We start from the raw sequence: 57,671 nt of genomic DNA, 5'->3' as shown, positions 1-57,671 counted from the left end.
ACCGCCTGCTCGACACCTACCAGACCGAACGCCACCCGGTCGGCCGTTCGGTGCTGCGCAGCAGCGGCGCCATCATCAGGGGCGCCATGCTCAAGTCGCCGGTCGGCCGCGCGATCCGCGGCTTCGCGGTACGCCGCGCGTTGTCCGTCGCCCGGATCCGCACGAAGGTCATGGGGCAGGTCAGCGGCGTCGGCTACACCTACCCCGCGCCCCGCGGCGCGCACGCCCTGGTCGGCACCCGGGCCCCGGACGTCGCACTCGCCGGCGGCGGCCGGCTGTACGAAGCGCTGCGCGGCGGCCACTTCGTCCTCATCCGCGCCGCCGGCGTCGCCGCCCGGCACGACCGGGTCCGCGTGGCGGCGCCCGCCACGACCGGCGGCCCGTCGATGCTCGTCCGCCCAGACGGATACGTGGGCTGGGCGGGCACCGACACCACCCACCTCGACCAGGTCGTGACCGACCTGGCGGGCGCCTCCCCCCGTCGCGCGGGGACCTGAACCCGGCCGCCTGCCGTCAGGCGTTGATGTTCAGCACCTGCAGAGTGATGTCGGTGGCGTCGCCGCCGCTCCATTCGACGCGCCCCGTGGCCACCCGGGCCTGGGTGTCGGGCTGGACGACCTGGTTGAAGCTTCTGCGCACCCGGATCGTGTCGTCCTGGCAGCCGCACCGCCCCTCACGAAGCACGACTTCGCCGTGGTAGCGGATGGCGTCACCCGGCAGAAGATCGACGAAGCCGTGCAGCTCGGTGAGGACCTCCCCGCCGCAGGACCAGCTCTGGTCGATCACCATCTGCTGGCTGTTGTAGACGAGGTCGTTGTCCAGCAGCGAGTAGGTGCAACGTTCGTTGGTTCCGAAGTTCTCGTCGTCCATGATGTAGACGGTCCCGGAGACGACCACCCGGCGTTTCGCCTCGTCCCCCGGTTTCGAGGGGAGGGCGGCGCCGAGCGTGCCCAGCGTCATGATCCCGGCGACGCTCAACGCCGCGAATTTGGCAAGCATGGTTCTCTCCCGCGTCCTGGCCCGAATGAGGCGCAGTCGATCTTCCCGGGAGAAGTCCTGCGTAGGACCCCGACTCCACCAAGATCATGCCACCCCTGGCCACTGAGCCGGGGTCCCTTCAGGAACGCACGCTCCGCCGGGAGGCGGTGACGGCGTAGCTGACGGCGAGCAGGGCCAGGCCCGGCGGGATGATGACCCACATCGGCCAGAAGTAGAGGAGTTCGCCCTCGGTGAAGCTGAGCAGGACCCAGATGACCAGGTTGAGGGCGACCTTGGCGACCCAGGCGATCCAGACGACCTTGAGCCAGCGGGGTAACGCGGCCGTCGCCACGGCCGTGGTTCTGGTCTGGGTGGCGGTCACGGTGGGCGACACGGCCGGGGCGCTGGGGAGGTCGAGGAAGAGGTTGTCGAGGTCGCCAAAGGTCACCGAGGTGTAGGCGCGGCTCATGCGGTCGTTGTATTCGTCGAGGCTGAGGCGGCCCTCGTCCACGGCGGCCAGCAGGCGGGCGACGGCGGCCTCACGATCATTGTCAGAAACCCGGACTTCACGTCGATCTGCCATTGACTGCCTCCTCGGGGGTCAGGTGTTCGCGGGCGAGGAGGCGGTCGATGGCGGCCGTCTCCGCGTGGTCGGCGTTTCGGTCGGTACGGCGGCGTTCCGCCATCACGGTCAGGTAGGGGCGGGCCGCCTCGCGGTCGACGCGGTCGAGGAAGGCCGCCAGCATGAGATCCCGGCTCCGGCGCAGCGTGGGGTCGACGTAGCCCGACGCGAGGGCCAGCCAGGTGGCGGCGATGTCGGCGGCGGAGGCGCCCCGGCCGGCGGTGGCCCAGTCGATGACGCGGGGGCCGTCGCCGGTGAGCAGGACGTTGTGCGGGTGCAGGTCGAGGTGGAGCAGGTGGTTGCCGACGCAGACGGCGGGGAGCCAGCCGGGTGAGCGTACGGCGGACAACTTCTTGAGCAGGTCGGCGAGGAGGCTGCCGTGGTCGGAGACCCGGCGCGGGTGGGCGGCGGCGTCCTGGTAGAGGCTCGGGCCGTCGAGGCGCTCCATCAGGATGTCGGGGCCGTCGGCGTCGTAGACCTGCGGCGCGGGGAAGCCGCCACGGCTGGCGTGGCGCATGACGGACGCCTCGCGTTCCAGGCTCCGGCCGTCTTTGGCCCGCCGGATGACCTTGCCCGCTCCGGCCTCGTAGATGTCGCAGTCGCGCCCCGACCCGATCAGGCAACCTACGCGCATGGTAGCCAGGCTAAGGGTTTCGGCGCCGCGATAGGCGGGCGTCCCGGTGACATCTTCTCACCGCTGATCGGTGTCGGCATCAGGTGGTCCGCAGGCTCGGCCAGAGGGCGGACCAGGGGACGGGAGCGGGGCCGCAGATCTGGATGACGTTCTCGCTGACCTGATTGTCGATGTCGTGGCCGATGTCGACCGGGCCGGCGAGGCGGCAGTCGGTGAACCGCGCGGGGATGCGGCGGTTCGCGGCGACGTGGACCAGGATGACGGGGCCGTCGGCGCTGTCGGGGGGCGGGCCCCAGTCGGCGTAACTCATGTGTCCCGAATAGGCGTCGGGGAGGCCGTGATCGGGGCCGTACCGCGCGATCGCGGCGGCTTCGCCGTAGTTCTGGGCGAAGATGACGGCGCGGGCGCGGTCGGCTTCGGGGATCTGGTTCCAGGCGTCCGCGACCGACCTGACGAGCTCCGGCCAGCCGATCTGCTCGCCCACCTCGGCGTTCAACGCGTTCGGGAACCGCGCGGCGGCGGGCGGCAGGACCGGGAGCCCGACGATGACGTTGACGGTCGCCGCGACCGCGATGCCCGCGACGAGCACACGCGGACGGACCCGGCCGACGACGGGCGCCACGCCTGCCGCCAGCGAGACCATCAACAGAGGCAGCACGTAGTAGGCCTTGCCGCCCGCGAACTGCACGACGGTGAACAGCAGCAGGGTCGCCACGGGGATCAGCCGGGCCCAGCGGACCGACCGGTCCCGCCACAGGCGGACCAGGCCGGCCACCCAGATCGGGAAGAACAGCGGGGAGAGCTGCGCGATCAGAAGCGGGAAGAGCATCATGCGGTCGTCCGCGCCGTCTTCGCTGATCCCGGCCGCGACCGCGAACTGCGGCCAGCCGTTCGCGGCGCTCCAGATCAGGTTGGGCGCGGCGATGACCACGGCGATGAGCGCGCCGATCGGCAACCAGCGGGTGCGCAGCACGTCTCTCGGCCCGACCAGCAGGAGCGCCAGGAACAGGGTCACCACCAGCAGCCCCAGCAGTTGCTTGTTCTCCATGCCGACGCCGACCGCGACGCCGATCGCCAGGAACCAGCGGCCGTCGCCGGTGCGGAGCAGTCGCAGCACCAGCAGGCTGATCACCAGCCAGGCGAGCATGTCGAAGGTCGCGGTGGCGAGCAGGTGGCCCAGGCCCAGGACGATCCCGGAGGTGGCCGCGCAGCAGGCGGCGACGAACTGCACCCGGCGGTCGCCGCCGAGTTCGCGGGCGATCAGGGCGACGGTCACGACCGAGGCCACGCAGAGGATCGTCGCGACGACGCGGAGCGCGGCCGGGGTGTCGCCGAGCAGGGCGGTGCTCGCGCGGGCGAGCAGAGGGGTCAGCGGTGGCTGGTCGACATAGCCCCAGTCGGGGTGATCGCCGGCGACCATGAAGTAGAGCTCGTCCCGATGGAATCCGTACCGGTCGGACAGAGCGGTCAGCAGGACCGCGAGCGACGCCGCGACCGCGGCGATCGGGCCCACCGCGAGGGATGGCAGCCCCCTGAGGCGACTGTCGCCTTCCTCCGGCAACCTCGTGTCAGAGCGTTCGATAGCCACCCGGAGAGTCTGACAGCAACGGGTCAATATGAACAGCTCGCCGGTGTCAGGCGAGAATGGCCGTTTTCGCAGGTCAGCCTGCCAGGAATCGGTTGAACGCGCCGCCGGGCGCAACCCCTGTCTTCGTGGCGCCGCCGAGTAGGGGGAAACCCCTGCCGGCAACGGCCGCCCGCCGTTGGCCTGTTGTATCCGGCCACTTCCTGCCAATAGCGGCCGGGCCGCCCGCCGCTACTGTAGCGGTAACTCGATTTCGTCAGTCGAATTACCACCTGAATTATCAATTCGCGGGCACGCGAAAAGCACCGTCTTTTCGAGGTGAATACTCAAGGAGGTGACACGTTGCTGCAAGCCATCGATCTTGTCAAGCGATACGGCTCGGTCCTGGCGCTGGACGGATTCAGCCTGAGTGTGGCGGCCGGTGAGATCGTCGGCCTGGTCGGCCACAACGGCGCGGGCAAGACGACCTTCGTGGAGATCGTGTCGTACCTGATCCGTCAGGACGGCGGTCACGTGACCATCGACGGACGTCCGCCGTCGGCGAGCAGGGGGCGGGTGGGCGTCGCGCCGCAGCACATCGCGCTCTATCCGTCCGTCACCGTGCGCGAGCACCTCAACCTGTTCGGGAGGCTCGCGGGGCTGCGCCGGGCCGCGCTCGACAGCGCCGTCGAGGAGCTGACCGTCGCGCTGAGGCTCGGCTCGTTCATCGACCGCAGGACGGCGGGGTTGTCCGGCGGGCAGCAGCGGCGGGTCCAGGCGGCCACCGCGCTGATCAACCGGCCCGGTCTGCTGCTGCTCGACGAGCCGACCGCGGGCGCCGACCTGGAGACCCGCGAGGCGATGCTCGACGTCGTCAAGCAGCGCGCCGGCGACGGCGCGGCCATCGTCTACACCACGCACTACCTGCCCGAACTGGTCGAGTTGCAGGCCACCATCGCGGTGGCCCGCAACGGGAAGATCATCGCGCGGGGCACCTACGACGAGCTGGTGGACGGACTGCCCGGGGAGGTGCGGCTGATCCACGACAACGAGGAGGAGGTCCGCGTCTCCACCACGCAGCCGGCGGCCACCCTGATCGACCTGCTGGGCCGCGCCGAGCGGCCGATCAGCACGATCGAGGTGCACAACCCCTCCTTGGACGACCTCTACCGATCCCTGGCGGTCAGCGATGCTCCTTGAGACCGACTACCGTCCCGGGCCGGCCGCCGCCCTGCGCGAGTCCCTTTACCGGATCCGCGCGATGGCCGGCAACAACACGCTCATCCGGCTCCGCGACCCCGGCCAGACGATCAGCTACGTGGTCATGCCGATGGTCCTGATGCTGGTCCTGGAGCCGCTTTACGTGCGGGCGGTCGACGGCGGCACCACCAAGGTGGTGACCGGGCTGCTGGTCATGTTCTCGGTGTTCGCGATCTCCATCGCGGGCAACGCGATCCTGGCCGAGCGCACCTGGAAGACCTGGGACCGGCTCCGGGTGAGCCGGGCGCCGGCCGCCGAGCTGCTGATCGGCAAGACGCTGCCGATCTACGTGGTGATGATCGCCCAGCAGACCATCCTGCTGGTGTACGGCTGCCTGGTCATCGGCCTGCCCATCCCGGGCAACGTCCCGCTGGTCCTGGGGGCCATCCTGCTCTGGGCGTTCACGTTGCTGGCGATCGGCGCGCTGCTGGCCGCGATCGTGCGCAGCCACGGCGAGCTCAGCGTGATCACGGACGTGGGCGCGCTGACGCTCAGCTCGCTCGGCGGGGCGCTGGTGCCGCTGAGCCTGATGCCGGAGTGGGCGCAGGTCGCCGCGCAGGCGTCCCCCGGCTACTGGGCCCTGGAGATGTTGCAGGCCGCGGTCGCCGGTGACACCGCCGGAGTCCTGCGGCCCGCGGCGATCCTGCTGGGGATCGCGCTGGTCTGCGGCGTGTTCGCGATTCGCCGGCTCACCCGCGGCTGGGGCCGCGGCGGGCTCCTCTAAAAGAATTTCCACCTAAAAATTCGGTGAATAGGGGCATGTTGATGACTCAGCAACATCCACCTGGTGACTCGCAATACCCCGCGGACGAGTCCGATATTGCGATCATCGGCATGGCCGGTCGATTCCCGGGAGCCAATGACGTCGAAACGTTCTGGCGGAACATCAGCACCGGCGTCGAATCCTTCACGCGTTTCTCCGATGAGGAACTGATCGAGGCGGGCGTGCCGGCGGCGACGTTCTCGAAACCGAACTACGTCCGGAGCCGGCCGATTCTCGATGACATCCGCGGCTTCGACGCGGCGTTCTTCGGCTACAACCCGCGCGAGGCCACGCTGGCCGATCCGCAGCAGCGGCTCTTCCTCGAATGCGTGTGGGAGGTCCTGGAGTCGGCCGGGTACGGCTCGCCGGAGAGCCGCGGCTCGGTCGGCGTGTTCGCCGGCATGAACATCAGCGGCTACCTGCTGACCCGCCTCCAGGCGTTCGCCATGGGCATCGACACGTCGGCGCTGATGATCGGCAACGACAAGGACTCGCTGGCCACGAACGTGTCGTTCCGGCTGGACCTGTCCGGGCCGAGCGTGACCGTGCAGACGTTCTGCTCGACCTCGCTGGTCGCGGTGCACCTGGCGAGCGAGGCGCTGCGCCGGGACGAGTGCGACATGGCGCTCGCGGGCGGCGTTTCGGTCCGGATCCCGGACCGGACCGGCTACCTCTGGGAGGAGGGCGGCCAGGAGTCGCCCGACGGCCATGTGCGGACCTTCGACGCGCAGGGCCGGGGCAGCATGTTCGGCGACGGCGCGGCCGTGGTCGCGCTGAAGCGCCTGGGCAAGGCGATCGAGGACCGGGACACCGTGCTCGCGGTGATCCGCGCATCGACGATCAACAACGACGGCGCGATGAAGTTCAGCTACCTGGCCCCCAGCATCGACGGCCAGCGCCGCTGCGTCGCCAAGGCGATCGAGAAGGCGGGCGTGGACCCGTCGCAGATCTCCTACGTCGAGGCGCACGGCACCGCCACCGAGGTCGGCGACCCGATGGAGGTCGCGGCCCTGACCAGGGCGTTCGGCCAGACCGAGAAGAAGCAGTACTGCATCCTCGGCTCGATCAAGCCGAACGTCGGCCACCTCGACCGCGCCTCCGGCGCGACCGGCCTGATCAAGGTCGTCCAGTCGCTGCGGCACGAGCTGATCCCCGGGACGCTGCACTACACCTCGCCGAACCCCGAGATCGACTTCGAGACCAGCCCGTTCTACGTCACGTCCCAGCCCACCCCCTGGCCGCGCGGCGCCGACCGGCCGCGCATCGCCGGGATCAGCTCGCTCGGCATGGGCGGCACCAACGCGCACGCGATCATCGTCGAGGCCCCCGTCCCGGCCGCGCGCCCGGAGCGGCCCCGCCGCTGGCAGATCCTCCCGGTGTCGGCCCGCTCGGCCGCCTCCGCCGAGCGGATGGCGGCCCGCCTGGGCGAGAGCATCGCCGCCGACCCCGGCCTGGACCTGGGCGACATCGCCTACACCCTCCAGAAGGGCCGCAAGGTCTTCAACCACCGCAAGGTCGTCATCGCCGACGACAACACCAAGGCCGCCGCGCTGCTCGCGGACCCCGCCGGGCCGCTGGGCCGTACCGACACGGCGGTCGGCCGCAAGACCGGGTTCCTGATCGCCGGCGTCGGCGAGCAGTATCCGGGCATGGTCGCCGCCCTGTACGAGGCCGAGCCCGGCTTCCGGGCGGACGTGGACGAGTGCGTCAGCCTGCTGGGCCTCACCGAGGCGTCCCAGCTGTCCGACGTCTTCGTCCCGGCCGGACCCGCGAACGCCCCCGACCTGGCCGCGCTGCTCGGGCGGACCGGGGACGCCTCCCCGCGGTCGGCCCCGAACGCGCATCTCATCCAGCCCGCCGTGTTCGTCGCCGAGTACGCGCTGGCCCGGCTGCTGATGAGCTGGGGCGTCAAGCCGGAGATCATGGTCGGCTACAGCCTCGGCGAGTACGTCGCGGCCTGCCTGTCCGGGGTGTTGTCGCTGGCCGACGCGCTCAAGCTGGTCGCCTACCGGGCCAAGCTGATCACCTCCCAGCCGGAGGGCGGCATGCTGGCCGTGGCCGCCGACGAGAAGCGGCTGAAGGCGGTGCTGGGCGACCTCGACCTCGACGTCGCGGTCCGCACCGGCTCGCAACTCGTGCTGGCCGGGCCCGAGGAGAGCGTCGAGGCCGCCGCGGCGCGGCTCAGAGCGGCCGAGATCGGCTGCCGCCGCCTCCAGACCACCCACGCGTTCCACTCCCGGATGCTCCAGCCGGTCGCGGCCGAGCTGACCTCCTGGATCAGCGCCAACGTGACGCTGAACCCGCCGGCCATCCCCTACGTCAGCAACGTCACCGGCGAGATCGCCACCGCCGAGCTCATCACCGACCCCGGCTACTGGGCCCGCCACATGTGCGAGACGGTCGAGTTCGGCGCCGGGCTCGCGCACGTGCTGCGCGGCGGCGACATGACCCTGACCGAGATCGGCCCCGGGCAGTCGCTCGGCGCGCTGACCCGCGGCCACCCCGGCTGCGACCGCGACCAGTGGCCGCTGATCGTCACCACCCTGCCCGGCCAGGGCGACCAGGTGGAGACGCTCGCCGCCACCGCGACCGCCGTCGCCAAGCTCTGGCTGGCCGGGGTTCCGATCGACTGGGACGCCCTGCACACCGGCTGGACGCCCGGCCGGGTGCCGTTGCCGACCTACCCGTTCGACCGCCAGGACTACTGGCTGGAGATCGACCAGTCGGCGCTGACCACCGGCGTGCCCATGCTGGACGAGAGCGACCCCACCAGCATCGCGACCGCGCTGCCGCGCCTGCCCGACGAGCGGTGGATCAACGTCCCGGTGTGGCGGCAGACCGCGCCCCAGCTCGTACGCGAGGAGGAGCAGACCAAGTGGCTGCTCTTCACCGACGCGGGCCTGGCCGACACGCTGACCGGATCGGTCCGCGCCGCGCTGGACGCGCTCGGCCACGAGGTCGTCCTGGTCCGGCCCGGCGACGCCTACGCCGACACCCCCGACGGCTTCGTCGTCCGCCCCGGCTCGCAGGACGACATCGTCGCCGCTCTGCGGACGCTCGGCGGCCGTGACTTCACGCCGGAGCGGGTCGTGCACCTGTGGACCGCCGACCCGGCCCCCGCCGAGGGCGACGCCACCCAGGAGTGCCTGAAGCGCGGCCTCTACACGCTGGTCTCGTTCGCCAGGGCCGCGGTCGACCTGGGCCTGCCGGCCTGGGCGCTGGACATCGTCACGGTCGGCAGCCAGAAGGTGCTGACCGGCGACGACATCCTCCCCGAGCGCAACACGCTGCTCGGCCCGACCCGGCTCATCCCCGTCGAGTACCCGAGGGTCAAGACCCGCCTGATCGACATCGACGCGGGCACCGGACCGGCCGCCCTGCGGGGGCTGCTGGCCGAGCTGCGGGCCGACCCCGCCGACCAGGTCGTCGCGCTGCGCGAAGGCCGCCGCTGGACGCCCGGCTACGAGGTGCTGGACGCCGCCAACATCGACAGAACCGCCCCGGTCGTGGATGTGCGGCGCGGCGGGACGTACCTGGTGACCGGCGGTCTGGGCGGCATCGGCCTGGGCATGGCCGAGCTGCTGGCCACGAAGTACCAGGCCAACCTGGTCCTCATGGGGCGCACCGCGGTCCCGCCGAAGGACCAGTGGAACCAGATCCTGGCCGCCCCCGCCACCGCCGACGAGGTGCGGCGGCGCGTCGAGGGGCTGCGCCGGCTGGAGGCGGGCGGCGCCGGGGTCGTCACCGTGGCCGGCGACGTGTCCAAGGTCGCGGACGTGCGGCGGGCGGTCGACGCGGCGATCGAGCGGTTCGGCGAGCTCAACGGCGTGCTGCACTGCGCGGGCGTGCCGGCGGTCGGCCTGATGCAGTTCAAGACCGTGGCCGACATCGAGCGCACGCTCGCGCCGAAGGTGGCCGGTTCGCTGGCCCTGGCCGAGGTGCTGAAGGACGTGCCGGTCGACTTCCTCGCCCTCTACTCCTCCACCACCTCCGCCACCGGCGGCGGCGCCGGCCAGGTCGACTACTGCGCGGCCAACGCGTTCCTGGACTCCTTCGCGCTCAGCGACCCGCTGCCCGGCGCGCTGGTCACCTCGGTCGACTGGTGCGAGTGGACCTGGAACGGCTGGACGGAGGGCCTGGAGAACTACGACGAGGGCTCCAAGCAGTACTTCACCTGGTACCGGGGCCTGTTCGGGCTCAGCTTCGAGGACGGCTTCGAGACCCTCGTACGGGTGCTGAACAGCGGCGAACGCCATGTCGTCGCCTCCACGCAGGACTTCGCGCCGCTGGTCGCGATGAGCCGCAAGTCGTCGATCGAGAGCCACCAGGCGACGGTCAAGAAGCTCAGGGACGCCTTCGGCCGGCACCCCAGGCCGGACCTGTCGACCGCGTTCGTGGAGCCGCAGAACGAGGCCGAGGAGAAGATCGCCGAGGTGTGGACCGAGGCGCTCGGCCTGGAGTCGGTCGGGGTCCACGACAACTTCTTCGAGCTGGGCGGCAACTCGCTGCTGGGCATGGAGATCATCGCGGAGGTCCGGAAGGCGCTCGGCCTGACCTACCTCCCACCGCACATCCTCTACCAGTCGCCCACGATCTCATCGCTCGCCGAAGCGGCCACCGCGGGCGAGGCCAACGAAGAGCAGACGGCCGACGTGCGCGAACAGCAGCGCACCTCGCGCATCGAACAGCGGCGGAACATGCTCCGGAGCGGAAGGACGTCATGACAGAAACCGACTACGCCTCGGCGGTGGCGCTGATCGGCATGTCCGGTCGTTTCCCGGGCGCCGACAGCGTCGCCGACCTGTGGCGGAACGTACTGTCCGGGATCAAGGGCCTGCGCGAGATCACCGACGAGGAGCTGCGCGAGACCGGCGTCGAGCCGGGGCAGATCGCCGACCCGCGCTACGTGCGGATCGGCGGCCCGCTGAACGGCCTGGAGCACTTCGACGCGGGGGTCTTCGGGATCAACCCGCGCGAGGCCGAGATGATGGACCCGCAGCACCGGCTGTTCCTGGAGTGCTCGTGGGAGGCGCTGGAGGGCGCCGGCTACTGCCCCACCGACGTGCCTGGGCAGGTCGCGGTGTTCGGCGGGTGCGGGTTCCCCGACTACGTGGTGAAGAACATCTTCCACCTGACCAACGCGCCGGGCGGCGCGATGCTGATGGCGATCGGCAACGAGCGCGACTCGCTGGCGTCGCTGGTGTCGTACAAGCTGGGGCTGCGCGGACCGGCGGTGTCGGTGCAGACGTTCTGCTCCACGTCGCTGGTGGCGGTGCATCTGGCCTGCCAGAGCCTGCTGACGTACGAGTGCGACATGGCGCTGGCCGGCGGCGCGTTCACGCCGCTCCCCCAGCCGGCCGGCTACCTGTACGAGCAGGGCGGCATCATGTCGCCGGACGGGAAGGTCCGCAGCTTCGACGCCGAGGCGGGCGGCACCGTGATGGGCAGCGGCGTCGGCACGGTCGCGCTCAAGCGCATGTCGGACGCGCTCGCCGACGGCGACGTGATCCACGCAGTCATCCTCGGCTCGGCCTCCAACAACGACGGCCGGATGCGGGCCGGTTACACCGCGCCGGGCGTGGACGGCCAGGCCGACGTGATCGAGTCGGCGCTCGGCGTGGCCGGGGTCAAACCCGACACCATCGGCTACGTCGAGTGCCACGCCACCGGCACCATGCTGGGCGACTCGATCGAGCTGGCCGCGATGAACCGGGTGTTCACCCAGCCGCGGGAGACCCCGGCCGTGCTCGGTTCGCTGAAGCCGAGCCTGGGTCACCTCGACCGGGCCTCCGGTGTGACCGGGCTGATGCGGGCCGCGCTGAGCCTCAAGCACGAGTTGCTCCAGGGTGTGCCGGACTACGTCCAGCCGAACCCGGCGCTGGCCACCGCGCAGGACCGGTTCACCGTGCTGACCGAGCACCGGCCGTGGCCGGAGGGCCCGCATCCGCGCCGGGCCGGGGTCAGCTCGTTCGGCCTCGGCGGGACCAACGCGCACGTCGTGCTGGAGCAGGCGCCGCCGCGCGAGGCCCGCCCGCACCGGCCGGGCCCGCACCTGCTGACGTTCTCGGCGGGCGACGAGAACGCGCTGAACGAGCTCGGCGAGCGGCTGGCCGCCCACCTGGCCGGCGACTCCGGCGAGGACGTCGCGGACGTGGCGTTCACCCTGCAGATGTCGCGCGGCGGGTTCGCGCTGCGGCGCGCGGTCGTGGTCGCCGACCGCGACGACGCGGTCGTGGCGCTGACCGACCCCTCCCGCTGGATCAACGCCAAGACCCAGCGCCGTAACCCGAAGGTGCGCCTGGTCACGCCGGAGGGCGTGCCGGCGGCCTGGTGGCCGGAGCTGCTCGCGGCGGTCGACGCCGTGATCGGCATCGAGGACGGCACCGACCGGCACGACGCGGTCGGCGCGCTGGCCGACGGGCTGCGGCGGCTCGGCGTGCAGGTGTCGCGTGAGGACGCCGGTCAGGCGTCGGAGGAGATCGCCGTCGCCCCCGTCGACGGGGTGCCCGCGGCCGAGTGGCTGCTGGCCACGCTGGCCCGGTTGTGGCAGGCCGGCAGCACGATCGACTGGACCGCGCTGCACCGGGGGGCCGGCCGCAGGGTCGAGCTGCCCACCTACCCGTGGCAGAAGCGCCGCTACTGGGTGAAGGCCAACCCGGACATGCAGGCCGCCCCGGTGAGCGACGACAAGACGTTCGACCGGTCGAAGTGGACGTACCTGCCGACCTGGCGGCAGCGGCCGTTCGCGGTCGCCGACCTGGACGAGCGGCTGCGGGCGGCCGGTCCCTGGCTGGTCTTCGCCGACGACGCCCGGGGCGAGGCTCTGATCGACCGGCTGAACGCGGCGGGCGCCGAGGTCACGGCGGTACGGAGCGGCGAGAGCTTCGGCCAGGACGACGCGGGAGACTTCACCATCCGGCTGGACCAGCCCGATGACATGGCCGAACTGCTGTACTCGCTGCTGGTCGCGCCCCGCGCGATCGTCCACGGGTTCAGCCTGGCCGCGGCCGAGCCGGGACCGGGTCAGGACCCGTCCGCGCACTTCGACGCCGAACAGCGCCGCGGCTTCTACTCCGTGCTGGCGCTGGCCAGGGAACTGGTCGACAACAGCGGCTCCGCGCCGCGCGCCGAACTCGCCCTGCTCACCTCGGGGGCGGTCGGTGTGCTCGGCTCGGACCTGCGTCACCCGGAGCACGCCACGCTGGCGGCGCTGGCCCCCAGCCTGGCCCAGGAGAACCCCCGGATCCGGGCCCGCACGATCGACACCGACGCCGTCGGCGACGCCGTCCAGATCCTGGCCGCGATCCTGGCCCCGCACGAGGGCCCGGTCGCGGTCCGCGCCGGCGAGACCTGGGTGCGGGCCTACGAGCAGTTCCCGATCGACGAGCCGACCGACGACACCCGCCCGATCAGGGACGGCGAGACCGTGCTGATCACCGGCGGCCTCGGCGATGTCGGGCTCGTGCTCTCCCGGCACCTGGCCGCCGCCTACGGCTGCAACCTGGTCCTCACCGCCCGCTCCCCGCTGCCGCCCCGCGAGGAGTGGGAGGCGTTCCTGGCCGAGACGCCCCCCGGCGGCGAGCGCACCGCCCGGCACGTCCGCAACATCCTGGACCTGGAGAGCCGGGGCGCGACCGTGCTCTGCCTGTCCGCCGACGTGGCGGACGAGGAGCGGATGGCGGCCGTGGTCGAGGCCGCGGTCGAGCGGTTCGGCGGGATCGACGTGGTGGTGCACGGCGCGGGCGTGCAGGACGGGGCGTACTTCAACTTCGCCCACCTGATGGACCGCGCGCAGTGCGACGCCCACCTGTCCACCAAGGTCAAGGGCTTCCACGTGCTGGAGAAGGTGCTCGGCGGGCACGCCGCCGACCGGCGGATCACGTTGTCGTCCATCGCGGCGGTGCTGGGCGGCATGACGCTCGCGCCGTACGCGGCGGCCAACGCGGCGCTGGACGCCTACATCCGGCAGTCCCGGGTGGCGGGCGCGAGCCGCTGGGTGACCGTCGACTGGGACACCTGGAGCATCGACGCCAGCCGTCTGGAAGGCCACAGCGAGGCCGTGGTCGGCTTCGCGATGGCCCCGGTCGAAGGCGTCGACGTCTTCGAGCGGGCCCTGTCGGCCACCGACCGGGTCGGCCATCTGGTCATCTCGACCGGTCCGCTGGAGGGCCGGCTGGCGCAGTGGGTCGTCGGCGACATCCACAACACCGACGACACCCTCGACGACCAGGAACGCCATCCGAGGCCGGATCTCAACAACCCCTACGTGGAGCCGAGGGAGGGCACCGAGGCGGCGCTGGCCGACATCTGGTCGCGGGTGCTGGGCATCGAGCCGATCGGCGCCACCGACAACTTCTTCGAGCTGGGCGGCCACTCGCTTCTCGCGATCGAGCTGACCACCAGGATCCGCAAGTCGCTGAACGCGTCGGTGCCGGTGACGGGACTGCTGGAGTGCCCGACGGTGCGCATGCTGGCCGAGCTGCTGGACGAACGGGAGACCGGATGAGGCAGCCGGAGCACGTGCGTTCGGTCCAGGCGTTCGCGCGCAGGGAGCTCATCGGCAAGGACGCCTACCTCGACTCGCTGGCCGAGGCGCCGCTCCCGCTGTACGAGCGGTTCGCGGACACCGGCCTGGCGAACTGGTGGGTGCCGAAGGAGCACGGCGGCCCCGGCCTCAGCCTGGAGGACGGCGTGCGGATCGTCGCCGAACTCGCCTACGCCGACGCCGGCGCCGCGTTCACCCTGTTCATCCCGATTCTGACGACCAGCATGGTCTCCTGGTACGGCTCCCCCGAACTGCGGGACCACTACCTGGGCAAGCTGGTGGCCGGGAGCGGGTTCTGCGCGACGCTCGGCAGCGAGCACGCGGCGGGCAGCGAGCTGGCCAGGATCACCACGACGGCCCGCCGCGACGGGAACGACGTCGTGCTGAACGGGGAGAAGGCGTTCTCCACGAACGCCGACTTCGCCGAGTTCCTGGTGGTGGTCGCCCGCGCCGAACACGACCCGGCCGGCTACCTCGCGGTGCTGGTCCCCCGGGACACGCCGGGCATCCGGATCGACAAACGCTGGGACGTGCTGGGGCTGCGCTCCTCGGCGACCTATCAGGTGACGCTGACCGACTGCCGGGTGCCGGCCGCCAACGTGCTGCGCGGCAACGGGCTGCGGCTGCTGGAGGTGGGGCTGAACGCCAGCCGCATCCTGATCGCCACGACGGCGCTCGGCATCGCCCGCCGGATCCGGGACGTGTGCCTGGAGTACGGGAGGTCCAAGCAGGTCAAGGGCGCCGTCCTGGCCGGCAACGCGGTGTTCGCGGCCAAGCTGGGCCAGTTCGAGATGCAGATCGACGTGATGGCGAACCAGTGCCTGGCGGCGGCCCGCCGGTACGACGAGATCGCGGCCCGGCCGGACGCGGCCGCGGAGTTCCTCCGGGTGGGCACGCTGAAGGCGGCGCTGACCACGAAGATGTTCTGCGGCCAGACCGGCTGGCAGATCGCCTCGGCCGCGTCGGAGATGTTCGGCGGCGTGGGCTACACCCACGACGCGGTGATCGGCAAGCTGCTGCGGGACGTGCGGTACGTGTCGATCGTGGAGGGCGGTGACGACGTGCTGCGGGACCTGGTGTTCAACCGGTACGTGGTGCCGGTGTCGCAACGGTCGTGACAGCGGTCGTGACGACGGCGCCCGCGTAGCCGGGCGCCACCTCAAGCCAGCGAAGGGAACGCGACGAACCCACCGTCGCGTTCCCTTCCGGCGTTACCAGCGCGTCCCGCAGGCCGGCCAGGCCGGCCCCGGTCGCCTTGATGTACGCCTCCTTGGCGCACCAGAGCCGGAAGTACTCCTCCCGGGGCGAGGCGGCCCGGGTCAGGTGGTCGACCTCGGCGGGCCGGTACAGATGCCGGGCCATGGCCAGATGGTCCAGGTCGTCGCGGACGCGCTCGACGTCGACGCCGACCCGCAGGCCCGGCGGGGCCACCCCGATCAGCGCCCACTCCTCGGAGTGCGACAGGTTGAAGTCGATCGGCCGGCCGGCCAGGTACGGCCGGCCGCCGGGCTCCGCGCCGAAGACGAGACCGGCCGGCGGCAGGCCGGTGAGCCCGCCGAGGACGGCCCGCAGGACGCCGTGCGCGACCGTGAAGCGGCGGCGCTCGGCCGGTGTCGCCAGCGCCGCCGCGCGGGCCCGTTCGTCCCCGGAAAGCAGCGGGGCCCACCTCGCGCCATCCGGCTGATCGAGGTGGACCCGCCACACGAAGGAGTCCGTCACATCCATTTGAGCAGGGCCTTGGAGATGAGCTTGTGGGCCAGCGCGGCCTGCTCGAACACCGCGAAGTGTCCGCCGACGAACGGCTGGAGCTCGTACTCCCGGGTGGTCTGCTCTCCCCACGGCGTCACGGTCTCGGCCTTGATCCGGGGGTCGTCGGTGCTGGGCATGGCCGTGATGGGCAGGTCCAGCGGCTTCTCGTCGCGGTACTCGTAGGTCTCCTTGATCGTGAAGTCGGCGACCACGGCCGGGAGGATCATGTCCAGCACGCCGGGATCGGTCAGCAGCCACTCCGGCGTGCCGCCCAGCTCGCGGAGCATCGAGACGACCTCCGGCCGGGACATCTGCCCGACCGGCTTGCCGTCCTCGTAGGCGAGCTGCGGAGCGACCGAACCGGAGACGAACAGGTGCACCGGCGGCGGGCCGCCGCGACGGCGGATCTCCCGGGCCAGCTCGAACACGACGAGCGCGCCGAGGCTGTGGCCGTACAGGGCGTATCTGCGGTCGATCGAGCCGAGCGAGACGTCCGCCTGGATGATCTCGGCGAGGTCGGCCACCAGCGGGCCCATCCGGTCGTAGGCGGGCTCCCTGAGCCTGCTGTCCCGGCCCGGGAGCTGGATGGGCTGGACGGCCACCCCCGGCAGGACTCGCTGCCAGCTCCGGTAGGTGGAGGCGGCGCCACCTGCGTGCGGCAGGCAGTACAGCGCGAGCGCGCCGGGGCCGGCGCCGGTCTGGCCCGCGAACGGCATCCACCGGCCGGCGTCGTCAAAGCTCATCGACGATCTCCAAGTGGACGTAGGGCGGCGGCGGCTGGACGGTGGTCAGGTCGGCCTCCAGCACCACGTGGACGCCGTCCCTGCTGACCTCGCGGAATCCGGCGAAGGCGTAGGTGACCTGCATCATCCGGTTCCGGCCGGTCTCCACGAAGTCGGCGCGCACGCTCACGCCGGCCGCCTGGGCCAGCCGCAGGATGTGGTTGAGCAGCACCATGCCGACGCCGCGGGACATCACCCGGCAGGACATCAGCATCATGTTGAGCCGCCACTCCCGCTCACCCTTCTCCACCAGGGCGAGACCGATCTTGCCGTAGCTGCCGAACCGGTCGGTCAGGGAGGCGACCAGCAGCAGGTGGTCGGGCGACTCGCGCAGCTCGTCCAGTTCCTCGTAGGAGTAGGTGCGGCCGGTCGAGTTGAGCTGGTTGGTGCGGACCGTCAGCTCCTCGGCCCGCTGGAGGTCGTCCCGCACGGCCGGAGCGATGGTGAACCGCATCTCCAGCCCGGCCAGGAACTCCTCGTTGGTGCCGACGAAACCGGACTCCAGATCGTCCCGCGCGGCCTGCGCCTGGTACATGGGGCGGCGCTGGGCGGACTCGTCGGTGACGAACCGGGGGATGAACTCCGGCCGGGCCAGCGCCTCCTCCAGGTCCACGATGTCGACCAGGGTGACGGCGGGCAGGCCGTGCCCGACCTCGCCGCGCTCGAACTCCTGGTCGTCGACGAAGGCGAAGGCGTCCAGCCCGAGGTTGAGCGCCTTCGCGATGCGCGCGATGGAGTCGGATTTGGCGTTCCAGTTGATCTGCGGGTGCAGGAACATCTCGTCGAGGCCGAACTCGCGCAGTTTCTCCAGCGCGGCCTCGCGGTCGTTCTTGCTGGCGATCGAGTGCAGCACTCCCATCTGGTCGAGCCGGTGGATGTGCGCCGCCACCGCGGGCCGCAGGGTGACCTCGCCGTCCTCCAGCAGCACGCCGTCCCAGAGCGTGTTGTCCAGGTCCCAGACCACGCACTTGATCCGGCCCTGGACCGGCTTCTCCGGGACGACAAGGGGGCTTTCGTCGACCACGGTCATCAGATGATCTCCCGTTCTGCCTGGCTGGCGATGGTGACGCGCTGGATCTCGTTGCTGCCTTCGATGATCTCCATGACCTTGGCGTCCCGGTACAGCCGCGCCACCGGGTAGTCGTGGCCGCAGCCGTTCGCGCCGTGGATCTGGACCGCCTCGGACGCGTGCCGGGCGGCGGCGGTGGAGGCGAAGTACTTCGCCACCCAGGTCGCCATGATCGTGGACGCCTCGCCGGCGTCCTTGAGCCGACCGGCCTCCGCGACGAGCAGGCGGGCCGCCCGCGCGTCGGTGACCATGTCGGAGAGTTTCGCCTGGATCAGCGGCAGATCCTTGAGGAGCGACCCGCCGACCGTGCGCCGGGAGGCGTACGCGGCGCAGGCCTCCAGCGCGGCCTGGATGATGCCGACCGAGCCGGTCGCCACGCTGTAGCGGCCGAGGTCCAGGGTGCCGGTCAGCACCATGCCGGCGGTGAAGCCGCTCGGGCCGAGCAGCGCGTCCGGGCCGAGCGCGACGTCGCGGAAGGAGATCTCCGCGATCATCGACGCCCGGGTGCCGAGCATGTCCTCGATCGGCGTCACCTCGACGCCGGGGCTGTCCCTGGGGACCAGGAACGCCCCGATGCTGGTGGCCGTGCGGGCGAAGACCAGGAAGAGGTCGGCGCGCTGGCCGTTGGTGATCCACTTCTTGACGCCGTTGAGCACCCAGCCGCCGTTCTTCTCCACGACGTTGCTGGCGATCCCGGAGGCGTCGCTGCCGGCGCCGGGCTCGGACAGGCAGAACGCGGCGAGCACGTCTCCCCGGCCGAGCGCCGGCACCCACTGCTCGCGCTGGGCCGGGCTGCCCCACCGCTGCACCGCCCACGACACCATCGTGTGCACGGTGAGCAGGCTGCGCACCGAGGAGCAGCCCCGGCCCACCTCCTCGTGGACCTCGCCGAGGGTGACCAGGTCCATCCCCCCGTCCATTTCCCCGCCGCCGGTGTCCCGGGGGAGGAAGGGGGCCCAGAGCCCGGCGGCGGTCATCCGCTCCAGCAGCTCCTCGGGGACCCGGCCCTGCCGGTCGTACGCGTCGGCGTACGGGACGATGTGGGTGTCGACGAACGCGCGGGCGGACTTCCTGTCGGTGACCTGAAGCGTGCCCGGCGCGGTCTCAGCCAGGGTCGTCATCTCAGACCCGCGCGGGGGAAAGCCGGTCCACCAGCTCCGCCATGGTGTTGGCGGTCCGGAAGTTGTCGATCTTCAGTTCGTCGTTGGGGATGGTGACCTCGAAGGTCTTCTCGATGAACATCACCAGCTCCATGGCGAACAGCGAGTTCACGAAGCCCAGGGCGAAGATGTCCTGGGTCTCGTCGATGTCCGCCTGCGGGTAGCGGGCGCGCACGAAGTCGAGGATCTGTTCCTTGGCGTTGCCGGACATATCTGGCTCCTTCGGGGATCGCTTACTTGGCGTCGTAGGTGTAGAAACCGCGGCCCGACTTGCGGCCGTGCAGGCCCGCGTCGGTCATCTGCTTGAGCAGCGGGCAAGGGCGGTACTTGCTGTCGGCGTAGTGCTCGTAGAGCACCTCCACGCTGTAGAGGATGGTGTCGACCCCGATCAGGTCGGCCGTCTCCAGCGGGCCCATCGGGTGGCCGAAACAGCTCCGGAACACCTCGTCGACCGACTCGGCGGTGGCGACGCCCTCGTGGACGAGGAACGCGGCCTCGTTCACGGTGAGCATCAGGACCCGGTTGGAGACGAACCCGCAGGCGTCCTTGACGTCGATGGCCTTCTTGCCCATCGCCGACAGCAGGTCGCGGACCCGCTCGACGGTCTCGGCGGTCGTGTGGAAGCCGGGGATCAGCTCGCACGCCGGCTTGGCCGGGACCGGGTTCATGAAGTGCACCCCGACCACCTTGTCGGGGCGGCCGGTGACGGCGGCGACCTTGGTGATCGGGATCGCGGAGGTGTTGACGACGAAGATGGTGTCCGGCCCGCAGACCGCGTCCATCGTCTCGTAGACCGACCGCTTGACGTCCCAGTTCTCCGTCACGTTCTCGATGACGACGTCGGCCTTGGCGACCGCCTCGGCGCCCACCGCGGTGGTGATCCGGGACAACACGTCATCGGGGTCCAGGGCCGGGCCGCCCATCAGGCGGCTCATCCTGGCGTTGCGCCAGATGGTGGCGCGGGCGGCGGCGAGGATCTCCTCGTCCTTGTCCACCAGGACCACATCGTGGCCGGTCTGGGCCAGGTTCTGGGCCACGCCGACGCCCATCACGCCGGCGCCCACCACACCGATAACTGTCATGACCTCTCCGTTTCTCTGGTTGTCGTGCTGACGGATGGCGCTCATCGGCGCCGGCGGGAGGCCGACGACTCCAGGCCCGAACGGCGGAGCTGAGCGCGGACGTGGCTGCCCCCGTTCTCGGCCGCCGTCCCCGACGCCGGTGCGGGTCCCGAGGTGAGGGCCTCGATGGTCACGGCGAGCGCGGCCACGGTCGGCGCCTCGTACAAGATGTGTGGCGGGAGCTCGGCGAGGGCGAACTCGCGGCGCAGGGCGGCCACGATGCTGACGCCCAGCAGCGAGTTGCCGCCCAGTTCGAAGAAGTTGTCGAGCACCCCGATCTGGTCGAGGCGGAGCGCGTCGCCCCAGATGACCGCGATGGCCTCCTCCCTCGGCCCGGACGGCTCCTGGTAGGGCGTGACCAGCTCGGGCCGGGGATGCCGGTCCCCGGCGGCGCCGGCCCCGGCGGGCGCGGTCACCGCCTCCAGGTTGAACAGCGCGCTGCCGGTGACGACGGTCTCGAAGTCCTGGGTGGAGACGATCACCCGGGGTTCGCCGCCGGCCAGGGCGCGCAGCAACGAGCGGTACCCCTCCTCGAAGCCGATGCCGACCCTGGCCCGGTTCTCCCTGAAGAAGGTCTGGAGACCTTCGTCGTAGCCGGCCAGGCCGGCCTCCCAGGCGTTCCAGGTCCACTCGCCCCAGTCGATCGAGACGACGTTGCGGCCGGTCGCGGCCAGTCGCAGCGCGTAGCCGTCCAGGTAGGCGTTGGCGGCGCAGTAGTCCACCTGGCCGGGGCCGCCGCCGGTGGCGGAGGTGATCGAGGAGAACAGCGCCAGGAAGTCCAGCTCGATCTCGCCGGGCTCGCCGACGCGGAGGGCTTCGGCCAGCGCCCGCGTTCCGGCGATCTTGGGGGCGAGCACGGCGTCCAGCTCCTTCGGGCGCTTGAACTGCATCAGGCCCATGGCCGGGAGCCCGGCCGCGTGCAGGACGCCGTGGAGCGCGCCGAACCGCTCGATCGCCGTGTCCACCGCCCGCTTCACCGCGGCCGGATCCGACACGTCGCCGACCACGATCTCGACCTCGCCGCCGAGGTCTCGGATGGCCTGGACCTGGGCGCTGCGGCGACGGGCGGCCTCGTCCCGGTCCGACAGGCCGGACCGGCCGAGCAGGACGAGCCGGGCCTTGACGTCGCGGGCCAGACGTTCGGCCAGGCCGAGCGCGATGCCGCCGAGGCCACCGGTGATCAGGTAGACGCCGCCGTCGCGCAGCCGGGCGGCCTCGGGGGACGCCTCGGGGGTGGCCATGATCTCGTAGCCGGGAAGGTGGCGGCGTCCCCGGCGGAGCGCCACGATCCGGTCCGTCTGCGGGCGGGCCAGCTCGGCGACCAGGCCGGAGGGGGTGTCGACGTCGATGAAACGGGTGGTGACCCTCGGGTACTCCAGCGGGATCACCAGCGACGGGCCGATCAACGTCGAGCCGTCGGGGTTGCGGACCTCGCCGGGGAGGACCTCCTGGGTGCCGGAGACCGCGATGTCCAGCGACCAGCCGTCGACGCCGGACTCGCCCGCCGCCCTCGCCAGGGCGACCAGGGTGTGCAGGCCGTACTCGACGGTGTCGTCGCCGGGCTCCAGGGTCCACAGGTGCAGGACCCGGTCGAGCCCGTGGCCGGCGGCGCGCAGCTCGCGCAGGAGGGCGAGTGCGTCGGCCACGCTTCCCGGGCGGACCGTGTGGCCGCCGCCGGTGGCGGCGTAGCCCCCGCCGGGGCGGACCGGGATGACGGTCGCGCCGGTCGCGGCGAGTTCGGCCGTCACCTCGTCGGCCGCCCCCTCGCGGGTGAAGACGAGCCACGAGCGGGGCTGGTCCACGCTGGGCGCGGGGGCCGCCGTCTGCCGCCAGACCGGCAGGTGGAGCCACTGTTCCTCGGGCAGCTTGGGCAGCCCGGCGATCGCGTCGAACAGGTTGCCGCCGTCCAGGGCCGCCGGCTTGGCCTGCTGGCCCGCCTTCGGCCCGGCCACAGCCGGTGTGCCCTCGATCCAGTAGCGGCGCCGCTGGAACGGGTAGGTCGGCAGCGGGATCCGGCCCGGCAGGCCGGCGGTCCCGGCCTCGGGCAACCGCCCGTGGTAGGCGTTCCAGTCCAGCTCCGCGCCGACCAGCCAGAGGCGGGCCAGGCACCCGGCCAGCACCTCGTCGTCCGGCCGCCGGTCGCTCGCGCCGGGCAGCGCGTGCAGGATCAGCGGCCACCGCCGCGGCGGGCAGCCCGCCCCGCGGACCAGCGCGCCGAGCGACTGACCGGGCCCGATCTCGACCACGGCCAGCTCGGGGTCGGCCAGCAGCGTCTCGACGCCCGCCCCGAACCGCACCGTCCCGCACATGTGCTCGGCCCAGTAACCCGGGTCGCAGACCTGGTCGGCGTCGGCGAGCTCGCCCGTCAGATTGGAGATGTAGGGAAGCTCCGGCGGGTTCAGCCGGATGTTGGCCTTCACCCAGTCGGTCAGCTCGCCGGCGACCGGCTGGAGCATCCGGGAGTGGAACGCGTGCGTGGTGTCCAGCGCCCGGCACGGGATCTCGGCCCGGCGCAGTTCGGCGACGAGCCGCGCCATCTCCTCCGGCGGCCCGGCCACGACCGAGGCCTGCGGGCCGTTGACGGCGGCGACGTCCAGGCCGCGCCGCTCCAGCCGGAACCTGCGGCGCACGTCCTCGGCGGACATCGAGACGGCCACCATGGACCCGGCGGGCATCGCCCCGATCAGCTTGGCCCGGTGCGCGACCAGGGCGATCGCGTCCGGCAGCGAGAACACACCCGCCAGGCAGGCCGCGACGTACTCGCCGAGGCTGTAGCCGAGCATCAGCCGGGGCTGGACACCCCAGGCCATCAGGGTGCGGGCCAGGGCGTACTCGACGGCGAAGAGGGCCGGCTGGGCGATCTCGGTGCGCCGCAGCGTGCCAGCCCGGCCGTCCCCCGCCCCGGCCTCGGCCCGGCCGAGCAGGACGGCCAGGTCGTCGCCCGCGCCGCGCCCGCCGGCGACCAGGCCGGGCAGGTCGACGCCGTCGAGCGGTCCGGCCAGCACCTCAAGGCATTCGTCCAGGGCCGCGCGGAACGCGGGTTCGCGCCGGTAGATCTCGGTGACCATGCCCGGGTACTGCTCGCCGACGCCCGCGAACAGGAACGCCGCCTGACGGCCCTGCACGGTGTCGACCCGGGAGAGCAGTCCGTCCTGGGCCGCTTCGCCGGTGAGGATCCGGGCGGCGTCGGCGGTGGTGGTGGCGACGATGACCTTGCGGTGCTCGAACGTCTTGCGGCCCACCTGGAGCGTGTACGCGGCGTCCGCCAGCCGGGTGCCGGAGGCGGCGGCCAGGTGCTCGCCGAGCCGCCGGGCGGCCTGCTCGGCGGCGACGGCGTTGCGGGCCGAGACCGGCAGGATCTGGTGGCGGCGGCCCTTCTCGTCCTCGACGCGCGCGGGCCGCGCCGGGGCCTCCTCGATGACCATGTGCACGTTGGTGCCGCCCATCCCGAGCGAGTTGAGCCCGGCGATCCTCGGCCGGCCGTCGCGGGTCCGCCACGGGGAGAGCTCGGCGTTCACGTAGAAGGGGCTGTTGTCGAAGTCGATCTCGGGGTTGGGGGCCGTGTAGTGCAGGCTCGCCGGAATGAGCTGGTTCGTCAGGGCGTACGAGGTCTTGATCAGGCCGCTCGCGCCGGCCGCGCGGTCCAGGTGGCCGACGTTGGTCTTGACCGAGCCGATCGGGCAGTAGCGCGTCTCCTCGGTCGGGCCGAACGCGCGGGTCAGCGCGGCCACCTCGATCGGGTCGCCCAGTTCGGTGGCGGTGCCGTGCGCCTCGATGTAGCTGATGTCCTCACCGGTGACCCCGGCGTCGGCCATCGCGTCGGCGATCACCCTGGCCTGGCCGACCACGCTGGGCGCGGTGTAGCCGACCTTGAGCGCGCCGTCGTTGTTCATCGCGGAGCCGCGGATCACGGCCCAGACGTGGTCGCCGTCCCTGATCGCGTCCGACAGGCGCTTGAGCAGGACCACGGCGGCCCCGTCGCCGAACATGCTCCCTCTGGCCTGCGCGTCGAAGGTGCGGACGTGGCCGTCGGGCGACTCCATGCCGCCGGGGCCGAAGACGTGGCCGACCTTGTCCGGGACGCGGATCGAGACCCCTCCGGCCAGGGCCATCTCGCAGTCTCCCGCGCGCAGGCTCTGCACCGCGAGGTGGGTGGCGACCAGGGAGGTGGAGCAGAACGTCTGGACGGCGACGCTCGGGCCGTGCAGGTCGAAGAGGTAGGAGACGGTGGTGGTGAGGGCGTCCTTGTCGTTGCCCATGATGATCTCGTAGTGGCTGACGTCCTCGTCCTCGCGCAGCAGGCGGTCGCCCATGTGGAGGAGGTAGGTGCTGATGTTGGCGCCGCCGTAGACGCCGACCCGGCCGCGGTGGCCGGGGGCGCCGTAGCCGGCGTGCTCCAGGGCCTCCCAGCAGACTTCGAGGAACAGGCGCTGCTGCGGGTCGGTGAGGGCGGCCATGCGGGGGCTGATGCCGAAGAACTGGGCGTCGAAGCCGGCGACGTCGTCCAGGACCGGGCGGGCGGGCACGTACGCGGGGTCGTGGACGAGGGCCTCGTCGACGCCGGCCGCCCTGAGCTCCTCCGGGGTGAAGAAGCTGATCGACTCGACGCCGTCGCGGAGGTTGCGCCAGAAGGCGTCCACGTCGCCGGCGCCGGGGAACCGGCCGGCCATGCCGACGATGGCGATCCGCCGGTCGTCGTCGTCCCGGGTCGCCGCGACGGGGACGGCGGGCCTGGCGGGCGGCTTGGCGGCGGGCTTGACCGGGGAGGCCGTGGCGCCGCGTTCGTCGAGGATGGCCGCCAGCCGGTTGACGGTCGGGGCCTCGAAGAGCAGCACCGTCGGGACGGCGACCCCGAAGCGTTTCTTGACCAGCGCCAGCATCTGGAGCGCGACCAGCGAGTTCCCGCCGAGGTCGAAGAAGTTGTCGCGGGTGCCGACGGGCTCGACGCCCAGCACCTCCGACCACAACTCGGCCAGCGCGCGCTCGGTGCCGGTCAGCGGCGGGCTGTAGGGCTGCGGCAGCTCGGGCCGGGGGAAACGCTCGGCGGCGTGCGCCGGGGCGGGCCCGGCGGCGACCTTCGGCAGCCGGTCGGCCAGGCCGCCCGCGGCCACCACGACGGCCGGCCTCCCGATCGCGATCACCTGGTCGAGCGCGGCCAGGGACTCGGCCGCGGTCATCGAGTGGGCGGCCATGCCGGCGCCCATCCCGCCGTCGAGGCGCTCCAGCGTGACCGACCAGGTGTCCCAGCTCGCGGCCAGCCATCCCGGCCGCCGGGCCAGGGCGGTGAGCGCGGCGTTGGCGGCCGAGTAGCTGCCGAACGCGATGCCGCCCAGGATGGCGGAGGTGGACGAGAACAACACGCAGAAGTCCGGCTCGTGCCCCTCAAGCACTGCCGCCAGCACGCGGGCGCCGGTGACCTTCGCGCCGAAGTGGCGCGCGACGGCGGCCTCGGTGACGTCCCGGAGCGGGAGGAACGTGTCGGGCCCGGTCTCGGCGGCGGCGTGCACCACCCCGTCGACCCGGCCCACGCCGGCGAGCATCGCGCGCATCGCGCCGGCGTCGGTGACGTCGACGCGGGGGGTGAGCACCTCCGCGCCGAGCGCGCGCAGCCGCTCCGCGGCGTCGCCGCGCGGGCCGCTCCGGCTGGTCAGGACCAGCCGGCCCGCGCCGGCCCGGATCAGGTGCTCCCCGACGAGCAGGCCGACGTCGCCGAGGCCGCCGGTGATCAGGTACGTGCCGCCGGGGCGCACGCCGGTGTGGGCCTTGGCCGCGGCGGCCGGGACGAACTCCCGCACGTGGCGGCGGCCGTTCCGGTAGGCGACGAGGACGTCGGCCGACGTGCCCCGCAGCTCGGCGGCCAGGGCGTCGGCGTGACCGGCGGCGCTCGCGCGCGGATCCAGGTCCACACCCCGGCAGTCGAGGGCCAGGTACTCCTGGTTGCCGGTGATCGGCAACGTCGCCGCGGCCGCCTGGGCCGGGTCGGCGTGCTCCCCCGGCGCGACCGCCTGGCCGCCCAGCGTGGCGACGACGACCCGGGTGCTCTCGCCGCCTTCGTCGCCGAAGGCGTCCAGCAGGCGGGCCAGCGGCACCACGGCCCGGCCGTCCGGGCCGTCGTGAGGGTCGAGGAGACGGAGGTCGGCCACGACGACGGGGCCGCCCTCGGCCAGCCGCCGGGCCAGCGCGACGTGGTCGGCGGCCGAGGCGGGGTCGACGGTGAAACCGCCGGGGATCTCGGCGAACGAGGCGCCCGCCCGTACGGTCACCACCTCGCCGCCGTCGGCGCGGAGCGACCGGGCCAGCGCGTCGGCGACCCCGGTGCCGTCGGCGAACAGGACGTGACGGCCGATGGTGTGCGTTTCCGCGGGCAGCGCCTCGGCGGCCCAGCGGGACTCCAGAAGCTGAACGTGGTCATGGTCGGGTTCGGCCGCCAGGCGCGGCGCCTCGGCGGGACGCCCGGCCGGGGCGTCGATCCAGTAGCGCTCCCGCTGGAAGGGGTAGGTGGGCAGCCCGACCTTGGCGGCCGGCCGGTCCTGCCGGTAGCCGGGCCAGTCGATCGGGGCGCCGGCCAGCCAGAGCCGCCCGACGGCCTCGGCGAGCACGGACCCGGCCGGGCGCGGGTCGGCGGCGGCCGGGAGGGTGGAGACGACCAGCGGCCAGCGCTCGCGCGGGCAGTCACGGTGCGCCCGGACCATCGCGCCCAGCGACTGGCCGGGGCCCAGCTCCACCAGGGCGTGGTCGCCCTGGGCCAGCAGCGTGCCCAGCATGGCGTCGAACCTGACCGGCGCGCACATGTGCTCGGCCCAGTAGCCGGGGTCGGTGGCCTGCGCCTCGGTGATCAGCTCGCCGGTGACGTTCGACACGTACGGGATGCGCGGCCCGGACAACTCGATGTTGGCGGCGATCCAGGCCGTCAGCCCGGCGCGGACCGGCTCCATCATCCGGGAGTGGAAGGCGTGCCCGGTGGCGAGCGGGCGGCACGGGATCCCGTCGGCCGCCAGCAGCGCCCGGACCGCCTCCATGGCGGCGGGCTCGCCCGCGAGCACGGTCAGGTCGGGGCCGTTCTCGGCGGCCACGTCGATCCCCGCGACGCCGGCGCGCGTGATCCTGGCGGCCAGGTCGGCCGCGCCGAGCGGGACCGCGCTCATCGCGCCCTCGGGCAGCGTGTCGATCAGCGTGGCCCGGTGCGCGACCAGCGCGAGCGCGGACTCCAGCGAGAGCACCCCGGCCAGGCAGGCGGCGACGTATTCGCCGAGGCTGTACCCGGCCAGCACGGCCGGTGTGACACCCCAGCCGATGAGGGTCCTGGCCAGGGCGTACTCGACGGAGAACAGCGCGGGGTGCAGCAGCGTGGTCGGCATCGGACCGGAGGCGGCGGCGTCGCGGCCGAGAAGGGCGCCGAGGCCGCCTCCCGAACGGGTGTCGCGGGGGCGGAGCATCTCCTCCAGCGGGTCGGCGCCGTTCATCCGGGCGCGCAGGATCGCGCGGCACTCGTCCAGAGCGGCCCGGAACGCGGGTTCGGTGGTGTAGAGGTCTTCGGCCAGGCCGGGGTACTGCTCGCCGGTGCCCGGGATCAGGAAGCCGACCGGGCGGTCGCCGCGGCTCTCCGCGCGCCCCTGCACGCCGGTGTCCCGCATCCCGGCGACGGCCTCCCCGGCCGTGGCGGCGACCAGGAACCGGCGGTGCTCGAAGACGCGGCGGCCGGCCCGCAGGGTGTGGGCGACGTCGCCGAGCCGCAGGTCGGGCGTGTCGGCGAGGTGGTCGGCGAGACGGGCGGTCAGCTCGTCGGCGGCCTTCGCCGAGCGGGCCGACCAGATGAGGAGCTGCGGCCGGGACGTGTCCGCCGGCCGGGAGAGCGGCGGGGCCTCCTCCAGCACGACGTGGGCGTTGGTGCCGCCGATGCCGAAGGCGCTGACCCCGGCCCGCCGGGTCCGGCCCGCCCCGTGCGGCCACGCGCGCAGGGCGGTGACCACGTCGAGCCGGGCCTCTCCCGCGCTGAGCTGCGCGTTCGGCGTGGACAGGTTGCGGGTCGGCGGGATCTCGCCGTGCCGGAGCGCGAGCGCCGCCTTGATCAGGTTGGTGACGCCGGCGGCCCGGTCGAGGTGGCCGACGTTGGGCTTGACCGAGCCGATCAGCAGGTTCTGGCCCTGGAACACCTGCTGGAGCGCGGCCAGTTCGGCGGCGTCGCCGAGCGCGGTGCCGGTGCCGTGCGCCTCCACGTAGTCGATGTCGGCCGGGGCCAGACCGGCGGCGGCCAGCGCCTCGGCCATGACGGCCGCCTGGCCCTGCACGCCCGGCGCGGTGAAGCCGACCTTGCGACCGGCGTCGTTGTTGACCGCCCAGCCCCGGATGACCGCGTAGATCTGGTCGCCGTCGGCGAGCGCGTCCTCCAGGCGGCGGAGCGCGACCACGCCGACGCCGCTGCCGAGCGGCGCGCCGAGGCCGCCCGCGTCGAAGGCGCGGCATTCGCCGTCCGGCGGGGCGATGCCGCCCTGCTGGTAGAGGTAGCCGACCCGCTGCGGCACGCCAACCGCCACGCCGCCGGCCAGCGCGAGATCACTCTCGAAGGCGGCCAGGCTGCTGGCGGCGGCGCAGATCGCGACCAGCGACGTGGAGCAGTAGCTCTGCACGGAGTAGCTGGGACCGGACAGGCCGAGCGTGTGCGAGACCCGGGTGGTGAGGGAGTCCTTGTCGTTGGCCAGCCCCACCGCGAGCTCGCCCATGACGGCGCCGATCTCGCTGGGCACCAGGTTGTTCTGCAGGTAGGAGCTCCAGGCCGAGCCGCCGAAGACGCCGATCGCGCCGTCGAAGCGGGTGGGATCGCAGCCCGCGTCCTCCAGCGCCTCCCAGCTGTGCTCCAGGAAGAGCCGGTGCTGCGGGTCGAGGATCTGCGCCTCCTTCGGGCTGAACCCGAAGAAGCCCGCGTCGAACAGCTCCACTCCGTCGATCACGGCCCCGGCCTTCACGTAACCGGGGTCGGCGAGCAGTTCCCCGGGCACGCCGGCGGCCCTGAGCTCCTCGTCGGTGAAGCGGGTCACCCCGGATCGGCCGGCCCGGATGGCGGCCCACAGTTCGGCCACTCCGGAGGCGCCGGGGAACCGGCCCGACATCCCGACGATCGCGATGTCGGTGCCGGCACCCTCGTCATCAATCACGTCGTCAGCCACGTCGTCAGCCACGTCGTCAGCTCTCATGTCGGGCGTCCTCACTTCCGCGTCCCCGAGCGGGCGCGGCGACGCCGCGACCCCCGCGCCGCGCTGGTGTCCAATGCCTGGCGGGCGCCTTCCGCGGCGTCTCCGGCCACCGCCGCGGCGAACTCCGCCACGGTCGGGTGTTCGAACAGCACGGCGGGCGCGATCGGCACGCCGAGTTCCTTCTCGATGGCGATCACCATGGCCATCCCGACCAGGGAGTTGCCGCCGAGGTCGAAGAACGGGTCGTGCACGCCGACCCGGTCGATGCCGAGGTAGGCGCCCCACACTTCGGCGATGGCGGTCTCCGCCTCGGTCCGGGGGGCCGCGTAGTCGGTGCGGAGCTCGGGGCGCGGGAAACGCTCGCTGAGCGAGACGGCCGTGGTCGCGCCGACCAGCGCGTCGATGTCGACCATCGCCGACCAGTCGCGGAGCACCTCGGCGAGCGGCTGCCGGACCGCCAGGACGCTGCCGTGCCCACCGGCCACGATCCGGTCCAGCAGGGCGCAGCCGGCGTCGTCGGCGAAGCCGTACCGCTCGCGGTAGGCGCGCACGCGTTCGGCCAGGCCGGTGGCGGATTTGAGGCTCTCCACCTGCCAGTCGTCGTGCTGCCAGGGGCCCCAGGCGATCGACACGACCCGGGTGGAGGGGGCGGAGGCGGCGAGCGCCTCGCCGTAGGCGTCCAGGACGGTGTTGGCGGCGCAGTAGTCGCTTTCGCCGATGCCGCCGAACGCGGTGACGGCGGAGGAGTACAGGACGAGCAGCTCGGGCCGCCGGTCGGCGGGGGTGCCCGGGCCGACCAGTTCGGCCAGCGGGCCCATCGCGAGGACCTTGGGGGCGAGCACCGCTCCCGCGTCCGCGAGCGCCCTGCGCCGCGCCATCCCGCCGGCGGGGAGCCCGGCGGCGTGGACGACGCCGGTGAGCGTGCCGAAGTGGTCGCGGCAACGCTCCAGCGCGGCCCGCAGCTCGGCGGGAACGCCGACGTCGGCGGTGAGCAGCAGCACCTCGGCCCCGGCGGCCTCCAGTTCCGCGACGTCCCGCAGGCTGCGCCCGGCCTTGGAGCCGGGGTCGGCGCCAGGGCCGACACCGCGGGAGAGCGCGGTCCGGCCGACCAGCGCGAGCCTGCGCACCCCGGCCCGGACCAGGTGCCTGGCCAGTGCCATGCCCAGGCCCCGGGCGCCGCCGGTGATCAGGTAGACGCCGTCCTCCCGCCACGGCGACGGTGGATCGGCGACCGTGGGCACCTCGGCCCAGCCGCGCAGCCAGCGCCGGTCGCGCCGCCAGCCGGAGACCCGGTCGTGCACGGTGTCGTCGCGGCCGGCGTCCAGCAGCAGTTCGCAGCCGATCTGACCGGCTTCGGCGTCGGCGTCCGGCGCGGCGGGGTCGAGGTCGACGCCGGTCCAGTCGAGGCCCGCGTATTCGTGCCGGATCGCGCGTCCCAGACCGTGGGTCACGGCCCGGTACGGGGCCGTCGCGTCCGCCCCGAGGATCTCGGTGGCTCCCCGGGTGACGGTCAGCAGCCGTACGTCCCGGTCGCCGAAGGCCTGGGCGGCGAGCAGCAGGCTGTCGAAGCCGTACCCGACGGCGGTGTGCGGGTCGTCGGCGAGGAGGCTCCACAGGTGGGCCACCCGGACCGGCCCGTCACCCTCGGGGAGAGCGAACACCTCGGCGTAGTGGCCGGGCTCGCGGGGGTCGATGACCAGGCGGCGGCCCTCGCGGCGCAGCTCGGTCCCGGCGACCACCTCCAGGACCCGCGTGCCCGACGCGGCGGCGCGGTCGGCGAGTGCCGCGCCGACGCCGGCGGAGTCGGCGAACACGATCAGCGATCCGTCCAGCCGCAGGTCGGCGGGGACGGCCCGGCGTGCCGGGTCCCGCTGCCAGGAGGGGGCGAAGCAGAGGTCCGCCGGTTCGGCCGGCCGGCCGGACGGCACCGGCGAGCCGCTGCCCTCGACGATCTCGGGCCAGTAGCGGGTGCGCTGGAACGGGTACGCCGGCAGGCTGACGACGCGGCCCGGTCCCGGCTGGACCCGCTCCCAGGTCACACTCGCGCCGAGTTCCCACAACCGGGAACAGGTCTCCAGGAGTTCGGCCCGGGAGTCGCGCGGTTCTCCCCCGGTCCAGGAGGCCGGCAGGGTGCCGAGGACCGCGGCCATGGATCCGCCCGCGAGGTTCTGCCGGACCAGGCCGCCGAGCGTCTGCCCCGCGCCGAGTTCGACGAACACGTCGATGTCCCGCTCGACGCAGTGCCGTACCGCGTCCGCGAACCTGACCGTGCTGACGAGCTGGTCGGCCCAGTACACGCTGCTGGTGGCCTGTTCCGCGGTCATCGGCAGGCCGGTGAGGTTGCACAGGATCGTGGTGGCCGGCGCCCGCCGGGGCACCGATTCGATCAGCGCGGCCAGTTTCTCCCGCGCGGGTTCGAGCAGCGCGGAGTGGAAGGCGTGCGCGGAGCGCAGCGGGCGGCAGGCGATGCCCCCGGCGAGCAGCCGGTGGGTGATGGCGTCGATCTCGTCGGGCGGGCCGCTGAGGACGGTCATCGACGGGCCGTTCAGCGCGGCGATGTCGGTGCCGGTCCCGGCGCCGAAGGCGCGGACCTGGTCCTCGCCGGCCGCGACCGCGACCATCTTGCCGGCCGGGATGGCGCTGATCAGGCGGGCGCGTTCGGTGACGACGCGCAGCGCGTCCTCCAGGGTGAAGACCCCCGCGAGGGTGGCGGCGACGTATTCGCCGAGGCTGTAGCCGAGCAGCGCGTCCGGGCGGACGCCCCGGTGCGCGAGCAACCGGGCCAGCGCGTACTCGACGGTGAACAGGAACGGGTGGGCGACCTCGGCGTGCGCCAGCCGGTCGTCGGCCTCCGAGGGGGCGTGCGCGCGGCCGAGCAGGACGGCCAGATCGCCGGAGGCCGACTCGGGCCGCCCAGCGGGGTGCTCAGTGGCGTGGAACAGGGGGCGCAGGTCGACGTCCCCGACGAGTTCGACGCAGCGGTCGACCGCTTCGGCGTAGACGGGTTCGGCCTGGTAGAGCTCCCGGCCGAGGCCGGCGTACTGATCGCCGACGCCGGGGAGGAGGAAGGCGACGCGTGGCCGCCCCTTGACGCGCGCGGCGGCCCCGGACGAGGCGGCGCCCCGGAGTGCCCGGACGGCCCCGGCCACGTCGTCGCAGACCACGACGCGGCGGTGGTCGTGCTCGGCGCGGCCGGCCCGCAGCGTGTGCGCGACGTCGGCCAGGTCGGCGTCGGGGCGGTCCTCCAGCCAGGAGGCGAGGCGGGCCGCGTGCGCGCGGAACGCCGCGTCGCCGGCGGCCGAGAGGGGCAGCGCGTGCGGCCCCCCGACCGCCGTCGCCGGCTCGGGTGAGGGCGCGGATTCGAGCACCAGGTGGGCGTTGGTGCCGGACAGGCCGAACGAGCTGACTCCGACCAGGCGCGGCGTGCCCTCGCCGGGCAGCGGCACCGCGTCGGCGGCCGGCTGGATCGAGCCGTCCGCGGGGACGGCCGGGGACGGCCGGGTCAGGTTGAGGGTCTTGGGGATGAGCCGGTTCTCCAGGATCAGCACCGACTTGATCAGCCCGGCGACACCGGCGGCGGCCTGGGTGTGGCCGATGTTGGTCTTGACCGAGCCGACCCGCAGGGGGCGTTCGGCGGGCCGGTCGCCGAAGACGTCGTGCAGGGCGCCGAGCTCGATCGCGTCGCCGAGGTGGGTGCCGGAGCCGTGCGCCTCGACGTGGTCGATGTCGTCGGGCGACACACCGGCGGCGGCCAGCGCGCTGGTGATCACCGCGACCTGGGCGCCGCGGCTGGGGGCGGTGAGGCCGTTGCTGCGGCCGTCCTGGTTGACGGCGGAGCCGCGCAGCACGGCCCGGATGCGGCGGCCGTTGGCGATCGCCTTGGAGAGCGGTTCGAGCACGACCAGGCCGGCGCCCTCCCCCATCACGTAGCCGTCGGCGTCGGCGTCGAACGTCTTGCACCTGCCGTCCGGGCAGAGCATCCCGCCGGCGCAGGCCTGGATGAAGTTGGTGGGGTGGATGGTCAGCGACGCTCCGGCCGCGATGGCCAGGTCGCAGTCGCCGCGCCGCAGACTCTCCGCGGCCAGGTGCACCGCGATCAGCGACGACGAGCAGGCGGTGTCGACCGTGAGCGTCGGGCCCGACAGGTTGAACTGGTAGGCGATCCGCCCGGCGGCGACGCTGGCGGACACCCCTGAGGCCAGGTACGGGTCGGCCAGCGCGTCCCGGCCCTGGCGTTCGAGCTGGAGACGGCCGTACTGGAGGGTGTCCATCAGCCCGATGATCACGGCGGTGCGGCTGCCCGCCACCCGGGCCGGGGAGGCGCCGGCGTCCTCCAGGCCCTCCCAGGTCAGCTCAAGCAGGAGCCGATGGTGGGGGTCGACGCGGAGCGCCTCACGCGGGGACAGGCCGAAGAACTCGGCGTCCCAGGTGGTGATCTCCGGCAGGAACGCGCCGTGCCGGGTGTACATGGCGGCCGGGGTGCGCGGGTCGGGGTCGTAGTAGTCGTCGATGTTCCAGCGCGCGGCCGGCACCTCGGTGACCCCGCTACGGCCCTGCGACAACATGTCCCAGTACCCCTCGACCGTCTCGCCGCCGGGATAGCGGCAGGCCATGCCGATGATCGCGACCGGTTCGTGGGTGCGGTCCTCGGCGGCGGCGAGCAGGCGGCGCGTCTGGGTCAGTTCGACGGTCACACGCTTGAGGTAGGCGCGGAGTTTTTCCTCGTTCCCCATTTGTCGAGCCTTTCCAGTGGCGAGGGGGTGGGACGGTGGTCAGAATTCGTTGTCGATCAGCGCGAAGATCTCCTCGTCGGACGCCGAACCGATCTTCGCCACCACTTCGGTCGCGGTGACCGGGCCGGGCGCGAGCCTGGTCAGGCCGGTCTGGAGGATGGCGACGAGCTTGTTCCTGACCGCGTCCGCCTCACCGTTGAGGGTGCCGAGCGCGGCCTCGACCCGCTCCAGCGCGCCGCGCAGCGTCTCCTCGGGCGAGGGCGCGGCGGGGGCCAGGTTCCTGAACAGGTAGCCGGTCAGCGCGGTGACGGTCGGGTGGTCGAAGACGAGCGTCGCGGGCAGCCGCAGGCCGGTCTCCGCGTTGAGCCGGTTGCGGAGTTCGACGGCGGTCAGGGAGTCGAAGCCCAGCTCGTTGAAGGCCCGGTCCACGTCGATCCCGGCGGCGCTGCCGTGCGCGAGCACGGCGGCGACGTGGGCGCGGACGAGGTCGGTGAGCAGCCGCCTGGCCTCGGCCTCGGGCACTCCGGCCAGACGTCCCCGCAGGTCGCCGCCGACGGGCGCGAGCGAGGCGCCGCCCGATGCGGCCTGCCGGCGCGGGGCGCGGACCAGGCCGAGCAACATCGGCGGCAGGTCGCCCAGTTCGGCGCGGGCGTGCAGCCCGCCGGCGTCCCAGCCGGTGGCGATGACCAGCGGTTCGGCGCTGCCGAGGGCGGCGTCGAACAGGTCCAGGCCGGCGTCGGCGGTGAGCGGGGCGACGCCGGAGCGGGCCATCCTGGCCACGTCGCCGTGGGTGAGAGCGCCGGTCATGCCGCTGCCGGCGTCCCACAGGCCCCAGGCGATCGACACGCCCGGCAGGCCGGCCTCGCGGCGGTGCGCGGCCAGGGCGTCCAGGAACACGTTCGCGGCGGCGTAGTTGCACTGCCCGGCGTTGCCGAGCGTCCCGGCGAGTGAGGAGAACAACACGAAGGCCGACAGGGGCAGGTCGCGGGTGAGCTCGTGCAGGTGCCAGGCCGCGTCGGCCTTGGGCGCGAACACGGTGCCGAGGCGGTCGCCGTTCATGTGCTCGACGGTCGCGTCGTCCAGGACGCCGGCGGTGTGCACGACGCCGGTCAGCGGCCGGTCGGGCGGGACGAGGGCGAGCGCGGCGGCCAGCGTGTCCCGGTCGGCGACGTCGCCCGCGACGACCGTGACCCGCGCGCCGAGCGCGCCCAGGTCGCCGGCCAGCTCGCCCGCGCCGGGCGCGTCCAGGCCGCGCCGGGAGACGAGCAGCAGATCCTGCACGCCGTGCCGCTCCACCAGCCGCCGGGCGACCAGGCTGCCGAGGCCGCCGGTGCCGCCCGTGACCAGCACCGTGCCGTCACCGAACCCACCTGCGGGTCCGGCGGTCCTGCGGGCCAGCCGGGGGGCCAGCAGCACGCCGTCCACGGCCATGAGCTGCGTCTCCCCCGCCGCGACCGCGCCGGCCACGGCGGACCAGTCGGCGAAGCCCTCCTCGGCCTCCAGGAGCACGAACCGGCCGGGATGCTCCGACATCGCGCTGCGGACCAGCCCGCGCACCGCCGCGCCGACCAGATCCCCCGGCCGGATCACGAACACCAGGCGGGAGCCGGAGAACCGCTCGTCGCCCGCCCACATCCGGACCAGGTCGAGCGCCCGGCCGGACTCCTCCCTCAGCGCGACCGGCAACTCGCTCGACGGGTCGGCGCCGACGGTGGTGACGACGAACCCCGGCACGTCCGCGGGGAGCGGACCGGCGCCGAGGAAGACGAACCCGCTCTCGTCTCCGGCCGGTGCGGCGGGTTTCACCCAGTCCATACCGTGGAGGACGGGCCCCCGCGCGACGGACGTGCGCGCCGGCGCGGTCCGCACCCGCAGGTTGTCGATGGAGAACACCGGCCGGCCGGACGCGTCCGCCGCCTCGACCGTCGCGTCGTCCCCCGACGGGACCAGCCGGACCCGCAGCAGGGTCGCCCCCGACGCGTGCAGGCCGACGCCCCGGAACGCGAACGGCAGGCGCGGCCCGCCGGGCCCGGCGGCCAGCACCATCGGCTGGAAGGCCGCGTCCAGCACGGCGGGGTGGATGCCGAAGCCGGTCACCTCCACGTCCGCGTCCACGGCGATCTCCGCGAACAGTTCGGCGCCCCGGGTCCACATGGCGCGGACGCCCTGGAAGGCCGGGCCGTACTCGTAGCCGAGGTCGGCCAGCCGCTCGTAGCCGCCCTCGATCGGGAACGGCTCGGCGTCGGCGGGCGGCCAGGAGGTCGCCCAGGGCAGGTCCGCCGCGGCGGACGAGCCGGTGACGAGGAACCCGGTCACGTGCCGCGTCCAGGTCACGCCGGTGCGGGAGAAGACCCCGACGGAGCGGCGGCCGCCGGCGTCGGGCGAGCCGACGATGACCTGGATGGGGACGGCGTCTCCCTCGGACAGGAAGAGCGGCACCTCGATGACCAGTTCCTCCAGGTGGTCGCAGCCCGCGAGCGCGCCGCCCTCAAGGGCCAGCTCGACGAAGGCCGCGCCCGGCAGCAACACGCCGCCGTCCACGGCGTGGTCGGCCAGCCAGGGCGCGGTCGCCGCGCTCAGCTCCCCGGTGAGCAGGAATCCGTCGTCGGCCGCCGGCACCACGGCGGTGAGCAGGGGGTGGCCGGAGGCGTCGATCCCGGCGGGCGCGATCCCGGCCGGCCCGGCGGCGCCCAGCCAGTAGCGGCGGCGCTCGAAGGCGTACGTCGGCAGGTCCACGTTGCGGTCGGGCCCGGGGGTGACGGCCGCGGTCCAGTCGACCTCCGCGCCGAGGACGTACGCGTCGGCCAGCGCGGTCAGGAAGCGACGCCAGTCGCCCGCCCCCCGGCGCAGGGTCGCGGCGACGCCCGCCGTGATCCCGGCCGACTCGCAGATCTCCCGCAGGTCGTGGCCGAGGACCGGATGCGGGCTGGCCTCGATGAACAGCGGCGTGCCCGCGCCCGCGAAGGCGGTCACCGCCGACTCGATCAGGACCGGGTTGCGCAGGCTCTCGTACCAGTAGGCGGTGGTCAGCTCGGCCGTGTCGATGAACTCGCCCCGGTGGGCGGAGCTGAACACGATGTCGGTCGCGCGGGGCTCGACGCCGTCCAGGGTGGCCAGCAGCTCCTCGCGGAGCACTTCGACGTGCGGGGTGTGGGAGGCGTAGTCGACCACGATCCGGCGGATCTGGACGCCGCCGCCGTGGGCGGCGGTGAACGCGTCCAGCGCGTCCGCGTCGCCGGCGACGACGCAGCCGGCGGGGCTGCTGTGCACCGCGATCCAGATCCGGTCCCGCCACGGCTCCAGCAGGTCGCGCAGTTGCCCGGCGGGGAGCGACACGGCGAGCATGCCGCCGGTGCCGCTCAGCTTGAGCAGGGCCCGGCTGCGCAGCGCGACGATCTTCGCGGCGTCCTCCAGGGAGAGCGCGCCCGCCACGCAGGCGGCGGCGATCTCGCCCTGGGAGTGGCCGACCACGGCCGAGGGTTCGACGCCGAGCGAGCGCCACAACGCGGCCAGGGAGACCATCACCGCGAACAGGACCGGCTGGATGACGTCGGTGCCCGAAAGCGGCGGCGCTCCCTCGTCGGCGCGGAGCACACCGGTGACCGACCAGCCCGTGTGCACACGCAGGGCCTTCTCGCAGCGCTGCATCTGCGCGCGGAACGCCTCGTTGGAGTCGAGCAGGTCGACCGCCATGCCGGCCCACTGGGAGCCCTGACCGGGGAAGACGAAGACCGGCCGCGGGTCGGCGGGGGCGACGCCGGTCACGGCGGCGGGGTGCTGCGCGCCTTCGGCGAGGGCGGTCAGCGCGGCGACCAGTTCCGCGCGGTCCGCGGCGACGACGACGGCGCGGTGGGCGAAGCCGGAGCGGCGGGCCAGGAGCCGGCCGGCGGCGAACAGGTCGGCCTCGGGGGCGCCGCCGGCGAACACGCTCAGCCGGGAGGCCTGGCCGCGCAGGGAGGCGGCGGACTTCGCGCAGAGGACCCAGACGAGGGGACCGACGGCCGGCGCCTCGGTCCCGGCCTCGGTCTCGGTCTCGGTCTCGGCGGCGGGCGCCTCCTCCAGGATGAGGTGCGCGTTCGTGCCGCTGATGCCGAAACTCGACACGGCGGTCCGCACCACCCGGCCGGCGGGGAGCGGGACCGGCTCGGTGAGCAGCCGCACCCCTCCCGACGACCAGTCCACGTGCGGCGTCGGTTCGGCCACGTGCAGGGTCGCCGGCAGGGTCCGGTGCTCCATCGCCTTGATCATCTTGATCACGCCGGCCACCCCGGCGGCGGCCTGGGTGTGCCCGATGTTCGACTTCACCGAGCCGAGCCAGAGCGGCCGGTCGGCTCCTCGTTTGCGTCCGTAGGTGGCGAGCAGGGCCTGGGCCTCGATCGGATCGCCGAGCCGGGTGCCGGTGCCGTGCGCCTCGACGGCGTCGACGTCGCGGGTGTCGAGCCGCGCGTCGGCCAGCGCCTGCCGCACGACCCGCTCCTGGGCGGGGCCGTTGGGCGCGGTCATGCCGTTGCTGGCGCCGTCCTGGTTGACGGCCGAGCCGCGCACCACCGCGAGGATCTTCCGTTTGTTGCGCCGCGCGTCCGACAGGCGCTCCAGCAGCAGGATGCCGACGCCCTCGGCCCAGGCCGCGCCGTCGGCGGTCGAGCTGAAGGACTTGCAGCGGCCGTCGGCGGAGATGGCCCGCTGCCGGGAGAACTCGATGAACGGCTCCGCCGAGGCCATCACGGTGGCGCCCCCGGCGAGCGCGAGCTCGCACTCACCCCGCCGCAGCGCCTGCACCGCCAGGTGGATCGCCACCAGCGAGGAGGAGCAGGCGGTGTCCACCGAGATCGACGGGCCCTCCAGCCCGAAGGTGTACGACACCCGCCCCGACAACACACTCGACGCGCTTGAGGTGAACAGCGTCCCCTCGACCGTGGCCGGGACCGTGCCGATGAAGCGGCCGGCGTAGTGCTCGTACATGTTGCCGACGTAGACCCCGGTCAGGCTGCCGCGCAGCGTGGCCGGGTCGATGCCGGCCCGCTCGAACGCCTCCCAGGACGACTCCAGCACGAGCCGGTGCTGCGGGTCGGTGGCCAGCGCGGTACGCGGGCTCATCCCGAAGAACGCGGCGTCGAAGTCGCCCGCGTCGTACACGAAACCGCCGTGGCGGGTGTACGACTTGCCCACCGCCTCCGGGTCCGGGTCGTACAGGTCGGTGGCCCAGCCCCGGTCGGTGGGGAACTCGCCGATCGCGTCCACGCCGCCGGCCACCAGCTCCCACAGTTCTTCCGGGCTGGTCACCCCGCCGGGGTAGCGGCAGGCCATGCCGACGACCGCGATGGGCTCGTGCCGGCGTTCCTCCAGCTCCGCGAGGTGCTCGCGGGTGTCCTCCAGCTCGATGATCGCGCGCTTGAGGTAGTCGCGAAGTCTGTCCTCAGTGGTCACGGGTCACCCCTCGTTGTCGATGAGCGCGAAGATCTCCTCGTCGGAGGCCGAGTCGATCCGGCCGGCCACGTCGTCCACGTCGTCTGCGTCGCGTGCGGCATCGGCGGCGGTGAAACGGTTGAGACCGTTCTGCAGGATCGCGACGACCTTGTTCCTGATCGCGTCTCCGGCCGCCGCCGTGATCATCGATTCGACGTGTTCCAGCGCGCCGCGCAGGATCTCCACGGGCGAGTGGGTGGCCGGCGCGAGGCTCTTGAACAGGTAGTCGGTCAGCGCGTTCACGGTCGGGTGGTCGAAGACCAGCGTGGCCGGGAGCAGCAGGCCGGTCTCGGCGTTGAGCCGGTTGCGGAGTTCGACCGCGGTGAGCGAGTCGAAGCCGAGTTCGCTGAAGGCCCGGTCGACGCCGACGCTGGCGGCGTTCCCGTGCGCCAGGACGGCCGCGACGTGGTGGCGGACGGTGTCGGTGAGCAGGCGCAGCGCGTCGGGCTCGGACAGACCGGCCAGCCGTTCCCCGAGCCCGCCGGACGCGCCCGGTCCCGCCGCCGGTCCTCCGGCGGCGACCCGGCGCGGGAGGCGGACCAGGCCGTGCGCGATCGGGGGCAGGTCTCCCGCCTCGGCCCTGGCCCGCAGCCCGGCGGTGTCCCATCTGGCCGCCACGACGAGCGGTTCCGGGCTGCCGAGTGCCGCGTCCAGGAGGTCGAGGCCCTGTTCGACGGTGAGCGGGGCGATGCCGGCGCGGGCCAGCCGGGCCGTGTCGGCCTCGGTCAGCGTGCCGGACATGCCCGATTCGGTCTCCCAGAGCCCCCACGCGATCGACACGCCGGGCAGGCCCGCCTCGCGGCGGTGCGCGGCCAGCGCGTCCAGGAACACGTTCGCGCCGGCGTAGTTGCCCTGCCCCGGGTTGCCGAGCACGCCGGCCAGCGAGGAGAAGAGCACGAAGGCCGACAGCGGCAGGTCGCGGGTGAGCTCGTGCAGGTACCAGGCGGCGTCGGCCTTGGGCGCGAACACGGTGCCGAGGCGGGCGGGGGTGAGTCCCTCGACGGTGGCGTCGTCGAGCACACCGGCCGTGTGCACGACCGCGGTGAGCCGCCGGTCGGGCGGGACGAGCGCGAGCGCGGCGGCCAGCGCGTCCGGGTCGGACACGTCGCACGCGGCGACCACCACCCGGGCGCCGTAACCGCCCAGGTGCGAGACGAGCAGCCCCGCGCCGGGCGCGTCCAGGCCGCGCCGGGAGACGAGCAGCAGATCCCGCACGCCGTGCCGCTCCACCAGCCGCCGGGCGACCAGGCTGCCGAGGCCGCCGGTGCCGCCCGTGACCAGCACCGTGCCGTCGCCGAACCCACCTGCGGGTCCGGCGGTCCTGCGGGCCAGCCGGGGGGCCAGCAGCACGCCGTCGCGGGCCACGAGCTGCGTCTCCCCCGCCTCCACCGCCGCGGCGACCGAACCCCAGTCGGTGAAGTCGGGCCCCGCGTCCAGCAGGACGAACCTGCCGGGGTGCTCGGACTGCGCCGACCGCACCAGGCCCGGCACGGCGGCGCCGGCCAGATCGCCGGGGCGGGTGCGGAACACCAGGCGGGAACCGGCGAAACGGTCGCCCGACACCCAGGTCTGGATCAGGTCGAGCGCCTGACCGGACAGTTCGCGCAGGGCCGCGGGCACATCCCGGCCATCGGCGGTCAGGGTGGCCACCACGAACTCGGGCACGGGTTCCAGCGACGGGAGGTGGGCCGGGTCCGGGAACGCGAACCCGGAACCGTTTCCGGCCGGCACGCTCACCTCCACCCAGTCCACCCCGTGCGGCACCGGGCCGGTCGAGGCGGCCAGCGCGGACGCCGGGACCGGCCGGGCCCGGAGGGAGTCCATCGAGAACACCGGCCGCCCCAGGCCGTCGGCCGCCTGGACGGCGCACCCGTCGGCGTCGATGGAGGTGAGCCGGACCCGCAGGCGACGGGCCCCGGCGGCGAGCAACCGCACGCCGCGGAACTCGAACGGGAGGCGGAGTTCACCGGCGGCGGCGGTGTCGGCCAGCAGCAGGGGGTGGAACATCGCGTCCAGGAGCGCGGGGTGGACGCCGTAACCCGCGACCTCCTGGTCGTCGTCGAGGGCGACCTCGGCGAGCAGGTCCTCGCCCTGCCGCCAGAGGGCGCGGACGGCCTGGAAGGCGGGGCCGTACTCGTAGCCGAGGTCGGCCAGCCGCTCGTAGCCGCCGTCGACGGGGAGGGGAACGGCGTCGGCGGGAGGCCATTCGGCGGCCCAGGCGGCGGCCGTCACCGGCGCGGGCGCCGCGCCGACGAGGCCGGAGACGTGCCGGGTCCAGACGGCCTCCGGCTCGCCGGCGGGCCGGGAGTAGACCCGGATCGGGCGGGGGCCGTCGGCGTGCTGGAGCACGACCTGCACGTCGACCGCGCCGCGGGAGGGCAGCACCAGCGGGGCCTCGAACATGATCTCTTCGATCTCGTCGCAGCCGATCCGGCCGCCCACGTCCAGCACCAGGTCCACCAGCGCGGCGCCGGGCAGCACGGCCGAGCCGAGCATCACGTGCTCGCCCAGCCAGGGCGCGGACGAGACGGCGAGCCGGCCGGTGAGGATCGTGGTGCCGTCGTCGGCGAGGTCGACGGCCGCGCCCAGCAGGGGATGCCCGGCATCGCGCAGTCCGGCCGAGGTCACGTCGCCGGCGCGGAGGAGCGAGCTGAGCCAGAACCGCTCGCGGTCGAAGGCGTAGGTGGGCAGCTCTACGTGCGCGCCGCCACCGGACAGCGCCGCCCAGTCGACCGGGACGCCGGCGACGGCCACCCGCGCGAGGCAGTCGACGAGCGAGTCGGGCTCGGGACGCTGCCGGCGGTGCAGTGAGGCGATCACCGTGCCGGGGCCGGTGACGCAGTCGTGCGCCATCCCGGCCAGCACCGCCTCGGGCCCGACCTCCAGGAAGGCGCGGACGCCCTCCGCCTCCAGCCGGGCGATCATCGGCTGGAACAGGACCGCGTGCCGGATCTGGTCCAGCCAGTACGACGGCTGCGTCCAGGTGGCGTCGCCGCCCAGGTTGGTGGCGGCCGGGAACTGCGGTTCGGTGAACAGGACGGTGCGGAGCTCGGCCTCGAACGCGGCCAGCATGGGCTCCATCAGCGCGGAGTGGAACGCGTGGCTGACCGGCAGCCTGCGGGTGCGGCGGCCGAGTTCGCGCCAGCGCGCCCCCACCGCGAGCGTCGCCTCCTCGGGGCCCGACACGACGACGGAGGCGGGCCCGTTGACGGCCGCGAGGCCGACCTGGCCGGTCAGCCCGGGCCGCACCTCATCGACGCTCGCCTCGATGGCGACCATCGCGCCGGGCACGTCCAGCGCCTGCATGAGCCGCCCCCTGGCGGCGATCAGCCGGGCCGCGTCGGCGAGCGACCAGACGCCGGACACGTGCGCGGCGGCGAACTCGCCGACGGAGTGGCCGGCCACGAAGTCGGGGGTCACGCCGAGCGATTCGAGCAGCCGGTAGGCGGCCACCTCGTAGGCGAACAGCGCGGGCTGGGTGTAGCGGGTCTTGTTCAGCAGCGCCGCGTCCGGCGTGCCGGGGTCGGCCCACATGACCTGGCGGAGCGGCCGGTCCAGGTAGCGGTCCAGGGCGGCGCAGACCTCGTCGAGCGCGGCGGCGAAGACGGGTGAGGCGGCGGCCAGTTCACGGCCCATGCCGGCCCGCTGGCCGCCCTGCCCGGTGAACAGGAACGCCAGCCGGGGGCGGTCCGGCGCGGTGCCGGTGATCCACTCGTTCTGGAGGTGCCCGCCGAGGCGGGCCAGCAGGGCTTCCCGGTCGTGGCCGACGACGACGGCGCGGTGTTCGAACCTGGCCCGCCGGGTCGCGAGGGCGTGCGCGACGTCGGCGGGGGTCATCGCCGGGTCGTCGCTGACCAGTCTGTGCAGCCGGGCGGCCTGTTCGCGCAGCGACGTGGCGGTGCGGGCGCTGAGCGGCCACGCGTGCGGGGCGCCGGCGACCGCGGGAGCCTGGATCGGCGGCTCCGGCTGCTCGGGGGCCTCTTCGATGATGACGTGCGCGTTCGTGCCGCCGATGCCGAACGAGGAGACGCCGGCCCGGCGCGGGTGGCCTTCGCGGAACCAGCGGCGCGCGCTGGTCAGCAGCCGGATTCCGTCCGTCTGACCTTCCTGGCCCGCCAGGTCCGGCTGGTCCTCCACGTGCAGCGTGCGGGGCAGTACGCCGTGCCGCATGGCCAGCACCATCTTGATCATGCCGGCCACCCCGGCGGCGGCCTGGGAGTGGCCGATGTTCGACTTCACCGAGCCCAGCCAGAGCGGGCCGTCCTTGGCGCGGCCCTGCCCGTACGTGGCGAGCAGCGCGCCCGCCTCGATCGGGTCGCCGAGCCGGGTGCCGGTGCCGTGCGCCTCGACGGCGTCGATGTCGCGGGTGTCCAGCCGGGAGTCGGCGAGCGCCTGCTCGACGACCTTCTCCTGGGCGGGGCCGTTCGGGGCGGTGAGCCCGTTGCTGGCGCCGTCCTGGTTGACGGCCGAGCCGCGGATGAGGGCCAGCACGCGGCGGCCGTTGCGGCGCGCGTCCGACAACCGCTCCAGCAGCAGGATGCCGGCGCCCTCGCCCCAGGCCACGCCGTCCGCGTCGGCGGAGAACGACTTGCACCGCCCGTCGGGCGCCAGCGCGCGCTGGCGGGAGAACTCGACGAAGGAGTCGGGGGTGGCCATCACGGTGACGCCGCCCGCGAGAGCCATCGTGCACTCGCCGCGCCGCAGCGCCTGCACCGCCAGGTGGATCGCGACCAGCGAGGAGGAGCAGGCCGTGTCCACCGAGATGGACGGGCCCTCCAGCCCGAAGGTGTAGGACACCCGCCCCGGCAGCACGCTCGGCGCGCTCGACACCAGCAGCGTGCCCTCGACCCCCTCCGGGACCGCGCCGTCGGTGAACCGCGAGGAGTAGTCGCTGTACATGTTGCCGACGTAGACCCCGGTCAGGCTGCCGCGCAGCGTGGCCGGGTCGATGCCGGCCCGTTCGAAGGCCTCCCAGGAGGTCTCCAGCACGAGCCGGTGCTGCGGGTCGGTGGCCAGCGCGGTACGCGGGCTCATCCCGAAGAACGCGTGGTCGAAGTCGCCCGCGTCGTAGAGGAAACCGCCGTGCCGGGAGTACGTCTTGCCCATCGCCTCCGGGTCGGGGTCGTAGAGACCCTCGACGTCCCAGCCCCGGTCGGCGGGCATCTCCCCGATGGCGTCGCCGCCCGCGGCGACCAGGTCCCACAACTCCTCCGGGCTGGTGACCCCGCCCGGATAACGGCAGGCCATGCCGACGATCGCGATGGGTTCGTGCCGGCGGTCGTCGCTGTCGCTGAGCCGTTGCCGGGTCTCCGCCAACTCGACGATCGCGCGCTTGAGATATTCGCGCAGTTTGTCCTCAGTCGCCATGTTCGGACCTTTCCGGTGAGGACCTCAGGGGTGACGCCTTGGCCCGGTCGTCGAGCAGCGCGAAGATCTCCTCGTCCGAGGCGGAGCTGAGCCGCTCCGCCGCGTCCGCGGTGCCGCTCGGCCGCCCTCGGAGCCGGGTGGTCGTCGTGGCGGCCCCGAAGGTTTCCAGGCCGCTCTGCAGGATCGCGACGAGCTTGTCGCGGATGGAGTCCCCGTCGCCGTTGGCGGCGGCGACCATGACCGCGACCTGTTCCAGCGCGGCGCGCAGCGTGTCTTCGGCGGAGGGCGCGGCGGGCGCCAGGGTGTGGAACAGGTGGTCGGCGAGGGCCTCGACGGTGGGATGGTCGAAGATCAGCGTCGGCGAGAGCCGCAGCCCGGTGTCGGCGGTGAGCCGGTTGCGCAACTCGACCGCGGTGAGGGAGTCGAAGCCGAGTTCGCTGAAGGCCCGGTCGACGCCGATGCTGCTCGCGGCGCCGTGCGCCAGAACGGCGGCGACGTGCGCGCGGACGACGTCGATCAGGCGGGTCCTGGCGTCGTCCGGGGCGAGGTGGGCCAGGCTCTCGGCCAGGCCGCCCCGTCCGGTCGCCTGCTCGGCGCCCTTCACCGCGGTCCGGTTCGGAGCGCGGACCAGGCCGCGCAGCGGCGGGGGCAGTTCGCCGGCCGCCGCCCTCGCGCGAAGCCCGGCGCGGTCCCAGGTCGCGGCCACCAGGAGCGGGTCCTGCGCGGTCAGCGCCGCGTCGAAGAGCTCCAGACCCTGCTCGGCGCTCATCGGGGCGATGCCGGCGCGGGCCAGGCGGGCGGTGTCGGCCTCGGACAGCGTGCCGGACATTCCCGATTCGGTGTCCCAGAGGCCCCAGGCGACGGAGACCGCCGGCAGGTTCATGGCGTGGCGGTGCACGGAGAGCGAGTCCAGGAAGGCGTTCGCGGCGGCGTAGTTGCCCTGGCCGGGGTTGCCGAGCACGCCCGCCACCGAGGAGAACGTCAGGAAGGTGGTCGCCTCGGGGATGAGTTCGTGCAGGTGCCAGGCGGCGTCGGCCTTCGGCGCGAACACGCTGTCCAGGCGTCCGGCCGACATGCCCTCGACGGTGACGTCGTCCAGGACGGCGGCGGCGTGGACGACGGCGGTGACCCGGTGGCCGGCGAGGAGTGCCGCCAGCCGGGTCCGGTCGGACACGTCGCAGGCGGCGATGGTGACGCGCGTGCCCTTGGCCGCCAGCTCGGCGCGCAGCTCGGCCGCGCCGGGCGCGTCGGGGCCGCGCCGGGAGACCAGCAGCAGGTCCGGTACGCCGTGCCGCTCGACCAGCCGCCGCGCGACCAGCTTGCCCAGCCCGCCGGTGCCGCCGGTGATGAGCACGGTGCCCGTGCCCAGCCCCTCGGTGCTCCCCGCGACGCTCCGGCGGGCCAGGCGGGGAACCAGGACCGCGTCGTCGCCCGTCACGAGCTGCGTCTCGCCCGCCGCCACGGCGGCCGCGGCCGTACCCCAGGCGGTGAACCCCTCCTCCACGTCGAACAGGACGAATCGCCCCGGATGCTCCGACTGCGCGGAGCGCACCAGCCCCCAGAGCGCGCCGCCCGCCGGCGAACTGCGCGCCCCCCGGGTGACGAACACCAGCCGCGACCCGGAGAACCGGTCGTCGCCCACCCAGGCCTGGATGAGGTTGAGCGCCTGGTTCATGGCGTCGTGCGCGCCGTAGGGAAGGTCGTCGTCGTCCGCCGGGATCGGCGCCAGCACGGTGGCGGGCACGTCGCCGACGGACATCTCCGCGACGGACACCAGGTCGTAGCTCCGTGGCGCGACCACCCCGGCCTCGTCCAGCGCCGCGCCGATCTCGTCGGCGAACTCGTCCAGCCCGACGACGGCCCAGCGCTGGTCGCCCAGGTCGGCGGCGGGCGTCTCCACCGCGACCCAGTCGACGCCGTACGTCTCCGCGGCGGGCCGCGTCGCGCCCCGGGGCACCCTGCGCAGGTGCAGGGCGTCCGCCTCGGCGATCTTGACTCCGCTTCCGTCGTAGATCGTCAGAGAGTCGCCCGACAGGTGCGCCCGGAGGGAGTCCGCGCCCTGGGCGGACACCCGTACCCCGGTCCAGGAGAAGGGCAGCAGCAGCGTGCCGGGGTCGCGCGCCTCGTCGGCGGCCTCCAGCACCAGGAGGTGGAGGGCCGCGTCGAGCAGCGCCGGGTGGAGGGTGAACCCCTCCCCGCGCAGCGGCTCGGGCAGCGCGACCTCCACATAGGTGTCCGCGCCGGACCGCCAGGCGGCGCGCAGGCCCTGGAAGGCGGGGCCGTACTGGTAGCCGTGCTCGGCCAGCCGCTGGTAGGCGTCGGCGACGTCCACGGGCGTGCCGGGCGACCAAGTGGACGGCACGGCCGACTCCGGGGCCGACACCGCGAGCGTGCCGGACGCGTGCCGGGTCCACGGGTTCTCGGAGTCTCCGGTCGGGCGGGCGTGGACCGTGAACCCGCGCCGCCCCCGCTCGTCGGCGCGGGCGACCGCGACCTGGACCTCGACCGACCACGCGCCCCGCAGCGGCAGGGGCGCCTCGATCGTCAGCTCCTCGACCTCCTCGCAGTCCGCGGCGGCCGCGGCGGCCAGCGCGAACTCCAGGAACGCCGTGCCCGGCAGGATCGCCTCGCCGTCGACGGCGTGGTCGCCCAGCCAGGGCGCGCCGCCGCGCGTCAACCGTCCGCTGAGCAGGAACCCTTCCTCGCCGGCCAGCGCCACGACCGAGCCGAGCAGGGGATGCCCCGAGGCGCCCATCCCCGCCGGAGCGTCGCCGCCGAGCCAGTGGCGGCTGCGCTCGAACGGATAGGTGGGCAGGTCGACGTGGTGGCCCGGCCCGCCGTCGAGCGCGGCGGCCCAGTCGATCTCCGCGCCCAGCGTGTACGCGTGCGCGACGGCCGTCCGGAACCGCGCCAGACCGCCCTGATCACGCCGGAGTGTGCCGGTGGCCCCGCCCGGCCGGTCCGCCGCCGCCAGGGTGTCCTGGACGTGCCCGGTCAGCGTCGGATGCGGGCTGGCCTCGATGAAGATCGGGTTGCCCTCGAACGCCTCGACGGCCTGCTGGAAACGGACCGGCGTGCGGAGGCTGGTGAACCAGTAGTCGGCGGTGAGCTCGGCGGGATCGATGAACGCGCCGTCGCGGGCCGAGCAGAACGCGATCTCGGTCGGGCGCGGCGTGACGTCGCCGAGCGTGGCCAGCAGTTCCTCGCGCAGCGCCGCGATGTGCGGGGTGTGCGCGGCGTAGTCGATCGCGACCGGCCGGGTCCGCACGGCGTCGCCGCACTCCGCCGCGTACTCCGCCAGCGCGTCCAGGTCACCGGCGACGACCGTGCTGGCCGGGCCGCTGTACACGGCGGGCCACAACCGGCCCTCCCAGCGCGCCAGATCGATCCGGTCGGCCGGCAACGGCACGGCGAGCATCCCGCCGGTGCCGCCCAGCTTCATCAGCGCCTTGCTGCGCAGCGCCACGACCTTCGCCGCGTCCTCCAGCGACAGCGCCCCCGCGACGTACGCCGCGGTGATCTCCCCCTGCGAATGCCCGACCACGGCCGTGGGGTCCACCCCCACCGAGCGCCACAAGCCGGCCAGCGAGGCCATCACCGCGAACAACACCGGCTGGATGACGTCGGAGCCGGCCAGCTCCGGCGCGCCCTCGGCCGCCCGCAGGACGTCCGCCACCGACCAGCCGACATACGGCTTGAGCGCGTCGTCGCACCGGGCCAGGTGCTCCCGGAACACGACGCTGGACTCCAGCAGCTCGACGGCCATCCCGGCCCACTGCGACCCCTGCCCGGGGAACACGAACACCGGCCGCGCCGCGCCCGACACCACACCCGACACCACGGCCGCGTGCGGCGTGCCGGCGGCGACGGCCGCCAGTCCTCCGAGGAGGTCGGCCCGGTCCTTCGCCACCACGACGGCGCGGTGCGCGAAGGCCGCCCGCCGCGCCAGCAGCGGCCCGGCCGCGGCCAGATCCTCATCGGCGGCGCCCCCGGCGAACGCGCCGAGGCGCACCGCGTGATCCCGGAGCGCGCCGTCGGTCTTCGCCGACAACACCCAGACCAGCGGGGAGGTCGCGGAACTCGTGGACGTCGGAGCGACCGGCTCGCGTTCCAGGATGACGTGGGCGTTGGTGCCGCTGATGCCGAAACTGGAGACGGCCGCCCGGAGCGGGCGGTCGCCCGGCAGCTCGACCTGTTCGGTGAGGAGGCGGACCCGGCCCGCCGACCAGTCGACCTGAGCGGTGGGCTCGTCGGCGTGGAGGGTGCGCGGGAGCGTGCGGTGCTCCAGGGATTTGATCATCTTGATCAGGCCGCCGACCCCGGCCGCGGCCTGGGTGTGCCCGACGTTGGACTTCAGGGAGCCGAGCCAGATCGGCCGTTCCGGATCGCGGCCCGCGCCGTAGGCGGCGATGATCGACTCGGCTTCGATCGGGTCGCCGAGGCGGGTTCCCGTGCCGTGCGCCTCCACCACCTCCACGTCGGCGGCCGACAGGCGGGCGTCCGCGAGCGCCTGGCGGATGACGTCCCGCTGGGCCTGGCCGCTGGGCGCGGTGAGGCCGTTGCTCGCGCCGTCCTGGTTGATCGCGCCGCCCCGCAGGACGGCCAGGATCGGGTGGCCGTGCCGGACCGCGTCCGACTGCCGTTCGAGCAGGAGCATGCCCACGCCCTCGCCCCAGCCGGTGCCGTCGGCGTGGGCGGAGAACGCCTTGCAGCGGCCGTCGGCGGCGAGGCCGCCCTGCCGGCTGAACTCGACGAACAGCCCGGGGTTGGACATCACGGTCGCGCCCCCGGCCAGCGCCAGCGAGCACTCGCCCCGCCGCAGCGCCTGCATGGCCAGCACGATCGCGACCAGCGACGAGGAGCACGCCGTGTCGACCGTGATCGCCGGGCCGCGCAGGCCCAGGGTGAAGGCGATCCGGCCGGAGGCGACGCTGAGGGCGGTGCCGGTCAGCAGATGGCCGTCGGCGACGCCGGTGGGCCGGTGCAGGCGCGGCCCGTAGTCGGAGGACATCGCGCCGACGAAGACGCCGGTGGGGGTGCCGTCGAGTGTGGCCGGATCCAGGCCGCCCCGTTCGACGGTCTCCCAGGAGACCTCCATCAGCAGCCGCTGCTGGGGGTCCATGGCGACCGCTTCGCGCGGGCTGATCCCGAAGAATCCGGCGTCGAACAGGTCCGCGCCGGCGAGGAAGCCGCCGTGGCGGGTGTCACTGATGCCCGAGAGCGCGTCGAGGTCCCAGCCGCGATCCTCGGGGAACTCGCCGACGGCGTCGGCCCCGTCGCGCACGAGCCGCCACAGCTCCTCGGGCGTCGTCACGCCGCCGGGGTAGCGGCAGCCCATCGCGACCACCACGATCGGGTCGCCGTCGGGCCCGGCCGGCTCGACCGGCTCGACCGGCTCGGTTGGGGCGGCGGCGACCGTACCGCCGCTGGTCAGCGTGTACAGGTGGTCGGCCAGCCGGTCCGGCGTCGGGTGATCGAACAGGAGCCCGGTGGGCAGCCGCGTCCCGGTCGCGGTGCGCAGCCTGGCCCGCAGGTCCTCCGCGGCGGCCGAGTCGAAACCGAGGTCCTTGAACGTCCGGTGCGGCTCCACACCCGTGCCGTCCTGGTGCCCGAGGACGACCGCGGCGGTGGTGAGGACCAGTTCGCGGATCTCGCGCCGCGAAAGCCCGGCCGGCACGTCGGCCGTTTCCGGGTCCGCCGCCACGACCACCGCGGACGTGGGACGGGACGCCGTCGCGGCCGGGCCGAACCGACGGCGCTGGAACGGGTAGGTCGGCAGGTCGATCAGCCGCGCCCCGGCGTCGCGCCGGGCCGCCCAGCCGACGGGCGCCCCCCACGTGTACGCCTCGGCCAGCGACCGCGTGAACCGGCCGGGCCCGCCCTCGCCGCGCCGCAGCGACCCGACGACCGCGACGTCCAGCTCCGCCGCCTCGGCCGTCTCCGCGACGCCCGCGCCGAGCACCGGGTGGGGGCTGCACTCGACGAACAGGGCGGCGCCCAGGTCGAGCGCCGACCGGGTGGCCTGCGCGAACCGGACCGGCTGCCGCAGGTTGCGGTACCAGTAGTCGGCGTCGAGGCCGGAGGTGTCCATCGGCTCGCCGGTGAGGGTGGAGACGAACCGGATCGTGGAGCGCACCGGCCGGATCGGTTCCAGCTCGGCCACGACCTCGTCACGGATGCTCTCGACCTCGGGCGAATGGGACGCGTAGTCGACCGGCAGCAGCTTGACCCGGTGCCCGTCGGCGGCGAGCCGCTCGCCCAGTTCGGCGAGGACCGCGCGCGGCCCGGACACGACCGCCGAGCGCGGGCCGTTGAACGCGGCCACGCCCACCTGCGGCGCGAGCGGGCGTACGGCCGCCTCGACGACGTCGAGCGGCGCGGCGACCGACATCATGGCGCCGCGGCCGGCGATCCCGGCGATGGCCCGGCTGCGGAGCGCCACGACCCGCGCCGCGTCCGGGAGGCTCAGCGCCCCCGCGACGGTGGCCGCGGCGATCTCGCCCTGGGAGTGCCCGACGACCAGGTCGGGTTCGACGCCGTTGGCCCGCCACAACCCGGCGAGCGACACCATGACGGCCCACAGCGCCGGCTGCACCACGTCGACCCGGTCCAGGCCGGGCGCGTCCGGGGCGCCGCGCAGGACACCGAGGACGGAGTAGTCGACGAACGGCGCGAGCGCGGCGTCACAGGACGCGACGAGCGCGGCGAACTCCGGCGACCCGTCGAGCAGTTCCGCGGCCATCCCCGCCCACTGCGACCCCTGCCCGGGGAAGACGAACGCCCGCAGGCCGGAGACGACCGATCCGCTCACCACCGACTCGTCGGGCCGCCCACCGGCGAACGCGTCGAGCGCCTCCCTGCGGCGCTCGCCCAGGACGACCGCCCGATGCTCGAAGTGTGCCCGGGTCCTGACCAGCGAGAGCGCCACGTCTGCGGCGCCGATCGCCGTCTCGCCGTCGATCCGGTCGCGGAGTCCCGCGGCCTGCGCCCGGAGCGCCTCGGCCGACCGCGCGGAGATCACCCAGGGCAGCCCCCCACCCATGACCCCGGCGTTCGACCCGGCGTTCGACCCGGCGTCCGGGGACCCGGCGCCCGGCGGGGCCTCCGCCAGGACCAGATGGCAGTTGGTGCCGCCCATGCCGAACGAGCTGACCCCGGCGATCAGCCGATCGCCGGGGGCGGGCCACCCGCGGGAGGACCGGACGACCTCAAGGGCCAGGTCGGCGAGTGGGATGTCCGGGTTCGGGCTGTCGAAGTGGAGGCTGGGCGGGAGCTCGCGGTTCTTGAGGCTGAGCACGACCTTGAGCAGGCCGGCGATGCCCGCCGCGCCTTCGAGATGGCCGATGTTCGTCTTGACCGAACCGACCAGCAGCGGATCCCCCGGGGGGCGGGATCCGGCGTGGGCGGCGCCGAGGGCGGCGGCCTCGATCGGGTCGCCCACTTTCGTGCCGGTGCCGTGCAGCTCGACGTACTGGACCTCGGCGGGGGCGACCCCGGCGGAGCGGCGGGCCAGCGTGATGACCTCCTGCTGGGCGCGGGCGCTCGGCACGGTCAGGCCGTCGCCGCCGCCGTCGTTGTTGACGGCCCCGCCGAGAATCACGCAGTGCACCGCGTCGCCGTCGGCGAGCGCCGCCGCGAGCGGCTTGAGCACGACGAGCGCGCCGCCCTCGCCGCGGACGTAACCGTTCGCGCGGCCGTCGAAGGTGTGGCAGCGCCCGTCGGGGGACAACGCGCCGAAGTTGCCGATGGCGGCGGTCGTCTGGGCGAGCAGGTTCAGGTTGACGCCGCCGGCCAGGGCCAGGCCGGTCTCGCCCCGGCGCAGGCTCTCGCACGCCAGCTCCACCGCCACCAGCGACGACGACTGCCCGGTGTCCAGCGTGAGGCTCGGGCCGCGCAGCCCCAGGAAGTACGAGACGCGATTGGCGATCATGGCGCGGTTGGCGCCGACGTAGGTGTGCCGCCCGGGTTCGCCGAGCAGGGCGGCGTGGTCGTTGGAGATCGCGCCGACGAACACCCCGGCCGCGGTGTCCCGCAGGGCGGTGGGGGCGACCCGGGCGTTCTCCAGCGCCTCCCAGGCGAGTTCCAGGACCAGCCGCTGCTGCGGGTCCATGGCGGCGGCCTCGTTCGGGGAGATCCCGAAGAAGGCGGCGTCGAAACGGTCCACGTCGCCGACGAACCCGCCCCGGCCGTGGCCCGTCGCGCCGGCGTCCGGCCACCGGCCGGCGGGGACCTCGGTCACCGCGTCCACGCCGTCCCGGAGGAGGCGCCAGAAACGATCGGGGGTATCCGCCCGGGGAAGCCGGCAGGAAAGGCCCACCACAGCGACCGGCTCGACCGACGAATCGCGCCGGGCGTCCGACTGAATCGAGTCCTGAACCATGAATGCGCCACCTCAAGCCTAATATCCATACGGCGAAAATGATGGACACTAGCGTTATTCAAATGGTCACCACTGGAAGTCACTGCGACCCTACGGGCGGCTCCCCGCACCGGGCCACGACCGCGTGCTGGCACCTTGTTGCCAGTAGCTAGCTGTCATCGCCGCCCCGGGGAAACGCCTTGACATGACCGCGCGCGCGAGCTCTGATGCTGGTACGACGCGCTATTATTGGCCGAAATCGAATAGACGCCCTGCACAGAATTAATCTCTTGGGAGAACTCTTTGGGAGAAGAGGCGCCCATCCGGTCCGCGCTGGTCTGGGCCGCCTCGGCCGGGATCTGGCCGGTCGCCGGCGGCGTGCTGTTCCTGCTCCGGGGGCTCGATCCGCTCGTGTCCGCCGTCTGGGCGGCCGGTCTGGTGGCCTGTGTGCTCCTGGTCGTGGCGCGGCGGACCGAGCCGGAGCCGCTGTCGGCGTTGTGGTGGGGTTCCGCGGTCACCCTGGCCGGGGGCGCGGCCGCACTCGCCATCGGCGGCGACGTCACGCTGTTCCTGGCGGCGCAGGCGCTGCCGGTCGTCGTGTTGTCCGCCGCGGTGCTCCGGCCGCTGGCCCGCCGTACCGGCTGGGTGCGGCCCGGGGCGGTCAGGGTGCGGCTGACGTGGACCGTCGCGGGCTCCTACGCCGGCCTGATCGTGTTCAGCCTGATGCAGGATCTGCGGGGGTTGCCGTTGATCCATCCCGATGTGGCGAGCCTGGTCACGCTGGGGACCATGTTCGAGATCGCCGTCGCCGTCGCCATCTTCGTGTTGTGGCACGGACGGCAGTCCGTCCCGAACCGCTAGGAGAACCGATGCCCGCCGACGCCCCCCTCAGCCACGGTCAACTCTTCAGCTGGCGTGAGATCGAGCGATATCCGGACGACTGGATGCAGGACGCGAACCTCCCCATCGTCTGCGACCTGCGGGGGTTGCCGATGGCCCGGGTCGAGCACGCGCTGCGTGTGCTGATGGACCGGCACGAGCCGCTGCGCACCACCTATCACATCGTGGACGGGCAGCCGGTGCAGCGTGTGCACGAGTCGGCCGAACTGCCGATCGAGCGGGTGGACCGGGTGGTCCGCGACTGGGAGGACCCGGAGGACACCAAGGACGAACTCTGCGCGGTGCCGTTCGCGATGGAGGGCGGCCTGTGCTGGCGCGGGCGCATGATCACCACCAACGGGTCGGCGGTGTTCCTGGCGCTGTCCTTCTCGCACCTGATCATGGATGTCTGGTCGATCAACCACCTGACCGACCAGTTCAGCGCCCTGATCGCCGACCCGGGCGCGGTCGCCGAACTCGGGCCGACACCGAGCGAGCTGGCCCGCGAGCAGCGCACCGAGCGGTGGCGGGAACGGCAGGAGGCGTCGGAACGGTACTGGCGGCGCACCCTCGGCGACGTCCTGGCCGACCCGCTGCCGACGCTGCCGGCCAAGGCGAAGCGCGACCGCCTTGAGGCCACCCTGCACTCGCACCGCCTCGGCGGGCTGGCCTCGCTGGCCGCCAGACGGCTCGGCGTCACCGCGCCCGCGCTGGTGATGGCGCTGGTCACCGCGGGGCTGGCCCGGCACACCGACACCGACAAGGTGACGATGAGCCTGATGGCCTCCAACCGGTTCTCGCCGGAACACCACCATGTGATCGGCACGATGAACCAGCTCATCCCGGTCGTCGCGACGGTCGACCCGGGAGCGCCGCTGGGCGAGCACGTCAAGCGCCTCCACTGGGCCGGGGCGAGGGCCTACCGCTACTCCTCCTACGACTTCGACCGGATCGCCGCGCTCGCCGCGGAGGTCGCCGCGCAGCGCGGCGACGAATTGACGCACGACTGCTGGGTGAACCAGTTGTTCCGCTGCTGGTTCAACTACGTGCAGCTCGACCGCCGGCCGTCCGACGCCACCGCCGATACCCCGGCCGAGATGTCGTGGACGCCGCTGGCGCAGCAGTACGGCCAGCCGTTCCGGGTCAGGGTGACGGTGTCCAACGGCCGGACCAGCATCTTCATGCTCGCCGACCCGGCGATCATGCCGGCCGGGAGCATGGCCGGCATGCTGCGCACGATCGCGCTCGGCGTCCAGGTGGCCGCGACGGCCCCGGAGACCAGCCTCAAGGACCTGTGGGACATCGGCCACGAGGCCCTGGCGCCGTCGCTGTTCCCGGCGACCGTGCCCATGCCGGAGTGAGCGGTGCCGGGCGCGGCCCGGCACCCCTTCCGTCTCACACGTTCCGTCTCACACGAGTATTTCGACCGGCGCCGGATGGCTGAGGAACGCGGTGGGGCTCGCCGTGAGGCCGTACGCGCCGGCCTGGAACACCACGATCAGGTCGCCGATCTCGGCTCTCGGCAGTTCCACCCGGTCGCCGAGCAGGTCGAGCGGGGTGCACAGGCGGCCGACCACGGTGACCGGCGCGTCCGCGGGCCGGCCCATACGGTCGGCCACGGCCATCGGATAGTTGCGCCGGATCACCTGCCCGAGGTTCCCCGAGGCCGCGAGCTGGTGGTGCATCCCACCATCGACGACCACGAAGGTCGTCCCGCGGGATTCCTTCCGGTCCACGACCCGCGTGACGTACACGCCGGCCTCGCCGACCAGATAGCGCCCGAGTTCGATGACGACGCGGGCGTCCGGCAGCAGCGGAGTGACGCGCTCGCGCATGAGCCGCGCCAGGTTGTCGCCGATCGGCTCCAGGTCGAGGGGCTGATCCCGGCGCGAGTACGGGATGCCGAACCCGCCGCCGAGATTGAGGTAGCGGATGGGCGGCGACACGTCGGCGAGCCCGAGGACCAGGTCGACGGTGCGCCGCTGCGCCTCGCAGATGTGGTCGGCGCGCAGGTTCTGCGAACCGGCGAAGACGTGGAAGCCCTGGAAGTCGACGTCGTCGCCCAGCCGGGCGAGCACCTCGGGCACCCGTTCCGCGTCGATCCCGAACTGCTGCGGCCCGCCACCCAGGCGCATCCCGGAGCCTCGCACCGTGAAGTCGGGATTGACCCGGATCGCGATCCGGGCGCGAACCCCGAGGGTGGCGCCGATCGCGCGCACCCTGGCCAGTTCGGTCTCCGATTCCAGTTCCACCGTCACGCCGGCCGCGACCGCCTGGGTCAGTTCCCCGACGGTCTTGCCCGGCCCGGCGAAACCGATCCGCCCGGCGGGCACCGGCGTGTCGAGCGCATGCCGCAACTCTCCCGCCGAGGCCACGTCGAAGCCGTCGACCAGCCCGCTCAGATGCTGGAGCAGGGCGGGCATCGGGTTGGCCTTGACCGCGTAGCTCAGCTCGACTCCGGCGGGCAGGGCGGCGCGGAGGGAGGCGACCCTGCGGGTGACGAGGTCGCGGTCGTAGGCGAAGAACGGCGTGCTCCCGGCTCGGGCGGCGAGCCTCCCGACGGGGATTCCGCCGACGGTCAGCCGCCCGTCCCGGTGACCTTCCCAGTGACCTTCCCAGGTCATCGCATCGCCCGGCGGCGGAGTTCGGCGCGGTCGAACTTGCCGTTTCCCGAGCGGGGCAACGCGTCGGCGAGGATGAACCGGCGCGGCACCATGTACCGGGGCAGGTCGTGTTCCATCGCCCGGCGCAGCTCGTCGAGGGTCGTGGTGGCGGCGGCGAGCACGGCGTGCAGCGTCACCCGCTCGCCCAGGTCCTCGTCCGGCACGCCGACCGCGACGGCCTCGGTGACCAGGCCGGTGGCGTAGGCCGCCTCCTCCACCTCGGTCGGGCTCAGCCGGTAACCGGAGGTCTTGATCATGTCGTCGGTGCGTCCGACGAAGTAGATGAAGCCGTCCTCGTCCCGGTAGGCGACGTCGCCCGACCAGACGGCGATCTCGTCGGCGCCGGGCGGGAACGGCCGGAACCGCGCCGCGGTGCGGACCGGGTCGTTCCAGTAGCCGAGTGACACCAGCGGTCCCCTGTGCACGATCTCCCCCTCCTCGCCGGGGTCGCAGATCGAACCGTCCGGCCGTACGACGAGGACCTCCGCGCGGGGGATCGCCTTGCCGATCGATCCGGGCCGGCGGTCGATCTCCGCCGGGTCCAGGTAGGTGGATCGGAAGGCTTCGGTCAGGCCGTACATCAGGAAGGGGGTGGCCTGGGGAAAGGTCTCGCGCAGCCAGGCCAGGGTGGTCTTGGGCAGGCGGCCGCCCGTGTTCGCGAAGTAGCGCAGGTTCCGGGTCGCCTCGGCCGGCCATCGCTGGGTGGCGAGCTGGGTCCACAGCGGCGGCACGCAGGTCAGCGCGGTCACCCGGTGCCGGGCGCAGA

25 protein-coding genes (1 of these 25 running past the window's edge) are annotated in these 57,671 nt (G+C 73.5%); 8 read left to right on the top strand and 17 right to left on the bottom strand.

The genetic code is table 11. From position 1 onward, the window contains the following. Window positions 1-497, top strand: partial view of an FAD-dependent oxidoreductase gene (locus AW273_RS24030; RefSeq protein ID WP_083949995.1) — the final stretch only. It extends 925 nt beyond the left edge of the window; 497 of the gene's 1,422 nt are visible here — the last part of the coding sequence; its start codon lies off the left edge, out of view; it ends in the stop codon at window positions 495-497. A 16-nt stretch (window positions 498-513) separates the two neighbouring features. On the opposite strand, the gene AW273_RS24025 is transcribed toward AW273_RS24030, so the two are convergent. From AW273_RS24025 to AW273_RS24010, 4 genes are all read right to left on the bottom strand, one after another. Continuing rightward, a complete protein-coding gene (locus AW273_RS24025) occupies window positions 514-999 on the bottom strand; it encodes a hypothetical protein (protein WP_062352205.1) in 486 nt (161 codons plus the stop codon). 118 nt (window positions 1,000-1,117) lie between these two features. After that, window positions 1,118-1,561 carry a DUF1707 SHOCT-like domain-containing protein gene (locus tag AW273_RS24020; RefSeq protein ID WP_063910082.1) on the bottom strand — a complete coding sequence of 148 codons (444 nt, stop codon included), beginning with the start codon at window positions 1,559-1,561 and terminating at the stop codon, window positions 1,118-1,120. After that, on the bottom strand, window positions 1,545-2,234 hold the full coding sequence (locus tag AW273_RS24015; RefSeq protein ID WP_062352200.1) for a phosphotransferase: 690 nt from the start codon (window positions 2,232-2,234) through the stop codon (window positions 1,545-1,547). Before AW273_RS24015 ends, AW273_RS24020 begins: the two co-directional genes overlap by 17 nt. 79 nt (window positions 2,235-2,313) lie before the next feature. Next, window positions 2,314-3,747: a glycosyltransferase family 39 protein gene (locus tag AW273_RS24010; RefSeq protein ID WP_198168321.1), complete on the bottom strand. Its 1,434-nt coding sequence runs from the start codon at window positions 3,745-3,747 to the stop codon at window positions 2,314-2,316. Between the two features lie 414 nt (window positions 3,748-4,161). Between AW273_RS24010 and AW273_RS24005 the strand changes: the two genes are divergently transcribed. From AW273_RS24005 to AW273_RS23985, 5 genes are read left to right on the top strand one after another with little or no spacing between them, the layout of a single operon-like run. Then, on the top strand, window positions 4,162-4,998 hold the full coding sequence (locus tag AW273_RS24005) for an ABC transporter ATP-binding protein (RefSeq protein ID WP_062352196.1): 837 nt from the start codon (window positions 4,162-4,164) through the stop codon (window positions 4,996-4,998). Further along, the gene (locus AW273_RS24000; protein WP_062352194.1) at window positions 4,988-5,782 is read left to right on the top strand and encodes an ABC transporter permease; all 795 of its coding nucleotides are present in this window, start codon (window positions 4,988-4,990) and stop codon (window positions 5,780-5,782) included. The genes AW273_RS24005 and AW273_RS24000 overlap by 11 nt, the downstream gene beginning before the upstream one ends. Before the next feature lie 35 nt (window positions 5,783-5,817). After that, window positions 5,818-10,545, top strand: a complete 4,728-nt coding sequence (locus AW273_RS23995; RefSeq protein ID WP_083949994.1) for a type I polyketide synthase — start codon at window positions 5,818-5,820, stop codon at window positions 10,543-10,545. After that, complete coding sequence (locus AW273_RS23990) at window positions 10,542-14,327, top strand: SDR family NAD(P)-dependent oxidoreductase (RefSeq protein WP_062352191.1); 3,786 nt, start codon at window positions 10,542-10,544, stop codon at window positions 14,325-14,327. The genes AW273_RS23995 and AW273_RS23990 overlap by 4 nt, the downstream gene beginning before the upstream one ends. Continuing rightward, complete coding sequence (locus tag AW273_RS23985; RefSeq protein WP_062352189.1) at window positions 14,324-15,484, top strand: acyl-CoA dehydrogenase family protein; 1,161 nt, start codon at window positions 14,324-14,326, stop codon at window positions 15,482-15,484. Before AW273_RS23990 ends, AW273_RS23985 begins: the two co-directional genes overlap by 4 nt. Here the strand turns inward: AW273_RS23985 and AW273_RS23980 are convergent. Genes AW273_RS23980 through AW273_RS23930 form a run of 11 tightly spaced genes read right to left on the bottom strand, consistent with a single transcriptional unit; the run spans window position 15,447 to window position 53,384 of the window. After that, window positions 15,447-16,085, bottom strand: a complete 639-nt coding sequence (locus AW273_RS23980) for a 4'-phosphopantetheinyl transferase family protein (protein ID WP_062352187.1) — start codon at window positions 16,083-16,085, stop codon at window positions 15,447-15,449. The two genes, AW273_RS23985 and AW273_RS23980, sit on opposite strands and share 38 nt — an antisense overlap. Next, window positions 16,082-16,858 (bottom strand): thioesterase II family protein, encoded by a 777-nt coding sequence (locus AW273_RS23975; protein WP_062352184.1) that lies wholly within the window; start codon window positions 16,856-16,858, stop codon window positions 16,082-16,084. The genes AW273_RS23980 and AW273_RS23975 overlap by 4 nt, the downstream gene beginning before the upstream one ends. Then, entirely contained in the window at window positions 16,848-17,927 is a 1,080-nt protein-coding gene (locus AW273_RS23970; protein ID WP_062352181.1) for an HAD-IIIC family phosphatase, read from the bottom strand. The genes AW273_RS23975 and AW273_RS23970 overlap by 11 nt, the downstream gene beginning before the upstream one ends. Then, entirely contained in the window at window positions 17,927-19,087 is a 1,161-nt protein-coding gene (locus AW273_RS23965) for an acyl-CoA dehydrogenase family protein (protein ID WP_062352178.1), read from the bottom strand. Before AW273_RS23965 ends, AW273_RS23970 begins: the two co-directional genes overlap by 1 nt. Window position 19,088: 1 nt before the next feature. Next, complete coding sequence (locus tag AW273_RS23960; protein WP_062352175.1) at window positions 19,089-19,337, bottom strand: acyl carrier protein; 249 nt, start codon at window positions 19,335-19,337, stop codon at window positions 19,089-19,091. Window positions 19,338-19,359: 22 nt separating this feature from the next. Next, entirely contained in the window at window positions 19,360-20,208 is an 849-nt protein-coding gene (locus tag AW273_RS23955) for a 3-hydroxyacyl-CoA dehydrogenase family protein (RefSeq protein ID WP_062352430.1), read from the bottom strand. Between the two features lie 41 nt (window positions 20,209-20,249). Further along, window positions 20,250-29,438 carry a type I polyketide synthase gene (locus tag AW273_RS23950; protein WP_083949992.1) on the bottom strand — a complete coding sequence of 3,063 codons (9,189 nt, stop codon included), beginning with the start codon at window positions 29,436-29,438 and terminating at the stop codon, window positions 20,250-20,252. 11 nt (window positions 29,439-29,449) lie between these two features. Further along, complete coding sequence (locus AW273_RS23945) at window positions 29,450-34,171, bottom strand: type I polyketide synthase (protein WP_062352169.1); 4,722 nt, start codon at window positions 34,169-34,171, stop codon at window positions 29,450-29,452. A 39-nt stretch (window positions 34,172-34,210) separates the two neighbouring features. Then, a complete protein-coding gene (locus tag AW273_RS23940) occupies window positions 34,211-39,598 on the bottom strand; it encodes a type I polyketide synthase (protein WP_062352166.1) in 5,388 nt (1,795 codons plus the stop codon). Window positions 39,599-39,601: 3 nt separating this feature from the next. Beyond that, window positions 39,602-45,004 (bottom strand): type I polyketide synthase, encoded by a 5,403-nt coding sequence (locus tag AW273_RS23935; protein ID WP_062352163.1) that lies wholly within the window; start codon window positions 45,002-45,004, stop codon window positions 39,602-39,604. Then, a complete protein-coding gene (locus AW273_RS23930; RefSeq protein ID WP_083949991.1) occupies window positions 44,994-53,384 on the bottom strand; it encodes a type I polyketide synthase in 8,391 nt (2,796 codons plus the stop codon). The genes AW273_RS23935 and AW273_RS23930 overlap by 11 nt, the downstream gene beginning before the upstream one ends. A gap of 282 nt (window positions 53,385-53,666) precedes the next feature. Between AW273_RS23930 and AW273_RS38055 the strand changes: the two genes are divergently transcribed. Both AW273_RS38055 and AW273_RS23920 read left to right on the top strand, forming a co-directional pair. After that, the gene (locus AW273_RS38055) at window positions 53,667-54,224 is read left to right on the top strand and encodes a hypothetical protein (protein ID WP_062352158.1); all 558 of its coding nucleotides are present in this window, start codon (window positions 53,667-53,669) and stop codon (window positions 54,222-54,224) included. Between the two features lie 8 nt (window positions 54,225-54,232). Further along, on the top strand, window positions 54,233-55,603 hold the full coding sequence (locus AW273_RS23920) for a condensation domain-containing protein (RefSeq protein ID WP_062352155.1): 1,371 nt from the start codon (window positions 54,233-54,235) through the stop codon (window positions 55,601-55,603). 48 nt (window positions 55,604-55,651) lie between these two features. On the opposite strand, the gene AW273_RS23915 is transcribed toward AW273_RS23920, so the two are convergent. Together AW273_RS23915 and AW273_RS23910 are read right to left on the bottom strand one after the other, a co-directional pair. Next, window positions 55,652-56,866: a pyridoxal-dependent decarboxylase, exosortase A system-associated gene (locus tag AW273_RS23915; RefSeq protein WP_062352153.1), complete on the bottom strand. Its 1,215-nt coding sequence runs from the start codon at window positions 56,864-56,866 to the stop codon at window positions 55,652-55,654. Further along, window positions 56,863-57,671 (bottom strand): AMP-binding protein (locus AW273_RS23910; protein WP_157556083.1); only part of this gene is annotated, 809 nt, incomplete at its 5' end. The genes AW273_RS23915 and AW273_RS23910, both read right to left, overlap by 4 nt.

This window comes from Herbidospora yilanensis, assembly GCF_001570565.1.
Taxonomy (GTDB): Bacteria; Actinomycetota; Actinomycetes; order Streptosporangiales; family Streptosporangiaceae; genus Herbidospora; species Herbidospora yilanensis.
Note: the sequence above shows the minus strand (reverse complement) of the source record. Positions and strands in the feature narration are given on the sequence as shown.

Excerpts from the sequence above, each read along its gene's own strand:
- AW273_RS24000 (WP_062352194.1), top strand. The coding sequence starts at position 4,988 with ATGCTCCTTGAGACCGACTACCGTCCCGGGCCGGCCGCCGCCCTGCGC.
- AW273_RS23930 (WP_083949991.1), bottom strand. The coding sequence starts at position 53,384 with ATGGTTCAGGACTCGATTCAGTCGGACGCCCGGCGCGATTCGTCGGTC.
- AW273_RS23975 (WP_062352184.1), bottom strand. The coding sequence starts at position 16,858 with ATGAGCTTTGACGACGCCGGCCGGTGGATGCCGTTCGCGGGCCAGACC.
- AW273_RS23920 (WP_062352155.1), top strand. The coding sequence starts at position 54,233 with ATGCCCGCCGACGCCCCCCTCAGCCACGGTCAACTCTTCAGCTGGCGT.
- AW273_RS23935 (WP_062352163.1), bottom strand. The coding sequence starts at position 45,004 with ATGGCGACTGAGGACAAACTGCGCGAATATCTCAAGCGCGCGATCGTC.
- AW273_RS23955 (WP_062352430.1), bottom strand. The coding sequence starts at position 20,208 with ATGACAGTTATCGGTGTGGTGGGCGCCGGCGTGATGGGCGTCGGCGTG.
- AW273_RS23985 (WP_062352189.1), top strand. The coding sequence starts at position 14,324 with ATGAGGCAGCCGGAGCACGTGCGTTCGGTCCAGGCGTTCGCGCGCAGG.
- AW273_RS23945 (WP_062352169.1), bottom strand. The coding sequence starts at position 34,171 with ATGGGGAACGAGGAAAAACTCCGCGCCTACCTCAAGCGTGTGACCGTC.
- AW273_RS23915 (WP_062352153.1), bottom strand. The coding sequence starts at position 56,866 with ATGACCTGGGAAGGTCACTGGGAAGGTCACCGGGACGGGCGGCTGACC.
- AW273_RS24025 (WP_062352205.1), bottom strand. The coding sequence starts at position 999 with ATGCTTGCCAAATTCGCGGCGTTGAGCGTCGCCGGGATCATGACGCTG.
- AW273_RS24020 (WP_063910082.1), bottom strand. The coding sequence starts at position 1,561 with ATGGCAGATCGACGTGAAGTCCGGGTTTCTGACAATGATCGTGAGGCC.
- AW273_RS23970 (WP_062352181.1), bottom strand. The coding sequence starts at position 17,927 with ATGACCGTGGTCGACGAAAGCCCCCTTGTCGTCCCGGAGAAGCCGGTC.
- AW273_RS23995 (WP_083949994.1), top strand. The coding sequence starts at position 5,818 with ATGTTGATGACTCAGCAACATCCACCTGGTGACTCGCAATACCCCGCG.
- AW273_RS24015 (WP_062352200.1), bottom strand. The coding sequence starts at position 2,234 with ATGCGCGTAGGTTGCCTGATCGGGTCGGGGCGCGACTGCGACATCTAC.
- AW273_RS23950 (WP_083949992.1), bottom strand. The coding sequence starts at position 29,438 with ATGAGAGCTGACGACGTGGCTGACGACGTGGCTGACGACGTGATTGAT.
- AW273_RS23960 (WP_062352175.1), bottom strand. The coding sequence starts at position 19,337 with ATGTCCGGCAACGCCAAGGAACAGATCCTCGACTTCGTGCGCGCCCGC.
- AW273_RS23990 (WP_062352191.1), top strand. The coding sequence starts at position 10,542 with ATGACAGAAACCGACTACGCCTCGGCGGTGGCGCTGATCGGCATGTCC.
- AW273_RS23965 (WP_062352178.1), bottom strand. The coding sequence starts at position 19,087 with ATGACGACCCTGGCTGAGACCGCGCCGGGCACGCTTCAGGTCACCGAC.